This is a genomic window from Neorhizobium fuzhouense (genome assembly GCF_042611105.1).
Lineage (GTDB): Bacteria > Pseudomonadota > Alphaproteobacteria > Rhizobiales > Rhizobiaceae > Neorhizobium > Neorhizobium galegae_A.
In genome coordinates, this window is sequence record NZ_JBHFFP010000003.1 from 339,781 (window position 1) to 397,451 (window position 57,671).

General features: G+C 62.5%; 47 protein-coding genes (2 of these 47 only partly in view). 28 read left to right on the plus strand and 19 right to left on the minus strand.

Annotation, left to right across the window (positions count from 1 at the left end):
• A protein-coding gene (locus ACEXP3_RS08490) for a UxaA family hydrolase (protein WP_377296841.1) crosses the window boundary here: on the minus strand, positions 1-1,241 show its 5' portion. Its footprint begins 292 nt before the window's first position; the window shows 1,241 of its 1,533 coding nt (coding positions 1-1,241); it begins with the start codon at positions 1,239-1,241; the stop codon falls past the left edge of the window.
• A 44-nt stretch (positions 1,242-1,285) separates the two neighbouring features.
• On the minus strand, positions 1,286-1,981 hold the full coding sequence (locus ACEXP3_RS08495; RefSeq protein WP_210105354.1) for a FadR/GntR family transcriptional regulator: 696 nt from the start codon (positions 1,979-1,981) through the stop codon (positions 1,286-1,288).
• A 220-nt stretch (positions 1,982-2,201) separates the two neighbouring features.
• On the opposite strand from ACEXP3_RS08495, the gene ACEXP3_RS08500 reads away from it, so the two are divergent.
• The 16 genes from ACEXP3_RS08500 (at position 2,202) to ACEXP3_RS08575 (ending at position 21,952) form a co-directional block, all read left to right on the plus strand.
• Complete coding sequence (locus ACEXP3_RS08500; RefSeq protein WP_377296842.1) at positions 2,202-3,800, plus strand: sugar ABC transporter ATP-binding protein; 1,599 nt, start codon at positions 2,202-2,204, stop codon at positions 3,798-3,800.
• Positions 3,801-3,808: 8 nt separating this feature from the next.
• Positions 3,809-4,828, plus strand: a complete 1,020-nt coding sequence (locus ACEXP3_RS08505) for an ABC transporter permease (protein WP_210105647.1) — start codon at positions 3,809-3,811, stop codon at positions 4,826-4,828.
• Positions 4,829-4,919: 91 nt separating this feature from the next.
• Positions 4,920-5,861, plus strand: coding sequence for an ABC transporter substrate-binding protein (locus ACEXP3_RS08510; RefSeq protein ID WP_377296843.1), 942 nt, complete (start codon positions 4,920-4,922; stop codon positions 5,859-5,861).
• A gap of 63 nt (positions 5,862-5,924) precedes the next feature.
• Positions 5,925-6,938: an aldo/keto reductase gene (locus ACEXP3_RS08515; RefSeq protein ID WP_210105351.1), complete on the plus strand. Its 1,014-nt coding sequence runs from the start codon at positions 5,925-5,927 to the stop codon at positions 6,936-6,938.
• A 4-nt stretch (positions 6,939-6,942) separates the two neighbouring features.
• The gene (locus ACEXP3_RS08520) at positions 6,943-7,773 is read left to right on the plus strand and encodes an amidohydrolase family protein (protein WP_377296845.1); all 831 of its coding nucleotides are present in this window, start codon (positions 6,943-6,945) and stop codon (positions 7,771-7,773) included.
• Between the two features lie 12 nt (positions 7,774-7,785).
• Positions 7,786-8,796 (plus strand): zinc-binding alcohol dehydrogenase family protein, encoded by a 1,011-nt coding sequence (locus ACEXP3_RS08525; RefSeq protein WP_377296846.1) that lies wholly within the window; start codon positions 7,786-7,788, stop codon positions 8,794-8,796.
• Entirely contained in the window at positions 8,793-9,923 is a 1,131-nt protein-coding gene (locus ACEXP3_RS08530) for a mannitol dehydrogenase family protein (RefSeq protein WP_377296847.1), read from the plus strand. Before ACEXP3_RS08525 ends, ACEXP3_RS08530 begins: the two co-directional genes overlap by 4 nt.
• A gap of 53 nt (positions 9,924-9,976) precedes the next feature.
• Positions 9,977-10,708: an SDR family oxidoreductase gene (locus ACEXP3_RS08535; protein WP_377296848.1), complete on the plus strand. Its 732-nt coding sequence runs from the start codon at positions 9,977-9,979 to the stop codon at positions 10,706-10,708.
• Positions 10,709-10,734: 26 nt separating this feature from the next.
• On the plus strand, positions 10,735-11,580 hold the full coding sequence (locus tag ACEXP3_RS08540; RefSeq protein ID WP_377296849.1) for a fumarylacetoacetate hydrolase family protein: 846 nt from the start codon (positions 10,735-10,737) through the stop codon (positions 11,578-11,580).
• Between the two features lie 32 nt (positions 11,581-11,612).
• Positions 11,613-12,941 (plus strand): L-fuconate dehydratase, encoded by a 1,329-nt coding sequence (locus ACEXP3_RS08545; RefSeq protein WP_377296850.1) that lies wholly within the window; start codon positions 11,613-11,615, stop codon positions 12,939-12,941.
• Positions 12,942-13,053: 112 nt separating this feature from the next.
• Positions 13,054-14,256 carry an efflux RND transporter periplasmic adaptor subunit gene (locus tag ACEXP3_RS08550; RefSeq protein ID WP_377296851.1) on the plus strand — a complete coding sequence of 401 codons (1,203 nt, stop codon included), beginning with the start codon at positions 13,054-13,056 and terminating at the stop codon, positions 14,254-14,256.
• A gap of 4 nt (positions 14,257-14,260) precedes the next feature.
• Positions 14,261-16,216, plus strand: a complete 1,956-nt coding sequence (locus ACEXP3_RS08555) for a MacB family efflux pump subunit (RefSeq protein ID WP_377296852.1) — start codon at positions 14,261-14,263, stop codon at positions 16,214-16,216.
• 117 nt (positions 16,217-16,333) lie between these two features.
• A complete protein-coding gene (locus ACEXP3_RS08560; RefSeq protein WP_377296853.1) occupies positions 16,334-16,999 on the plus strand; it encodes a TetR/AcrR family transcriptional regulator in 666 nt (221 codons plus the stop codon).
• Between the two features lie 159 nt (positions 17,000-17,158).
• Positions 17,159-18,934 carry an N-acetylglutaminylglutamine amidotransferase gene (locus ACEXP3_RS08565; protein WP_377296854.1) on the plus strand — a complete coding sequence of 592 codons (1,776 nt, stop codon included), beginning with the start codon at positions 17,159-17,161 and terminating at the stop codon, positions 18,932-18,934.
• 2 nt (positions 18,935-18,936) lie between these two features.
• Positions 18,937-20,745 (plus strand): N-acetylglutaminylglutamine synthetase, encoded by a 1,809-nt coding sequence (gene ngg, locus ACEXP3_RS08570; RefSeq protein WP_377296855.1) that lies wholly within the window; start codon positions 18,937-18,939, stop codon positions 20,743-20,745.
• 4 nt (positions 20,746-20,749) lie between these two features.
• Entirely contained in the window at positions 20,750-21,952 is a 1,203-nt protein-coding gene (locus ACEXP3_RS08575) for an osmoprotectant NAGGN system M42 family peptidase (protein ID WP_377296856.1), read from the plus strand.
• A 16-nt stretch (positions 21,953-21,968) separates the two neighbouring features.
• On the opposite strand, the gene ACEXP3_RS08580 is transcribed toward ACEXP3_RS08575, so the two are convergent.
• Positions 21,969-22,352 carry a diacylglycerol kinase gene (locus tag ACEXP3_RS08580; protein ID WP_377296857.1) on the minus strand — a complete coding sequence of 128 codons (384 nt, stop codon included), beginning with the start codon at positions 22,350-22,352 and terminating at the stop codon, positions 21,969-21,971.
• Positions 22,353-22,625: 273 nt separating this feature from the next.
• Here ACEXP3_RS08580 and ACEXP3_RS08585 point away from each other — a divergent pair, with 273 nt between their 5' ends.
• The 5 genes from ACEXP3_RS08585 to ACEXP3_RS08605 all read left to right on the plus strand — a co-directional run bounded on the left by ACEXP3_RS08585 (position 22,626) and on the right by ACEXP3_RS08605 (position 27,378).
• Positions 22,626-23,795 carry an ABC transporter substrate-binding protein gene (locus ACEXP3_RS08585; RefSeq protein ID WP_210105337.1) on the plus strand — a complete coding sequence of 390 codons (1,170 nt, stop codon included), beginning with the start codon at positions 22,626-22,628 and terminating at the stop codon, positions 23,793-23,795.
• 256 nt (positions 23,796-24,051) lie between these two features.
• Positions 24,052-24,912 carry a branched-chain amino acid ABC transporter permease gene (locus ACEXP3_RS08590; protein ID WP_377296858.1) on the plus strand — a complete coding sequence of 287 codons (861 nt, stop codon included), beginning with the start codon at positions 24,052-24,054 and terminating at the stop codon, positions 24,910-24,912.
• On the plus strand, positions 24,909-25,940 hold the full coding sequence (locus tag ACEXP3_RS08595) for a branched-chain amino acid ABC transporter permease (protein ID WP_377296859.1): 1,032 nt from the start codon (positions 24,909-24,911) through the stop codon (positions 25,938-25,940). Before ACEXP3_RS08590 ends, ACEXP3_RS08595 begins: the two co-directional genes overlap by 4 nt.
• Positions 25,937-26,683: an ABC transporter ATP-binding protein gene (locus ACEXP3_RS08600; protein WP_210105334.1), complete on the plus strand. Its 747-nt coding sequence runs from the start codon at positions 25,937-25,939 to the stop codon at positions 26,681-26,683. Before ACEXP3_RS08595 ends, ACEXP3_RS08600 begins: the two co-directional genes overlap by 4 nt.
• Positions 26,680-27,378: an ABC transporter ATP-binding protein gene (locus tag ACEXP3_RS08605; RefSeq protein WP_210105333.1), complete on the plus strand. Its 699-nt coding sequence runs from the start codon at positions 26,680-26,682 to the stop codon at positions 27,376-27,378. Before ACEXP3_RS08600 ends, ACEXP3_RS08605 begins: the two co-directional genes overlap by 4 nt.
• 116 nt (positions 27,379-27,494) lie before the next feature.
• On the opposite strand, the gene ACEXP3_RS08610 is transcribed toward ACEXP3_RS08605, so the two are convergent.
• A complete protein-coding gene (locus tag ACEXP3_RS08610) occupies positions 27,495-32,915 on the minus strand; it encodes a beta strand repeat-containing protein (RefSeq protein WP_377296860.1) in 5,421 nt (1,806 codons plus the stop codon).
• A gap of 44 nt (positions 32,916-32,959) precedes the next feature.
• Positions 32,960-35,011: a glycosyltransferase family 2 protein gene (locus tag ACEXP3_RS08615; RefSeq protein WP_377296861.1), complete on the minus strand. Its 2,052-nt coding sequence runs from the start codon at positions 35,009-35,011 to the stop codon at positions 32,960-32,962.
• Positions 35,012-35,705: 694 nt separating this feature from the next.
• Between ACEXP3_RS08615 and ACEXP3_RS08620 the strand changes: the two genes are divergently transcribed.
• Both ACEXP3_RS08620 and ACEXP3_RS08625 read left to right on the plus strand, forming a co-directional pair.
• On the plus strand, positions 35,706-36,458 hold the full coding sequence (locus ACEXP3_RS08620; RefSeq protein ID WP_210105330.1) for a tetratricopeptide repeat protein: 753 nt from the start codon (positions 35,706-35,708) through the stop codon (positions 36,456-36,458).
• Between the two features lie 291 nt (positions 36,459-36,749).
• Entirely contained in the window at positions 36,750-38,075 is a 1,326-nt protein-coding gene (locus ACEXP3_RS08625) for an LLM class flavin-dependent oxidoreductase (RefSeq protein WP_377296862.1), read from the plus strand.
• 52 nt (positions 38,076-38,127) lie between these two features.
• Here the strand turns inward: ACEXP3_RS08625 and ACEXP3_RS08630 are convergent, their stop codons facing one another.
• The 14 genes from ACEXP3_RS08630 to ACEXP3_RS08695 form a co-directional block, all read right to left on the minus strand.
• Complete coding sequence (locus ACEXP3_RS08630; protein ID WP_377296863.1) at positions 38,128-39,213, minus strand: Gfo/Idh/MocA family protein; 1,086 nt, start codon at positions 39,211-39,213, stop codon at positions 38,128-38,130.
• 18 nt (positions 39,214-39,231) lie between these two features.
• Positions 39,232-40,146, minus strand: a complete 915-nt coding sequence (locus ACEXP3_RS08635; protein WP_377296864.1) for an ABC transporter permease — start codon at positions 40,144-40,146, stop codon at positions 39,232-39,234.
• 11 nt (positions 40,147-40,157) lie between these two features.
• A complete protein-coding gene (locus ACEXP3_RS08640) occupies positions 40,158-41,132 on the minus strand; it encodes an ABC transporter permease (protein ID WP_377296865.1) in 975 nt (324 codons plus the stop codon).
• 65 nt (positions 41,133-41,197) lie between these two features.
• Complete coding sequence (locus ACEXP3_RS08645; protein ID WP_377296866.1) at positions 41,198-42,748, minus strand: ABC transporter substrate-binding protein; 1,551 nt, start codon at positions 42,746-42,748, stop codon at positions 41,198-41,200.
• A 99-nt stretch (positions 42,749-42,847) separates the two neighbouring features.
• Positions 42,848-44,401 carry an ABC transporter substrate-binding protein gene (locus ACEXP3_RS08650; RefSeq protein ID WP_377296867.1) on the minus strand — a complete coding sequence of 518 codons (1,554 nt, stop codon included), beginning with the start codon at positions 44,399-44,401 and terminating at the stop codon, positions 42,848-42,850.
• 66 nt (positions 44,402-44,467) lie between these two features.
• Entirely contained in the window at positions 44,468-45,481 is a 1,014-nt protein-coding gene (locus tag ACEXP3_RS08655; protein WP_377296868.1) for a Gfo/Idh/MocA family protein, read from the minus strand.
• A complete protein-coding gene (locus ACEXP3_RS08660) occupies positions 45,478-46,371 on the minus strand; it encodes an NAD-dependent epimerase/dehydratase family protein (protein WP_377296869.1) in 894 nt (297 codons plus the stop codon). The genes ACEXP3_RS08655 and ACEXP3_RS08660 overlap by 4 nt, the downstream gene beginning before the upstream one ends.
• Positions 46,368-47,039, minus strand: a complete 672-nt coding sequence (locus tag ACEXP3_RS08665) for a GntR family transcriptional regulator (protein WP_377296870.1) — start codon at positions 47,037-47,039, stop codon at positions 46,368-46,370. Before ACEXP3_RS08665 ends, ACEXP3_RS08660 begins: the two co-directional genes overlap by 4 nt.
• Positions 47,032-47,541 (minus strand): ureidoglycolate lyase, encoded by a 510-nt coding sequence (locus ACEXP3_RS08670; protein ID WP_377296871.1) that lies wholly within the window; start codon positions 47,539-47,541, stop codon positions 47,032-47,034. Before ACEXP3_RS08670 ends, ACEXP3_RS08665 begins: the two co-directional genes overlap by 8 nt.
• Complete coding sequence (locus ACEXP3_RS08675; RefSeq protein ID WP_377296872.1) at positions 47,538-48,455, minus strand: polysaccharide deacetylase family protein; 918 nt, start codon at positions 48,453-48,455, stop codon at positions 47,538-47,540. The genes ACEXP3_RS08670 and ACEXP3_RS08675 overlap by 4 nt, the downstream gene beginning before the upstream one ends.
• A 24-nt stretch (positions 48,456-48,479) precedes the next feature.
• Positions 48,480-49,481: a succinylglutamate desuccinylase/aspartoacylase family protein gene (locus ACEXP3_RS08680; RefSeq protein WP_142881145.1), complete on the minus strand. Its 1,002-nt coding sequence runs from the start codon at positions 49,479-49,481 to the stop codon at positions 48,480-48,482.
• A gap of 2 nt (positions 49,482-49,483) precedes the next feature.
• Positions 49,484-49,969 carry a VOC family protein gene (locus ACEXP3_RS08685; RefSeq protein WP_377296873.1) on the minus strand — a complete coding sequence of 162 codons (486 nt, stop codon included), beginning with the start codon at positions 49,967-49,969 and terminating at the stop codon, positions 49,484-49,486.
• Between the two features lie 12 nt (positions 49,970-49,981).
• Positions 49,982-51,184: a pyridoxal phosphate-dependent aminotransferase gene (locus ACEXP3_RS08690; protein WP_377296874.1), complete on the minus strand. Its 1,203-nt coding sequence runs from the start codon at positions 51,182-51,184 to the stop codon at positions 49,982-49,984.
• Positions 51,185-51,196: 12 nt separating this feature from the next.
• Positions 51,197-52,717 carry a carboxypeptidase M32 gene (locus ACEXP3_RS08695; RefSeq protein WP_377296875.1) on the minus strand — a complete coding sequence of 507 codons (1,521 nt, stop codon included), beginning with the start codon at positions 52,715-52,717 and terminating at the stop codon, positions 51,197-51,199.
• A 216-nt stretch (positions 52,718-52,933) separates the two neighbouring features.
• Between ACEXP3_RS08695 and ACEXP3_RS08700 the strand changes: the two genes are divergently transcribed.
• The 5 genes from ACEXP3_RS08700 to ACEXP3_RS08720 form a co-directional block, all read left to right on the plus strand.
• Complete coding sequence (locus ACEXP3_RS08700) at positions 52,934-53,803, plus strand: DUF4438 domain-containing protein (protein WP_377296876.1); 870 nt, start codon at positions 52,934-52,936, stop codon at positions 53,801-53,803.
• On the plus strand, positions 53,800-54,678 hold the full coding sequence (locus tag ACEXP3_RS08705) for a DUF4438 domain-containing protein (RefSeq protein WP_377296877.1): 879 nt from the start codon (positions 53,800-53,802) through the stop codon (positions 54,676-54,678). Before ACEXP3_RS08700 ends, ACEXP3_RS08705 begins: the two co-directional genes overlap by 4 nt.
• A gap of 3 nt (positions 54,679-54,681) precedes the next feature.
• Complete coding sequence (locus ACEXP3_RS08710; protein ID WP_377296878.1) at positions 54,682-55,764, plus strand: Ldh family oxidoreductase; 1,083 nt, start codon at positions 54,682-54,684, stop codon at positions 55,762-55,764.
• 85 nt (positions 55,765-55,849) lie between these two features.
• Complete coding sequence (locus ACEXP3_RS08715; RefSeq protein ID WP_377296879.1) at positions 55,850-57,085, plus strand: amidohydrolase family protein; 1,236 nt, start codon at positions 55,850-55,852, stop codon at positions 57,083-57,085.
• Between the two features lie 4 nt (positions 57,086-57,089).
• Positions 57,090-57,671, plus strand: partial view of a pyridoxal phosphate-dependent aminotransferase gene (locus ACEXP3_RS08720; protein ID WP_377296880.1) — the 5' portion only. 600 nt of this gene lie beyond the right edge of the window; 582 of the gene's 1,182 nt are visible here — the first part of the coding sequence; it begins with the start codon at positions 57,090-57,092; the stop codon falls past the right edge of the window.

A 57,671-nucleotide genomic window follows, 5' to 3' on the forward strand; every position in this document is an offset into this window, starting at 1 on the left:
ACCTGGCCCGTCACGGCCACCGGATCGTAACCGGGCGTATCCATGAAGACAAAGCCGGGTTCGGTCACCGCTTCTGCAAACTCGTAGACGGCCTTCAAGGGCATGGAGCCGCCCTTGGCCACGGCGCCCAGCGATTTTTCCAGAATCGTCGTCAGGCCGCCAAGCTTGTTGCCGTGCGAGGGGTTGTTGTTGAGTTCATCGCCATTGCGGGCGGTATAATCGCGCCACCAGTCGATGCGCTGCAGAAGCTTTTCGGCAACCGCCGGCGTCACGGCACGCCGCGTCAGCAGATGCTCGGCACCATAGATTTCAGGCGTTTCCGCAAGGACCGTCGTGCCGCCATGGCGCACAAGAAGGTCTGAAGCGTAACCGAGGGCCGGATTGGCGGAAATGCCGGAATAGCCGTCGGAGCCGCCGCATTCCAGCGCAAGCTTCAGCTTCGACAGCGGCTGCGGCGTGCGGCGTGCCGCATTCACCACCGGCAGCATCTCCTTGATGATCTCGATCGCCGCATCGATGGTCTTGCGCGTGCCGCCATGCTGCTGGATCGTCATCGTGCGCAGCCGGTCGCCCTCTTCCATTTTGTAATGCTCGAGGATGGGGCCGATCTGGTTCGTCTCGCAGCCAAGCCCGATCATCAGGATGCCGCCGAAATTCGGATGGCGGGCATAGCCCTGGATGGTGCGGATAAGCAGGCGGTAGCCTTCCGACTTGTTATTGAGCGCACAGCCGGTGCCATGCGTCAGCGCCACGACGCCGTCGATATTGTCAAAGCCGTCGAGCCCGCCCATGCGGTTGAAGTAATCGGCGATGTAGCGCGAAACGGTGGCAGAACAGTTGACCGACGAGATGATGCCGATGAAATTGCGCGTGCCGGCACCGCCGATGCCGCGGTCAAACCCCATGAAGGTGCGCCGTTCGGCAAGCGGCAGCATGCCTTTTTCCTCGATATCGACACTGAACTGGTGCTCGTGCTCGGACGGGAGCATGGCAAGGTTGTGCAGATGGACATGATCTCCCGGCGCAATATCCTGCGTGGCAAGGCCGATGATCTGGCCGTATTTGCGCACCTCATGGCCCGTGGCGATGGCGCGGATCGCCATCTTGTGGCCGCGGCCGATCAACTGGCCGGCGACAATGCCATTGAAGCCGGAGTCGGTGCCCGGCTGAAGCGAGCGGCGGGTCACCACCACATCGTCTGCGGCATTGAGCAAAATCACGGGTGAAACGGTGTCTGTCATCATGTCTCCTCCTCCCTGGAGGTCGTCTTGGAAAATCATCGCGATCAACGCGGTTCGCTATCCAGCCAGCGGCGCTTCGATTCCTCCAGATGGGCATGCATCATCGCCTGTGCCAGCAATGAATCACGCCCCTCCAGCGCCGTGTAGATCTGTTCGTGTTCAAAAAGCGCCATGCTCCAGGTGTCCGGCGTCTCGAAATGCTCGCGCAATTGCGTCGACAGGGGGCTGTGGCGATCGTCGAAGAGTTCGCCCACGAGACGTGCCAGGACCCCGTTGCCCGACTGGCTGGCGATCGTCAGGTGGAACTGACGGTCGTGCTCCACGGGCTTGCGTCCTTCGGCAATTTCGGCGGCCATGCCGTCCAGGATCTGACGAAGGGTCTTCAGGCACTCGGTCGTCATGCGCGACGAGGCGAGCACGATGACCGCGCTTTCAACGGCAGCGCGCGCCTGCATCAGCTCAACCGGGCTCTCCCCCATCGAGGCGGATGTGGCGGCCCGTCGTTCCGTGTTTGCCACGAGATAGATGCCCGAGCCCATGCGGATCTCGACCGTGCCGTCGATTTCCAAAGCGATCAGGGCCTCGCGCAGGGATGGGCGGGACACACCGAGTTGCAGGGCGAGTTCGCGCTCTGAGGGCAGGCGCTGGCCAAGCCTGAACTGGCCCGCCTGGATGAGCCCACGGATCTGATCCGCCACCTGCTGATAGAGCCTGCGCTCCGTCGTTCTGAACCCGTTCATCACCACTCGCTTCTAATTGGCCTTACCATAGGCAATCACCCCAAAACTGGCAAGACCAATAATTTAAGTCGAAAATACAGTACGATAAGCTGATTAACAACAACCAAAACCGTCTCGGCGAGAAATTGGCTTGACCAGTTTGGCAAGGCCGCTTACCAATAGGCCCGCAGTCGACGGGTGGAGCTGGATCGACGGCGCAGGATGCGCGAGGAGGACTTCAATGCACAGCGGCGAGATCAATTCCGTCAATGCGACACCCCGCGCAGCTGCGGCCTCTGCACGCCATGCGGGTGATGCAGGCGGCGCGCCGCTTCTCAGCCTTCAAAACATTTCCAAGGAGTTTCCAAGCGTCCGGGCCCTGGCTGACGTAAGCTTTGACTTACACCGTGGCGAGGTGCATGCGGTTTGCGGCGAGAACGGCGCCGGCAAATCCACGCTGATGAAAATCATCAGCGGCGTCTACACGCCGACCTCCGGCCGCATCGTCTACAAGGGCGTCGAGCGCAGCTTTTCCTCGCCGCTGGAAGCGGAAAACATCGGCATCGCCATCATCCACCAGGAACTGAACCTGGTGCCGCACATGACGGTGGCGGAAAACATCTATCTCGCTCGCGAACCTCGCCGGGGTTTTCTCGTCGACCGCAAGAAGCTGAAGGCGGACGCGCAGGCCTGTCTTGACCGGCTGGGCGTTTTGATCTCGCCGGATCGTCTGGTGCGCGAACTGTCGGTTGCCCAGTGCCAGATGGTGGAGATCGCCAAGGCCCTGTCGCTGAATGCCGAAGTGTTGATCATGGACGAGCCGACCTCGTCGCTGACCGAGCAGGAAACGCGCCTTCTGTTCAAGGTGATCCACGACCTGAAGGCATCCGGCGTCGGCATCGTCTACATCTCGCACCGGCTGGACGAGATGGCTGAGATCGTTGACCGCGTCACCGTGCTGCGCGATGGCCAGTATGTGGCGACCGATCATTTTGCCGATACGACGGTGGACGATATCGTGGCCAAGATGGTCGGCCGGTCGCTCGAGGAAAAGTTTCCCGAACGCACCTCGACGCCGACCGAAGAAGTGATCTTTTCGGTCGACAACCTCACCCGTGCCGGCGTCTTCCGCAATGTCAGCTTCACGCTGCGGCGTGGCGAGATCCTCGGCTTTGCCGGTCTGATGGGTGCCGGCCGCACAGAAGTTGCCCGCGCCATTTTCGGCGCCGATCCGCTGGACAGCGGCACGGTGACCATGGATGGCAAGACGCTTTCGATCCGCTCGCCGCGCGACGCAATTGCCAGCGGCCTTGCCTATCTCTCGGAAGACCGCAAGGCGCAGGGGCTCGCCGTCAAGATGCCGGTCGATGCCAATATGACGCTTGCCAATATGGAAGAGCTGTCGAACCGCTTCGGCCTCATCGACTTTGGCCGTCATGCCGAGGTGGCCAACGAATATGTCGATCTCCTGAGCATCAAGACGCCCTCGATCCGTCAGCCGGTGCGGCTGCTGTCGGGCGGCAACCAGCAGAAGATCATCATCGGCAAGTGGCTGTTTCGCAAGTCGCGCATCCTCTTCTTCGACGAGCCGACGCGCGGCATCGATGTCGGGGCGAAATACGCCATCTACAAGATCATGGACGAGCTGGCGCGCGATGGCATCGGGGTCATCCTGATCAGTTCGGAACTGCCGGAAATTCTGGGCATGACCGACCGTGTCGCGGTTTTCCACAACGGCACCATCACCGGCATCCTGGAGACGGCCAAGACCAACCAGGAAGAAATCATGCGTTACGCCTCCGGCTACGGGCACAGCCCGAAGGCCAGAACGGCGAATTGAGGACAATGATGAGCACACCGAGCGAACCAAAGAGCCGCCGCCTCAGCGACCGGCAAAAGGATGTGATCCAGAAGTTTGCCGCCCTTGGCAGCCTCTTCGTGTTGATCGCGGTGTTTTCCAGCACCAGCAATGCCTTCTTCACCGTCAACAATGGCATGACGATCGCGCTTCAGGTCACGTCGATCGCGCTGCTCGGCATTGGCGCGACCTGCGTCATCATCACCGGCGGCATCGATCTGTCGGTCGGCTCGGTCCTGGCGCTTGCCGGCGTGGTGGCGGCGCTTGCCGTCAAGGAGCTCGGCATGCCGGTTCCGATCGGCATGCTGATCGGCATCCTCACCGGCTCGGCCTGCGGTCTGGTGAACGGCATTCTCGTGACCCGCATGAAGCTGCCGCCATTCATCGCAACGCTTGGCATGATGCTGATTGCCCGCGGCGTCGCGCTGCAGATCACCGGCGCGCGCGCCGTCTCCGGCCTTGGCGAAAGCTTTGGCGAACTCGGCAACGGCTCGCTGTTTCGCATCGTCACGATCGGTGACGATGGTTTTCCGAACGTGGTGTTTCCCGGCATTCCCTATCCGGTCGTCCTGATGGTGGTGATCGCGCTTGCCGTTTCCTTCATGCTGAACCGCTCGGTGCTCGGGCGCCATATCTACGCGGTCGGATCGAATGTCGATGCGGCGCGCCTGTCGGGCGTCAATGTCACCCGCGTCACCAATTTCACCTATGTACTCTCCGGCACGCTGGCGGGCCTCACTGGCTGCGTGCTGATGTCACGCCTCGTGACGGCCCAGCCGAATGAAGGCGTCATGTACGAACTGGATGCGATCGCAAGCGCCGTCATCGGCGGCACCTCGCTGATCGGCGGCGTCGGCACGATTTCCGGCACGGCCATCGGCGCCTTCGTCATCGGCATCCTGCGCAACGGGCTCAACATGAACGGCGTCTCCGCCTTCACACAGCAGATCATCATCGGTCTCGTCATTCTGGTCACCGTCTGGATCGACCAGTTGCGCAACCGCCGATGAGAGAGGGCGCGGACCCTTATCCGCAAAAGACAAGGGAGTGGGATCTCCCGGGAGGGGGCCATAAGGGCCGCTTCATTTTAGGAGGATGGAAATGAAAAAGCTTGCAACAGCATTGCTGACATCGGTGATCATGCTTTCGGCTGCATCCGTGCAGGCCGCAGAGATCGCGGTCATCGTGAAGACGGTCAACTCGACCTTCTGGCAGAACGTCCAGAAGGGCGCCGATGCCGCGATGAAGGAGGTCGGCGCCGGCAATACGATGACCTTCCAGGGGCCGGCCTCGGAATCGGCCATCGCCGACCAGGTCAACATGGTGGAAAATGCCGTCAACCGCGGCGTGGCCGGCATCGTGCTCGCCCCGTCCGATCCGGATGCGCTGGTGCCTGCCGTGAAGAAGGCCTGGGAAGCCCGCATTCCGGTCGTCATCGTCGACTCGATGCTCGCCAAGGGCGCCGAGCAGTATTACCAGTCGTTCCTGGCCACCGATAACCGCAAGGCCGGCGAACTTGCCGCCCAGGCGCTGATCGACAAGGTCGGCAAGGAAGGCAAGATCGCCGTCATGTCCTATGTGGCCGGTGCCGGTTCGGAAATCGGTCGCGTCGGCGGCTTTACCGATTACATCAAGGGCAATTCCAAGCTGCAGATCGTCGGCCCCTATTATTCGCAGTCGCAGATGGCAACGGCGCTCAACCAGACGACCGACGTGCTGGCCGCCAATGCCGACCTCAAGGGCATCTTCGGCGCCAACGAGCCGACCGCCATCGGCATGGGCCGCGCCATCAAGCAGGCGGGCAAGGCCGGCAAGGTCGTTGCCGTCGGCTTTGATGGCAACCAGGACCTGCAGGAATTCGTCAAGGATGGAACGCTGTCGGCCATTGCCGTGCAGGGCTCGTTCCAGATGGGCGAACTCGGCGTGAAGACCGTGTCCAAGCTCCTGAAAAAGGAAAAGGTCGAGAAGTTCGTCGATACCGGTGTGGTCGTCGTCACCAAGGACAATATCGACAAGCCGGAAGCCAAGAACGTTCTCTACTGAGCTTTAAAGCATACGGACGCGCGGTTGTCCGCGCGTCCCTTCTCACACGGAAGGCAGGATGTCATGAAGGTTACCCACCAGCACACGCATGCCCGCACGGGCGTTTCCCTGACCGGCATGGGCCTTGGCTGCGCCCAGATGGGCAATCTTTACCGCGTCACGCCCTACGAGGAGTCCGCCGGCGCCTTCAAGGCGGCCTGGGATTCCGGCATCCGCTATTTCGATACGGCGCCCTATTACGGCTTCACCCGGTCTGAGCGTCGGCTTGGCACCATGCTCACCGATTTTGCCCGCGAAGACTATGTGGTCAGCACCAAGGTCGGACGCGTGATGACGCCGGACCCGACGGTTGGCGCGGAAGAAGAGGGCTATGTCGAGCCCCTGCCCTTCCGCCCGGTCTATGACTACACCTATGACGGTGTGATGCGCTCCTTCGAGGCCAGCCAGCAGCGGCTCGGCATTCTGGCGCCCGACATTCTCTATATCCACGATATCGGCAGCGTCACGCATGGCGACAAGCACGCGCATTACTGGAGCCAGTTGACCGATGGCGGCGGTTTTCGCGCGCTTGCAAAGCTGCGCGAGGAAGGCGCGACCAAGGCCATCGGCCTTGGCGTCAATGAATGGGAAATCATCCGTGACGCGATGGAGGTCGCCGAAATCGATATCTGCATGCTGGCCGGCCGCTATACGCTTCTCGAACAGCAGAGCCTTGCCTTCATGGATCGCTGCGCCGAAAAAGGCGTCGGCATCGTGATTGCCGGGGCCTTCAATTCCGGCATCCTCGCCGGCAATCGCAAATTCAACTATGCCGATGCCCCACCGGAGATGCTCGCCCGCGTCGACGCACTCCACGAGGCCTGCGCTGCCGAGGGCGTGACGCTGCAGGCCGCAGCCCTGCAGTTTCCGCTGGCGCACCCGGCCGCCCTCACCATCGTTTCCGGCGCGCGCAACCGCGACCAGCTGACCGCCAACACGGCCTGGTTCGAAGAGGAAATCCCCGCCTCCTTCTGGTCGGCCCTCAAGCAGCGCGGCCTGATCGCCGAGGGTGCGCCCGTCCCCGGACAAGGGGCCTGATCGCATGCGCATCGACGCCCATCAGCATTTCTGGCGATTGGCGGAGCGGGTTGGCGAATGGCCGCCGGCAGAGCTTGAGGCCATCTATCGCGATTTTGCGCCGGACGACCTGAAGCCGCTGCTTGCCGCCTGCGGCATCGATGGCACGGTGCTGGTCCAGACCATGGAGCGCGACGCCGACACGGCCTTCATGCTGGATCTCGCCGACCGGCACGCCTTCATCCTCGGTGTCGTCGGCTGGACGGATCTCAAAGCACCCGATGCGCCGGATGCCATCGCCCGCCTTGCGACCCATGAAAAGCTGAAGGGACTGCGCCCAATGCTGCAGGGCCTTTCCGACGACCAGTGGATCACCGATCCGGCGCTCGACCCGGCGGTTGCGGCCATGGTTGCGGCAGACCTCGCCTTCGACGCGCTCGTCTTCCCCAAACACCTGCCGCATCTCGTTGTCTTTGCCGATCGCCATCCGGACCTGCGCATCGTCATCGACCATGGCGCAAAGCCCGAGATCGCCAGGGGGCGCTTTGTCGAATGGCGCGCGGCCATGGCCGATCTTGCGGCCCTCCCCAATGTGTCCTGCAAGCTTTCGGGGCTGCTTACCGAAGCTGGCGACCAGAAGCCCGAGGCGGTGCGTCCCTATGGTGAGACCATCCTGGATCTGTTTGGCGCCGAAGGCGTCATCTGGGGAAGCGACTGGCCGGTCGTGCGCCTGGCCGGCGACTATCAAGGCTGGTTCGACCAGTGCCGCGACATGGTTCCGGCAAGCCATCATGCTTTCGTTTTCGGGCAGAACGCCCAGTCCTTCTATCGCTTGAACGCGCCTTCCATCGGCTGAATAGGTAAGTCAATGCTAACAATTGTTTGCGATACTCCCGGCACGCTCGTCGCCACAGACCGTCAGAAGCCCGTTCCCGCTGCGGGCGAAGCGCTTGTCAAAATCCGCCGCGTCGGCGTCTGCGGCACCGACCTGCATATTTTTACCGGCAACCAGCCCTATCTCTCCTATCCGCGGGTGATGGGTCACGAGCTGGCGGCAACGGTTGAGGAAGCCCCGGACGGCAGCGGTCTTTCGGCCGGCGATACTGTGGCCATCATTCCCTACATGTCCTGCGGCCATTGTGATGCCTGCCTGAAGGGGCGCACCAATTGCTGCCGCAATATCGGCGTGCTCGGCGTTCACCGCGATGGCGGCATGACGGAATATCTCTGCCTTCCGGCCGAGTTCCTGCTGAAGGCGGACGGGCTGTCGCTCGACCAGGCGGCTATGGTGGAGTTTCTGGCGATCGGCGCCCATGCCGTGGCCCGGGCCAAGACCCGTGCCGGTGAGAAAGTGCTGATTGCGGGCGCCGGCCCGATCGGCCTTGCGGTTGCCGTTTTTGCCAGGATGGAGGGAGCTGATGTCACCCTGATCGACAGCCGGCGCGACCGGCTGGACTTTGCCGCACGCCATCTCGGCATCACCTCCACCGTCATGCTGGGCGAAGGCGACGTGGAACAGCTGTCGGCCATCACCGACGGCAATTTCTTCGAGACGGTGTTTGATGCGACGGGCAATCCGAAGGCCATCGAACGCGGCTTCGGCTTTGTCGCCCATGCCGGCACCTATGTGCTGGTGTCTATCGTCGCCTCCAACATCACCTTTTCCGATCCGGAATTCCACAAGCGGGAAACCACGCTGCTCGGAAGCCGCAATGCAACGGCTGCCGATTTCCATCATGTGATGGCGGCGATGCGCGCCGGCCACGTGCCGGATGCGCTGATTACCCACCGCATGTCGCTGTCTCAGGTGCCGGAGCAGTTTGCCGGGCTGACCGATCCGGCAGCCGGCGTCGTCAAGGCCATGGTGGAAGTCGCGTGATGCCGCAACCCGCCATCCTGCAGTTCGGAACCAGCCGGTTTTTGCTGGCCCACGCGGACCTCTTCGTGTCTGAAGCGCTCACGACCGGTGAAGCGCTGGGCACGATTGCCGTGGTGCAGACGACCTCCAGTGGCGAAAGCGCGGCCCGCATCGCAGCCCTTTCGCGCGAACCGCACTATCCGGTGCGGATCCGCGGCCTGACCGACGGCACCGTCATCGACGAGGAGAGATCCGGTGGCGCCATCAGCGAAGCGCTGACAGCTTCGACCGACTGGCGGCGGGTCCGTGCGCTTGCCCTCACTGTTCAGGTGATCATCTCCAACACCGGCGACCGTGGCTATGATCTGGATCCCTCCGACGATGCGGCTCTTCTGACCGATATCGAGCGCCTGCCGAAAAGCTTTCCAGCCAAGCTTGCCGTGCTGCTTGCGCATCGCTTCGTGACGAACAGGGACGTGGCCCTGTCGATCTTTCCCTGCGAACTGGTGCCGCAGAACGGATCGCGGCTGCGCACGCTGATCGAGCAGCTGGCGCTGGAATGGGAACTGCCGGACGAGTTCCGGCTCTGGCTGAACGAGACCTGCCATTTCGCCAACAGCCTCGTTGATCGCATCGTCGCCGAACCTATCGCGCCGGTCGGTGCCGTGGCTGAACCTTATGCCCTCTGGGCGATCGAGCAGCAGGAAGGGCTCGTTCTGCCCTGCCGACATCCGGCCATCACGCTGACGGACGATCTCGACCGGTTCGAGATGCTGAAGCTGCATCTTCTCAACCTTGGCCATTCGGTGCTTGCCGAATACTGGCTGAAGGGTGAGCGTCGCGCCGATGAAACCGTGCGCGAAGCGATGGAAGATCCGCAGATGCGAGAGGCACTGGAAACCGTCTGGGCTGAGGAAGTTCTGCCGGTCTTTGAGGCGGATGGCAGGGGCGAGGAAGCGCGCGCCTATCTGGACACCGTGCGGGACCGGTTCCTCAACCCGTTCCTGAAGCACCGCCTTTCGGATATCGCCGGCAATCACGCAGAAAAAAAGCGCCGGAGATTCTTGCCGATGGTGACGCGCGCGGTCGATCTTGGCCTTGCAATCGAGCAGCCGAAACTGAAGGCTGCGCTTGCCGACATCTCCTGACATGCGAAGGGCAGAGGGCGACAAACAGGACATGATGCAGAAGAGGAACGGAAATGGCTAACCTTCAAGGCAAGACGGTTTTGATCACCGCCGCCGGCCAGGGCATCGGGCGGGCAAGTGCCATCGCCTTTGCGCAGGCAGGAGCCGTGGTCTACGCAACAGACATCAACGAACAGGCACTGGCCGAGCTTCCGGCACTCGATAATCTCAAGGCACAACGGCTGGATGTTCTGGACGAGGCAGCCGTCAAGGCCTGCGTCGCCGGTATCGGTGCGGTCGACATTCTCTTCAACTGCGCCGGCGTCGTGCATGGCGGTTCGGTTCTCGAGATGAAGGACAGCGATCTGGATTTCGCCATCGACCTCAACGTCAAGGCGATGATCCGCACCATCCGCGCCGTACTGCCGGGCATGATGGAACGCCGTGACGGCGCCATCATCAACATGGCTTCCGTCGCCTCCTCGATCAAGGGCGTGCCGAACCGCTTTGCCTATGGCGTGACGAAAGCTGCCGTCATCGGCCTCACCAAGGCGGTCGCGGCCGATTATGTCGGCCACAATATCCGCTGCAACGCCATCTGCCCCGGAACGGTGGAAAGCCCGTCGCTGCAGCAGCGCCTGCGCGCTCAAGGCGACTACGACGCGGCCCGTGCCGCCTTTATCGCCCGCCAGCCGATCGGACGGCTGGGCGCGCCGGAAGAAATTGCAGATCTTGCCGTGTATCTGGCCGGCGCAACCTATACATCAGGCCAGGCCATCGCCATCGATGGCGGCTGGACCATCTGACATCAGACTTCAGGAAGGAATACCCCATGAAATTGCTTCGTTACGGCGCACCTGGCGCAGAACGCCCGGCACTCGTTGATGCTAACGGCACGATCCGCGATATTTCCGCTCATGTCAGCGACATTTCAGGCGCTGCACTCGACCCGCAAAACCTTGCCAAACTGGCAGCTCTCGACCTGGCTGCGCTGCCGGAAGTGTCGAGCACCGAGCGTCTTGGCCCCTGCGTCGGCCAGACCGGCAAATTCATCTGCATCGGCCTCAACTATTCCGACCACGCTGCCGAATCCGGCATGGCGGTTCCGCCGGAACCGGTCATCTTCATGAAGGCAAGCTCGGCCATCTGCGGCCCGAACGACGACGTTCTGATCCCCCGCGGCTCTGAAAAGACCGACTGGGAAGTGGAACTGGGTGTCGTCATCGGCAAGACGGCAAAATACGTCTCCGAAGCCGATGCGATGGAGTATGTCGCCGGCTACTGCGTTTCCCACGACGTGTCCGAGCGCGCCTTCCAGACCGAGCGTTCCGGCCAGTGGACCAAGGGCAAGTCCTGCGACACCTTCGGCCCCATCGGCCCCTGGCTGGTAACGAAGGACGAGATCGCCGATCCGCAGAACCTCACCATGTGGCTGAAGGTCAACGGCGAAACCATGCAGAACGGCTCGACCGCCACCATGGTCTACGGCGTTGCCTTCCTCGTGTCCTACTTGAGCCAGTTCATGTCTCTGCAACCGGGTGACGTAATCTCCACCGGCACGCCGCCTGGCGTCGGTATGGGCATGAAGCCGCAGCGCTACCTGAAGCCCGGCGACGTGGTCGAACTTGGCATCGAAGGCCTCGGCACGCAGAAACAGACCTTTCGCGCCGACGCCTGACCCTTCCTGACCTATCTGCCGGAGACACGAGAATGGCCATCATCACCGACATGCGGATCATCGATCTGCGGTTTCCCACGTCCCAGAGCCTTGATGGCTCTGATGCGATGAACCCGGACCCGGATTATTCGGCAGCCTATGTCATTCTAGAAACCGACGTGCCCGGCCTTGCCGGGCATGGCCTCACCTTCACCATCGGGCGTGGCAACGACATCTGCTGCATGGCGATCGATGCCATGCGCCATCTTGTCGTCGGCACCGACCTTGCGGTGGTGAAGGCGCATCCGGGCCAGTTCTGGCGCCATCTGACCAGCGACAGCCAATTGCGCTGGATCGGCCCGGAAAAGGGCGCCATGCATCTGGCAACCGGCGCCGTCGTCAATGCCTTCTGGGATCTTCTGGCAAAGGAAGCCAAAAAGCCGGTCTGGCGGCTGGTGGCCGATATGTCGGCGGAAGAGATCGCCGATATCGTCGATTATCGCTATTTGACCGACGTTCTGACCCGCGACGAGGCCGTTGCCATTCTGAAGAAGGCCGAGGCCGGCAAGACCGAGCGCATCGCGACCCTCGCGCGCGAAGGCTATGCCTGCTACACCACCTCGGCCGGCTGGCTCGGCTATGATGACGACAAGCTGCGCCGCCTCTGCCAGGAGGCGATCGATGCCGGCTTCAACCACGTCAAGATGAAGGTCGGCCGCGACCTCGAAGACGATATTCGCCGCCTCACCATCGCGCGCGAGGTGATCGGGCCGGATCGCTACCTGATGATCGATGCCAACCAGGTCTGGGAAGTGGATCAGGCGATCGACTGGGTAAAGAAGCTGTCCTTCTGCAATCCCTTCTTCATCGAGGAGCCGACAAGCCCCGACGACGTGGCCGGCCATCGCAAGATCCGCGAGGCGATTGCGCCGGTGAAGGTGGCGACCGGCGAGATGTGCCAGAACCGCATCATGTTCAAGCAGTTCATCGCCGAAGGCGCCATCGATGTCGTGCAGATCGACAGCTGCCGCATGGGCGGGCTGAACGAGGTGCTGTCGGTGCTGCTGATTGCGGCAAAATACAACCTGCCCGTCTGGCCGCATGCCGGCGGCGTCGGGCTCTGCGAATATGTGCAGCACCTGTCGATGATCGACTATGTCGCCGTGTCCGGCACCAAGGACGGCCGCGTGATCGAATATGTCGATCATCTGCACGAGCATTTTCTCGATCCGTGCGTCATCAAGGATGCCGCCTACATGCCGCCGGTCCTGCCCGGCTTCTCCATCGAGATGCGCGCCGAGACACTTGAGGCGTTTGCCTTCGCGCCGGTCAAGGCAAGCACCGGGGAGTCGCGGCCCCTTAAAGCCGCAAGCGCCGGCTGACAGGGAAAGGCGGATTACCAAGGTTTAATTCACAAGCCATTGACCGGGACATGCAGAAGGCATTATCGGAACCAGCAAGTTCCAATAATAGAGCAGATCGGCATTCCCTGTCATGGCCATCAAGCGTAGCCACATTCTTCTCGCCCTCGCTGTCGCGGCAGCGGGCGTTTACGGCTGGATGCGGTTTTCGGAGAAACCGGCAACCAACACCTTCCTGACCGCCCCCGTGACCCGCGGCAATGTCGAAGAGACGGTTCTGGCGACCGGCACGCTGAAGCCGGTCCGGCTGGTTGCGGTCGGCTCGCAGGCTTCGGGACGGATCACGTCGATCAAGTTCAAGCTCGGCGATACGGTGCGTCAGGGTGACCTGATCGCCGAAATCGATTCCACCACGCAGACCAATGAACTGCGCACCTCCGAAGCTTCGCTCGCCAACATGAAGGCGCAGAAAGAGGAAAAGCAGGCGAGCCTCGAGGGCTACCGCAAGACCCTCACCCGCCAGCAGGCGATCTATTCCAAGCAGGCCGGCTCGGAAGCGGATCTACAGACAGCGGAAACCAATGTGGCGGTCACCACAGCCCAGATCGCGGCACTTGACGCGCAGATCATCTCGGCGGAAATCGCCGTTGAAACCGCCAAGGCTGAACTCGGCTATACCCGCATCACCGCGCCGATGGACGGCACCGTGCTGGCGATCGTCAACCAGGAGGGTCGCACCGTCAACGCCTCCCAGTCGATCCCGACGATCGTCATCCTGGGTGACCTTTCCACCATGACGGTGCGGGCGGAGATCTCGGAAGCGGATATTACCCGGGTGACAGCGGGACAGGCCGTGCGCTTCAACCTGATCGGGGAGCGCGGCAAGAGCTATGACGCACGCCTTGCCTCCATCGAGCCGGCACCGGAATCCATCACCAGTGACAGCAGCGTCTCCAGCTCCACCTCCAGCAGTTCGTCCTCGTCGTCGTCTTCATCCTCGGCCGTCTATTACATCGGCGTCTTCGACGTGCCCAATACCGACGGTCGCTTCCGCACCTATATGTCGGCGGAGGTCAACATCGTGCTGGGCGCCGCCAAGGAGGTGCTGACCATTCCATCGGCTGCCCTTGGCAAGACGCTTTCTGACGGACGCTACAGCGTGCGCGTGCGGGCACAAGACGGCACGGTTGCCGAGCGCGCGGTGGAGATCGGCCTCAACAACAAGATCACCGCCGAAGTGAAGAGCGGCCTTGAGGAAGGCGCCGACGTGGTGATCAGCGAGGCAAGCGCAGCTTCGAAATCCGGCAGCCGCCGCGGCGGCCCGATGGGTTTCTGACGCGATGACCACCCAGGCACCTCTCATCCAGATCGAAAAGCTGCGTCGCGAATATCCCGCCGGCGAAGGTAAGATTACGGTTCTGAAGGACGTTGACCTCACCATCGAGCGCGGCGAAATGGTTGCCATCATCGGCGCCTCCGGCTCGGGCAAGTCGACGCTGATGAACCTTCTCGGCCTGCTCGACAGCCCCACATCCGGCACGTACCGCGTGTCCGGACAGGACACGTCTGCGCTAGGCAGCGATGCCTTGTCGAGTCTCAGACGCGAGCATTTCGGTTTCATCTTCCAGCGCTATCACCTGCTTGCCGAGCTGTCGGCGCTCGGCAATGTGGAAATTCCGGCCATCTATGCGGGGCGCACGCGCAGCGACCGGCGCGAGCGCAGCGCAGCCATTCTCGGCCGGCTTGGCATGGGCGACCGCACGCAGCACAGGCCGGGGCAGCTGTCCGGCGGCCAGCAGCAGCGCGTCTCCATTGCCCGTGCCCTGATGAACGATGCCGAGGTCATCCTTGCCGACGAGCCGACCGGTGCGCTCGACAGCAAGAGCGGCGAGGATGTGCTGCGCATCCTTGAGGAACTGAACCGCGACGGCAAGACGATCATCATCGTGACCCATGATCCGAATGTCGCGGCCCGCGCCAAACGGATCATTGAAATTTCCGACGGGCAGATTACCGCCGACCGGCGCACGCAGGCGGCCCCGGTGGCGGCAACCACGCGGCAAGGCGAGGCGCCGCGGGTGCGCCACAGCCTGTCGGCCGGCTTCGACCGCTTCCGCGAAGCCTTCGTAATGGCGCTGAAGGCGCTCGAATCGCATCGGCTGCGCAGTTTCCTCACCATGCTTGGGATCATCATCGGCATTGCCTCGGTCATGCTGGTCGTGGCGCTTGGCACCGGCAGCCAGCAGCAGATTCTCGCCAATATCAGCAGCCTTGGCACCAACACGCTGGAGGTGTTTCCCGGCAAGGGGTTCGGCGATACCAGGTCCGGCCGGGTGAAGACGCTCGTCGTGTCGGATGCGGAAAACCTTGCGCGCCTCACCTATGTCGGTGCCGTCACGCCCACCGTTTCCACCAGCACCACCGCGCGCTTTGGCGCAACGGTTGCCAATGCGCTGGTGAACGGCGTCGGCAGTCAGTATTTCACCGTCAAGGGGTCCAAGCTGATCGCCGGCCGCTTCTTCGGCACCGACAGCGTCGATGCGCTGGCGCAGGATGCCGTGATCGATGACAATACCGCCAAGGCGCTGTTTACCGGCAACGGCGTCGAGCCGATCGGACAGATCATTCTGGCCGGCACCGTGCCGGTTCGGGTGATCGGCGTGATCTCCTCGCAGCAGGGCGGGTTCGGCTCCAGCGACAACCTGTCGATCTACCTGCCCTATACGAGCGTGCAGACGCGGTTTCTCGGTGATCCGTCGCTGCGCAGCATCACGGTGCGCGTGGCCGACAATGCCGACATGGCGGCCGCCGAGCAGGCGGTGACCGACTTCCTCACCCGCCGCCACGGCACGCAGGATTTCTTCATCCTCAACACCGATGACATCCGCAAGACCATCACCAGCACGACACAGACCATGACGCTTCTCGTCTCGGCAATTGCCGTCATTTCGCTCGTCGTCGGCGGCATCGGTGTGATGAACATCATGCTCGTTTCCGTGTCGGAGCGTGTGGGCGAAATCGGGGTGCGCATGGCAGTCGGCGCGCGCCGTCAGGATATCCTGCAGCAGTTCCTCATCGAGGCCGTGCTTGTCTGCCTCATCGGCGGCGTCCTCGGCATCACGCTTGCGCTCTCGGTCGGTCTTGCCGCCAATCTGTCCGGCGCCGGCATAAGCCTTGTCTTTTCCGCAACGCCCATGCTTCTCGCCTTCGTCTGCTCCTGCATGATCGGGATCGTCTTCGGCTTCCTTCCGGCCCGCAATGCCTCCCGGCTTGATCCGGTGGCGGCGCTTTCCTGACATGCGGCCGGATCGAGGAGAGGCGACGATTTGTCCCGGTCAGGAGGACAGTGATGTTTTCGGATAGGAAGTGCGCTATGCATGGAAAAAGCCTTACTGCAACGTTTCAGGATGCGAATGGACGATAGTATCAGCGAAGACGGCAAGGCATTGGACGCCACCGCACCGGCCAAACGGGGACGCGGCCGGCCGAAGAGTCTCAGCGACGATGAACGCCGGCAGATGATCATCGATACGGCGCGGCGCACCTTTATCGAGCTTGGCCTCACCGGCACCACGACGGATATCGTGGCCAGCCGGTGTCGTATTTCCAAGCAGACGCTGTACCGCCTGTTTCCCAGCAAGGTCGACCTGTTCATCGCGGTCGTTGCCTCGCATCGACAGATGATGCTGAGGCTCCCCCTCCCCGATGACGAGGACCTGCCGATCGCCGAAGCAATCGGCCGCATCTTCATGATCGATATCGATGAAGACACCGAGCGGGAACGGGCAGCCTTCATCCACATCGTCATCCGCCAGTCGCACCAGGTGCCGGACCTTGCCGAAGTGATGCTGCGCGAAGGACTGGAAACCTCCCGCAGACAGCTGGCAGACTGGCTTGCGGCACAGGTGACAGCAGGAAAGCTGGTTCTCGATGAGCCGATGACCGGGGCCCGCATCCTGATGGACATGCTGTTTGGCGGGGTGGGTCCCGGCCCCAGGGGATGGCCGGATCTTGCCGCACGAAAGGTGCATATGCAGCGAGCCATCGACATCTTCGTGCGTGGAACACGGCCTGACTGAACCCCGCACGCGCTGCCCTTGCGCGCAAAAAATCGCAACCTTTCTCAACCTTCCTCGTTTGGCCAACGGCATCCGCGCGTCACGGCGGGCGGATTTTGCCGTGTTTGCCCCATTCCGGGGCCGGATCGCGGAAAGATCGGAAAGGATTGAAGCAGCACAGTGTGTGGGATTTGCGGAGAAATACGGTTCGACGGGGAACAGCCTTCCCCGATGGTTCAGGCCCGGATGATGGAGGCGATCGCGCCGCGCGGGCCCGATGGGTCCGGAATGGTAATCCACGGATCGACGGCCCTGTCGCACAGGCGGCTTTCGATCATCGATCTCTCCCAGAAGGCCCGCCAGCCCATGGTGGACGGTGAACTCGGCCTGACGATCGCCTTCAACGGCTGCATCTACAATTACCCGGAGCTGCGCCGCGAACTGGAGGCCAAGGGCTACCGCTTCTTCTCCCATGGCGACACCGAGGTCATCCTGAAAGCCTGGCACGCCTGGGGCACGGACTGTGTGACCCGCTTCCACGGCATGTTCGCCTTCGTCATCCATGAGCGCGATACGGACCGCGTGGTGATGGCGCGCGACCGCTTTGGCATCAAGCCGCTTTACCTTGCAAAGGTCGGCCGCGCCGTCAGATTTGCCTCGTCGCTTCCGGCACTGGTCAAGGGCGGTGATATCGACACCTCGATCGACCGCGATGCACTGCATCACTACATGAGTTTTCACGCGGTTGTGCCACCGCCACGCACTATTTTGAACGGCGTGAAGAAGCTGCCGCCCGCAACCATCCGCGTCATCGAGGCCGATGGCCGCGAGGTGGATACCCGCTACTGGAACCCGCCGCACACGCGCGATCCCGCTATGGCAGGCCTGACGCGCAACGACTGGCGCGACATGGTGTTGGATGCCTTGCGGCTCGCCGTGAAGCGGCGCACGGTTGCCGATGTGCCGGTCGGCGTGCTGCTGTCGGGCGGCGTCGATTCCAGCATCATCACCGGGCTTCTCGCCGAACAGGGCCAGAATGACCTCATGACCTTTTCCGTCGGCTTCGAGGAAGCCAACGGCGAAAAGGGCGACGAGTTCGTCTATTCAGACCTGATCGCCCAGCATTTCGGCACCGACCACCACAAGATCTTCGTCCCCTCGGCGCAGTTGATGGATGCGCTTCCCGGCGTGATCTCCGCCATGTCGGAACCGATGGTCTCCTATGACAATGTCGGCTTCTATCTGCTCGCCAAGGAGGTTTCCAAGCATATCCGCGTCGTGCAGTCCGGCCAGGGCGCCGACGAGGTGTTCGGCGGCTATCACTGGTATCCGCCGCTCGGCTCCTCGACGGATGTGGTCAACGACTATGCCCGCGTGTTTTTCGACCGCAGCCATGAGGTGATGAAGACGCAATTGAACCCGGACTGGATGGCTTCGAGCGATGTGAGCCGCGAACTTGTCGCGCACCATCTTCTTGAGGCCGATGCCGATACGCCCGTCGATGCCGCCCTGCGGCTCGACAGCCAGGTCATGCTGGTGGACGACCCGGTCAAGCGCGTCGACAACATGACGATGGCCTGGGGCTTGGAAGCGCGCGTGCCCTTCCTCGACCATGAGCTTGTCGAGCTTGCCGCCAAGATCCCGCCGGAATTCAAGCTGAACGACGGCGGCAAGGGCGTGCTGAAGGATGCTGCGCGCCTTGTGGTGCCGCATACGGTGATCGACCGCAAGAAGGGGTATTTCCCGGTACCGCAGCTCAAATATGTCGACGGCCCCTATCTCGACATGCTGCGCGATGCGCTGACGTCACAGGCCGCCCGCGAACGTGGCATCTTTCAGGAACGCTATCTGAACCAGCTGTTCGACGCACCGTCAGAACACATCACACCGCTGCAGGGCTCGGAACTCTGGCAGGCGGGGCTTCTGGAAATGTGGCTGCAGGTGCAAGGGGTCTGAGGATGACAAGCAACAAGACAAGCGAGCGCAGCCAGCGTGTGCGCAGCGACAAGGCGGTGGCACACCGGCTGAGACGCAAGCGCATCGAATCCCTGCAGCGGACGGGCCATGTCGGGCATCCGGACAAGGCGGTCGCAGACGCATCCGCGGTTCTCGATTGCGGCTGGGGCCGGCTGATCTTTGCCCAGACCTTCGATGATGCCGGGAAACTCGTCTCGGCGCTGCGCGAGGAAGCGCCGGAACATCGCGACATCGCCATCTATGTGCATGAGCCGCATGTGCTGCTGGCTCAAGCACCGCAGGAGATCTTTCTCGATCCCTCGCATACTTTCCGACTCGATCTCGCCACCTATCGTTCCGGCCGGCGCCAGCCGCGCGGATTTTCCGTCAGGCGCCTGTCATCCGAAGCAGATGCCCGCGCCGTCAACCGCATCTATTCTGCCCGCGGCATGGTAGAGGTGCGGCCGGATTTCTTCTGGTCGAACCGCGACAACCGGGCCATCACCTATCTGGTTGCGGAAGACGAGACGACCGGCGAGGTGATCGGCACCGTGACCGGCATTGACCACACGCGCGCCTTTGCCGATCCTGAACAGGGATCATCGCTCTGGTGCCTGGCGGTTGATCCGCAAGCGCGTCATGCCGGCATCGGCGAAACGCTGGTGCGCAGGCTCGCCGAGCATTTCAAGGCGCGCGGTGCGGGTTTCATGGATCTCTCAGTGCTGCACGATAACGAGCAGGCGATCGCGCTCTACGAAAAACTTGGCTTTCGGCGCATTCCGGCCTTTTCCGTCAAGCGCAAGAACTCCATCAATGAGCGCCTCTATGCCCGACCGCTCGAAGCCTATGATGCGCTGAACCCCTATGCCCGGCTGATCGTCGACGAAGCGCGCCGGCGCGGCGTGCATGTGGAAATTACCGATGCCGAAGGCGGCTTCTTCCGGCTGTCGAATGGCGGCCGCACCGTCCATTGCCGCGAGAGCCTCAGCGACCTGACATCGGGCGTGGCGATGTCGATCTGCGACGACAAGGCGGTGACCCGCCGCGTGGTGGAACGCGCCGGCCTTGTCGTGCCGAAACAGATGACGGCCGATGGTGACGAAGAGGCGCTCGTTGCGTTCCTGGAAAAGCATGGACGGGTGGTGGTCAAACCCGCCCGTGGCGAGCAGGGACGTGCTGTTGCGGTTGGACTTTCGACGCTCGACGAGGTGCAAAGGGCCATTGTCGCTGCCCGCGAGGTTTGCGACCGCGTGCTGATCGAAGCCTGTTTCGAGGGCGAGGATCTGCGCCTCGTGGTCATCGATTTCAAGCTGGTGGCCGCCGCCATCCGCCGCCCGCCGCATGTGGTGGGCGATGGGCGCCAGACCGTGCGCCAGCTCATCGAAACGCTGTCGCGGCGAAGGGCTGCCGCCACCGGCGGTGAAAGCACGATCCCGGTCGATGCCGAAACCGAACGCTGCCTGCAGATGTCGGATCTGACGCTGGACGATGTTCTGGAAGAAGGCCGCGACGTGGTGGTGCGCAAGGCCGCAAACCTTCACACCGGCGGCTCCATCCACGACGTGACGGCGATTGTCCATCCCCGCCTGGTGGAGGCAGCCATCAAGGCGGCCCGTGCCATCGACATCCCGGTCGTCGGCATCGATTTCATGGTGAAGGCCCCGACCGAGCCGGACTACGTGTTCATCGAAGCGAACGAGCGCCCGGGGCTTGCCAACCACGAGCCGCAGCCGATAGCGGCCCGCTTTCTCGATCTGCTCTTCCCGCTTTCGGGCCACCGTTCGGCCCGCAATGCGCTGGGGAAAATGTAACGGCATGACCATCGATATCGACGAGGACTATCTGCTTTCGCAGCTCAAGGCACTGCTGTCGATCGACAGCCCGACCGGCTATACGGACCAGGTGGTGCGCTATTGCTCGCAGGAACTGGAACGGCTGGGGCTGACACCGGAGCTGACGCGGCGCGGCGCGATTCGCGCCGTGCGCCAGGGTAGCCGGCGAAAGGGCGCGCGCGCCATTGTTTCCCATGTCGACACACTCGGCGCGCAGGTGAAGGCCATCAAGGAGAATGGCCGGCTGGAACTGGTGCCCATCGGTCATTGGTCCGCCCGCTTTGCCGAGGGCGCACGGGTCACCATCTACAGCTATCACGGCACCTTTCGCGGCACGATCCTGCCGCTGAAAGCCTCCGGCCACACTTTCAATGACGAAGTGGACACCGCACCTGTCGGCTGGGCGCATGTGGAGCTGCGCATCGATGCCATCACCGGCTCTGCGGCGCAGACACGCGGGCTCGGCATCGATGTGGGCGATACGGTCGCCATCGATACCGGCACCGAATTCCTCGAAAACGGCTTCATCAATTCCCGCCATCTGGACGATAAGGCGGGCGTTGCCATCTGTCTTGCCGCCATCGAGGCGCTGGAACGGACGGGCGCGCGCACGCCCGTCGATACGCATTGGCTGTTCACCATTGCCGAAGAGGTCGGTGTCGGCGCCTCCTCCATCCTGTCCTCCGAGATCGCCTCGATGCTGACCATCGACAACGGCACCACCGCGCCGGGACAGAATTCATCGGAATTCGGCGTTACCATCGCCATGGCCGACCAGACAGGTCCGTTCGATTATCACCTGACGCGCAAGCTGGTGGATCTGTGCATCGAAAACGACATCCCCTACCAGAAGGATGTCTTTCGCTATTACCGGTCGGATTCGGCCTCCGCACTTGAGGCAGGCCACGATATCCGCACGGCGCTTGCCGCCTTCGGGGTCGATGCCTCGCACGGCTATGAGCGCATCCACGTCCACGCGCTCACAAGCGTTGCAAGGCTGGTGTCCGCCTTTGCCGTGAGCCCGGTAAACATCGATCGCGATGCCGAGGAAATTTCCAGCCCGAAGGGCTTTACCACCCAGCCAACGGACGAGGCGGAACAACTGGTGCAGGTTCCGGCAGACGGCGGACGCGCGCCGGAACAGCAGCAGCCATTGGACAGATGGTCAAGGCCCAAGCCGACCTGACGGCAGCCCGCAAGGTTTAAGGAAAGGCGGCACTGTACAGCGTGTGCAGGAAAAGGATGCCGTTTGCCAGAAGCAGGCAGAACACGGCAAAGGAGCCGAGATCCTTGGCGTGGCGAGCGGCGAGCGAAAATTCGGGCGACACCCGATCGACGATTTCCTCCACCGCCGTATTCAGCGCCTCCACCGCAACCAGCACCAGGAACAGCACGAATGCCGCCAGATAGGTGGTGAACGCAGCCCCGACCAGGGCATAGACACAACTGATGATAAAGAACACGGCGCATTCATGGCGAAAGGCCGTTTCGCCGAACAGCCGGCGCGCACCGCCCAGCGAATACCGCGCAGCCGCCAGAACATGGCCAAGCCCGCGTTGTCTTTGATGCCGAAGAGGTTCGGACATTTTTGCGCTCCCCACACAATCTTCTGCACATAACAAGGCTGTGCGCATCGCGCAAAGGCAAAGCTGCAAAGGGGAGTGCGGAGAGCCCGCAGCGATTGCGTCATGCCCTCGCCAGCCGCAAGGAGTCGCTTGTTCTTCGCAGATTTGGTGTATACATTATCGAACGCGGCTCGAGGAGGAGACTTGGATGCCGCAGCGAAAACATGCGCATAGCATTCATCGGGTTCATGGGAGTGGACCTGTCGCGGGATTAAAACTCTGGGAGGAGTATACATGGCATCCGTATCGAGACGCCTTTTCATGACAGGTGCTGCCCTGTGCAGCCTGTTGTTTTCGCATGCCTATGCCGCTGAAACCGTCAAGATCGGCCTCGTGCTGCCGATGACTGGCCCCTTCGCCTCGACGGGGCGTCAGGTGGAAGCAGGCGTCAAGGCCTATATGGCGCTGAACGGTGATACCGTGGCCGGCAAGAAGGTTGAGGTGGTGCTGCGCGATGATGCCGGTACCGCTGACCAGACCCGGCGCATTGCCCAGGAACTGGTGGTGAAGGACGGCGCCTCGATGCTGATGGGCTTTGGCCTCACGCCGCTTGCGCTTTCGGTGGCACCGGTGCTCGCGCAGGCCAAAGTTCCCGCCATCATCACCTCGGCGACCACCTCGATCATCACCCAGAAATCGGATTATTTCGTGCGCACCAGCATGGCCGGCCCGCAATCGGCTGTGCCGGTTGCCACCTGGGCGGCCAAGAACGGGCTGAAGCGCGTCGTCACGCTCGTTTCCGATTACGGCCCCGGCATCGATATCGAAAAGGGTTTCACCGACCAGTTCAAGAAAGATGGCGGCGAAATCCTGGAGGCGGTGCGTGTGCCCCTGCAGAACCCGGATTTTGCGCCCTTCCTGCAGCGCGTGCGCGACACAAAGCCGGATGCTGTCTTCGTCTTCGTGCCCTCCGGCGTCGGCTCCATCTTCATGAAGCAGTTCGTCGAGCGCGGCCTTCGCGATGCCGGCATCAAGCTGATCGCGACCGGCGACGTGACCGACGACGATCTCCTGAACGGCATGGGCGATGCAGCGCTTGGCGTCATCACCGGCCATTTCTATTCCGCCAACCACGACAGCGCGGAAAACAAGGCGTTCGTGGCCGAGGTTCGCAAGGCCAACAACAATATGCGGCCGAACTTCATGTCCGTCGGCGGCTATGATGCCATGGCGCTCGCCTATGCGGCGCTGAAGAAGACCAATGGCGATACCGACGGCACCAAGCTGGTAGAGGCCATGAAGGGCATGGCCTGGACAAGCCCGCGCGGCCCGATCACCATCGATGCGAAAACCCGCGACATCGTGCAGGACATCTACATGCGCGAGGTCAAGAAGGTGGATGGCGAGCTTTATAACGTCGAGTTTGCCACCTTCCCGAAGGTGCGCGACCCGAATACGCCGTGATGGGAAGCGTGCGCCGGCTGCGCTCTGCCAGTGCGGCGCATGTCTCCGCTGCATCGAATCCGTGATGCGGAGGAAGTGGCTGATCCCTGTCGGTTGACCCTCCTTTCCAGCCAGTGGCTGGATGAGGCAAGCCATCAGCATCGGCAAAGATGATGCAGCCATCGACCGGTGTGCCGGAACGTGTGCGTTCCGGCACCCACCACACGCCTGCGCCTGACCCGCTTTCTGTCATTCCCCGCCATCCCCGGGAGGAACGATGCTGACAATCCTGTTCGACGGCATTGCCTATGGCATGCTGCTTTTCGTTCTCGCCTGCGGGCTTGCCGTGACACTCGGCCTGATGAACTTCGTCAATCTTGCCCACGGTGCCTTTGCCATGGCGGGCGGTTACGTGACCGTGGTGCTGATGAACCGCTATGGCATCTCCTTCTACTGGTGCCTTCCGGCGGCCTTCCTGTTTTCGGCCGCGCTGGGTGCAGCGCTGGAAGTGACGCTTTATCGACGGCTCTATGCCGCATCCCATCTCGACCAGGTGCTGTTTTCCATCGGCCTCGTCTTCATGGCCGTGGCGGGAGTGGATTTTTTCATGGGCGGACAGCAGCAGCTGATCTCGCTGCCGCCAGAGCTCTCCGGTCGCTTCAACCTGCTCGGCGCCGATATCGGCCGCTACCGGCTTTTCATCATCGTTTTGTGCGCGCTGTTGACCATTGCGCTGCAAACGACGCTCACCCGCACCCGCATCGGCAGCCAGTTGCGCGCGGCCGTGGATGATGGCCGGGTGGCGCGCGGGCTTGGCATCAATGTATCGGTGATCTTCGTGCTCACCTTCGCGCTCGGCTCAGGGCTCGCCGGATTGGGCGGTGCGCTCGGCGTGGAACTGCTCGGGCTCGATCCGAACTTCCCGTTGAAATACCTCATCTATTTCATGATCGTGGTGACGATCGGCGGCACCTCCTCCATCACCGGGCCGTTTCTGGCTGCCCTTTTGCTCGGCATCGCCGATGTGGCGGGCAAATATTATCTTCCTTCGCTCGGGGCCTTCATCATCTATGCGGTGATGATCGCCTTTCTCATCCTGCGCCCCAACGGGCTGTTTTTCCGGGAGGGAGGACGATGAGCCCGCTGCCCCGACAGGCGCTCGCCAGCGCCTTCCTTCGCCGCAAGGCCCGCTGGAAGCCGTTGGAATATGGCTTCTGGATCCTGGCGCTTGGCGCTGCCTTCGCGCTTCCATCGCAACAATTGCTGCTGAGCGAGATCGCCATTCTCGCCCTCTTTGCCATGTCCCTCGATCTGATCGTCGGCTATGCCGGCATCCTGTCGCTCGGCCACGCCGCCTTCTTTGGCGTCGGAGCCTATGCGGCGGGCCTCCTCAGCCTGCATCTCACCGCAGAACCGCTCACCGGCCTTATCCTGTCGGGTGCGATTGCCGGTCTGCTCGGCCTTGCCACCAGCTATCTGGTGCTGCGGGGCAGCGACCTCACCAAGCTGATGACGACCTTCGGCGTCAGCATGCTCATCTCGGAAGCGGCAAACCAGGCAGCCTGGCTGACCGGTGGCGCCGATGGGCTGAGCGGTATCCTGATCGATCCGATTGCCGGCCTGTTCGAATTCGACCTGTTCGGGCAGACTGGCTATCTCTATTGCCTCACCGTGCTGTTTGTCGCGCTGGTCATCGCGCGCCGCATCGTCCATGCGCCCTTCGGCCTGTCGCTGAAGGCCATCAAGCGCAACAGCCGCCGCGCCGCCATGCTCGGCATTTCGCCCAATCGCCGCATCGTCGTCATCTACACGCTCTCAGCCGTCTATGCCGGCTTTGCCGGTGCGCTCCTCACGCAGACCACCAGTTTCGTCTCGCCGGATGTGCTGGCCTTTCACCGCTCGGCCGACGTGCTGCTGGTTCTGGTCCTGGGCGGCGTCGGCTACCTCTATGGCGGCGTGATCGGCGCGGTGATCTTTACGGTGCTGCGTGCCTGGCTGTCGGTCGTCACACCGCAATACTGGATGTTCTGGATCGGGCTCGTTCTGGTTGCGCTTGTGCTTGTCGGACGCGATCGCATCAACCCCGCCCGCCTGACGGCATGGGTAAGGACGAAAACCGGTCGCGCGGCGCCCAGTGCAGCACCCCTTGCGAAGGAGGAGGCATGACACCCGCCCTTGAAACCCGCGCGCTGGTGAAGCGCTTCGGCGGCCTTGTCGTTACCAATGACGTGTCGCTCTCCATCCGGCCCGGCGCCCGCCATGCACTGATCGGCCCCAATGGCGCGGGCAAGACCACCATCATCAACCTTCTGACCGGGGCGCTCACCCCCAGCAGCGGCCGGATCCTGATCGGCGGCGAAGACATCACCGAGGCAAGCCCGTTTGCGCGGGTGAAAAAGGGCATGGCCCGCACCTTCCAGATCAACCAGCTGTTTGACGATCTGACGCCGCTCGAATCCATGGTGCTGGCGGTTGGCGAGCGGCTGGGGCATGGCACCCGCTTCTGGCGTTCGCTTGCATCCGACAGTCAGGCGGCCGCGGAGGCTGCCGATATTCTCGAACGCTTTCGCCTTGCCGACGTCATGTGCCTGCCGACGCGCGGCCTGCCCTATGGCAAGCAACGCCTGCTAGAAATCGCCCTTGCCATCGCGCTGAAGCCGAAGGTGCTGCTGCTCGACGAACCGGCAGCGGGCGTGCCGGAGGAAGACCGCCACGAGGTGCTTGCCATCGTGCGCGACCTGCCCTCCGACGTCACGGTGGTGCTGATCGAGCATGACATGGACCTCGTCTTCTCCTTTGCCGACCGGATTTCGGTTCTGGCGGCCGGCCGGCTGTTTGCCGAAGGCAGCGTTGCGGAGATTTCCCGCGATCCCGAGGTCAAGGCCATCTATCTGGGAGACGCCGCATGAGCGATCTGCTTCGCATTGAGCAGCTGATCTGCGGTTATGACGAGGCACAAGTTCTCGCCCGCATCGATCTGTCGCTGGCGCAGGGCCAGTCGCTGGCCCTGCTTGGCCGCAACGGCGCCGGCAAGACCACGTTGATCAACAGCATTGTCGGCGTCACCACCCATCATCACGGAACTATTCACCTGAAGGGCGAGGACATAACACGGCTTCGCCCCGAACAGCGCGCTGCCCGTGGCATCGGCTGGGTGCCGCAGGAGCGCAACATCTTCCGGTCGCTGACGGTCGAGGAAAACCTCACCGCCTCCGCTCGCCCCGGTCGCTGGGATGTTTCGGCCGTCTACACGATGTTTCCGCGCCTCCAGGAGCGCCGTCGCAACCTCGGAAACCAGCTTTCCGGCGGCGAACAGCAGATGCTGGCGGTGGGGCGCGCCCTGATGCTCAACCCGAAACTTCTTCTCCTCGATGAGCCGCTGGAGGGTCTTGCTCCGATCATCGTCGATGAACTTCTGGCCGCACTGCGACGCATCGTGACGGAAGAGGGGCTCGCCGCCATCATCGTGGAGCAGAAGGCTCGAAAAATCCTGCCGCTGACGGATGAGGCGATCGTGCTCAACCGCGGCAGCATCGCCCTTGCCGCCTCCGCCAAGGCGCTTTTGGAAAACCCGGCGCAACTGGATGCCCTGCTGGCGATCTGATGGAAACGGCCTGAAGCTGCAAACCTCCATCTAAACAGACACGGCGCCTCGAAAGGCGCCGTGTCGATTGTCATCTGTCCTGTCTTCCAGAACCGCAAGCGGTCGAACTGATCGGCTTAGAACTTCAGGCTGAACTTGCCGCCGAAGACCTGCGATGTGGTGGTCGAACCGAAGGCGCCGTCATAATAGAGACGCAGCGTCCCGGTTTCGCCGGCAAACACATCCACACCCGCCGAGGCGCGCCACAGCGTGCGGTCGGTGGTCGTGCTGACGTTGAACGGTGCTACGCCGCCGGTATCCGACGAGAAGATGCCGGCCATCGCGATGCTGTTATCCGAATAGAGGCTGACCCCACCGCTGACATAGGGACGCAGCAGCATGTCGTCGCCGAGCGCAACCTGGGTGCCCGCCTCCAGCGACGGCGTCACGCTGAACACTGTCTGATCGCTGGCATCCATGCTGAGTGCTGCAATGCCACCGGTTTCCGTGACGGCACGCTGGCGCGTGTAGATCATATCCAGATCGAGGATCGGGCGGAGGTAAGCACTATCGTTCTGGAACGTATAGGCCGCGCGCAGACGGGCATTGATGGTCGCAACCTCTGGGCTCCCGGTCAACGTATCGGTAATAGTGCCGAAATCGACCTGACGGGTGCTGTCATACCAACCGTAGCTTCCCGATACCGCGGCAGAAAACAGGGCCGCACCGGGGGCGTATTTCACAACGGCGCCGAGGTAGGCGGTGCTGCCATCGCTGCTGCCATAGGTGCTGTCGGTGTTCTCCGTCGAGCCGCCGGCGCCGAAGCCGAGGCGCCAGTCCGGGGCGAGCGCGAACTGAGCGCCGCCGGTGAAGCTCCAGCTATCGCTGTGCGATCCGATCGTCTCGGAATCACCGTCGCGCGTTACGCGACGATTTTCCACCTTCACCCAGCCGCATTCGCCTTCGGCGCCGAAGAAATTGACGCCGTCTGCAACGCGGCAGCTCATCAGGTTGTTGGTGAAGTTGATGTTGGCCACGCGGGCCGCATCCGTTTCCGCCAGAAGCACTTCCGGCGACAACTGCTGTAGAGCCGCATTGTACTCTTCATCGGTACTGAGGTTGGCAAGGCTGAGCAGGATGGGCTCAAGACTGTTCGAGGCCGCGATCGAGCGGTTGAAATAATCCCCGAGCGTCCGACTGTTGGGCGTTCCACTCACAGGCGAGAAGTTGACGCCATCGATCGTCACCGTGGCATTGGTGCCGTCGCTGGTAACGGAACCCAGGATCGCGGGGTTCGAAATGACCATGGCCTCCTCCGTGATGCCGGCGCCGGCGGACAGGAAGACATAGCTGTTGGAACTGCTCCCCAGCGACATCAGGTTCACCGACAATGCGCCGTTCAACTTGGCCTGGCCGGAAACCGTCAGCGTGTCGGTCGCCGCGTTTGCGCCGTCGATATCGATCAGCAGCGTCCCGGTCGAGGTATTCTCGAACGAGCCGGTGAGGCTGGTCGCCTTGATCACGCCCTCGCCGCCGGGGGAAACGATGCCGGCATTGGTGAGCCAGTTGCCGCTTCCGAGATCAACCGAGGACCCGGTTTCGAACACCGCGCCGAACCGGTTCTCAAAACTGTTGGACGCAAGATCGGTCAGATCGATATTGCCACGGATCGTCCCGTAGTTGTCGATGGACGTGTTCGTATCGACACCGGAGACGGCAAGACCGTCGATGCCGGAGGTGTTGGCAAGCGTGCCATAGTTGAGAAGGGAGCTGGAAGCGCCATTGACGAACGTCACTGCTGCTCCGCTTGCGCCGCCCTTCACCGTGCCGTCATCGACCTGCGCCGAGAGGCTGCCCCAGCCTTCCAGATGGATACCGCTCTGGTTGCCGGTGAGGTCACCGCCATAGCTCCTGACGAACACAGCTGCATTGGCCGAGGACGCATAAATCGCATCATTGCCGGCTGCGGTGATATTGCCCAAGCTTTCGACTTCAACATCGTTGTCGTCACTCAGGTTGGTGGCGTTGATGCCATATTGGCTGGCCGTGATGCCCCCCAAATGCCCAACATAGACCTCACCCCGCGCCGAAGACGCCACAAGCCCGTTCTGGGCAACAATATCGCCCATGACGGCCACATGCACGCCTTGGTCGTCGCTCAGGTTTGACGCATTGACACCGTCAAGGGCAGCGTTGATATCCCCGTATTGCTCAACATAGACGTCTGCCTGTGCGGAAGATGCAAGGATACCACTTCCATTCGAGGCCGTGATGGCACCTTGCCAGTAGACCTCAACATCGTTGGAGTTGCTGGTGTTGGAGGCGTTAATGCCAACACCGTCTGCGGTGATAATGCCGCTACCGGTTACGTAGATGTAGCCCGTGGCAGAGGACGCCAGGATGCCGTCACGATTATAGGCCGTCAGGTCGCCGGTCTGCGTGACGTTGACCCATCCATTGCCGGTATTGCTGGCATTGATCCCGTAGAGATCGGCAAGGACCGTGCCCGTGGAAGTCACAGACACGTTGCCGTTGCTGGATGAAGCCAGTATGCCATCACGATTATAGGCCGTCAGGTCGCCAGTCTGCGTGACAGTGACCGAGCCATAGCCGGTGTTGGTGGCATTGATGCCGTAGAGATCAGCAACAAGCTTGCCGGTTGAATTTACAGTCACATCGCCGTTGCTGGACGACGCCAGGATGCCATCACGCTTGTTGGCCGTCAGGTCACCGTTCTGTGTGACAGTGACCGAGCCATAGCCGGTGTTGGTGGCATTGATACCATAAAGCTCGGCAACAAGCTTGCCGGTTGAATTCACAGTCACATCGCCGTTGCTGGACGATGCCAGGATGCCGTCATTCTTGTTGGCCGTCAGATCACCGTTCTGCGTGACCTTGACCGAGCCATAGCCGGTGTTGGTGGCATTGATACCATAAAGCTCGGCAACAAGCTTGCCGGTGGAGGTCACGGTCACATTACCGGAGCTGGACGAGGCCACGATGCCGCTGCCGCTGTTGGAAGTGAGGCTTCCGTCGCGATGCGTGACGGTCACGTCCTGACCGCTCAAATTACTGGCATCGATGCCGTTCGTCTTGGAAATCAAATTGCCCTTCTGCGTGACCTCGACGGCTCCGTTCGGCGAATAAGCAATGATGCCCGCGCCGTCATAGGATTCGACGCCGCCGGTTGCATTGACCGTAACATTCGAATAGCCGGCATTGCGCACGGTGATAGCATCGGTCTTGGCCGTTACGGCCCCATCGACCGTAACCGAGGCGGCTCCAGTGGCTGAATAGGCCAGGATGCCCTCCCCGGCCCAGGTGTAAACGCTGCCGGTCTGATTGATCGAGACGTCCCCACCCGTGGAATAGGCGTAAAGGCCGTAGGTCTTGGCCGAAATGTCACCGGTCGACGTAATGCCGATGCTGCCGGCCGGAGCGTCTGCCGAAATGGCGGCGCCCGTGTCGGAGGTGACATTGCCGACCTGCGTGATCAGAATGTTGCCGCTGTTTGCGTCAACGTTAATGCCGTCGCTGTTGGCCTGTATCGCGCCAGTGTTGTCGATCGTCACATTGCTATCAGTGGAACTTGCCAGAATCCCGTTGGCGCTGGCCGACCGGATGCCGCCGGATGCCGTGATGTGGAGCGTGCCGCCGCCCGACTGGACGGCGTGGATCCCGTCCGCGTCGGAGGTGATCAAGCCGTCTGCCGTCACCGAAATTGTGCCATTTGCCGCATAGGCATCGATGCCGGCCCCGGCAGAGACGGTAACTGTTCCTGTTTGATCGACCGTCACATCGCCATATTGCGAATGCGCATAGACGCCGGAGGTCTCGCCGGAGAGATTGCCCGAAGACGTGACCGAAACAGCGCCGTTGGCTGACGTGGCCGAGATGGCGGCGTCGTTGTGCGAGGTGACGTTGCCGGTCTGGTTGATCGAAACCGTGGAATTGTTGGCCGCCCCCTTGATGCCGGGGCCGCTCGCCTCGATTGTGCCGGCGTTGGTAATCGTGACCGAGCCGTTCGTCGAACTCGCGTCGATGCCGATACCGTTGAGCGAGGAGATGGCGCCATCGCGGTTGACGGATGAGGAACCACTGCCACGGCTGGAAATGACGATTGCCGAGCCGGTGGCCGTCACCGCGCCGGAACCCGTCAATGTGGCATTGCCGACAAGCGAGCTCAGGGTAACGCCGATCGCGCCCGACTCGATATCGCCAGACTGCGCGACCGAAACCGCGCCGCTATTGGCGAGGACATCGACACCGTTGCCCGATGCGGTGATCGTGCCCGTTCCAAGGATCGAGACGGTTCCCGTCGTCGAATGGCCGACGATGCCGGCGCCCTGGCTGGAATTGATCGTCCCCGACTGATCGACGGTCACGTTGCCACCGGCCGCATAGGCATTGATGGCATCGCCGGTGGACGTGATGGAACCGATATTGGTGACGATGACGCCGCCATTCAGGCCAATGGCTTCGATCCCGTACCCATCGTGGGCCGTCAGCGAACCGGTGTGGACGACACTCACCACCGTCGTTGCCGTGTCTTCCGCCGACTGGGCATGGATGCCGGTGCCGCCGGCATCGATATCGCCGGTGACCGTCACAGACACGGCGCCACGCGCTTCGGCCCAGACGCCGTCGTCGCTCGTCGTGGTGATATTGCCCGTGTGCGTGGCCAGAACCGTGCCGCTGTCGCCATGGCTTTCCAGGTGAAGACCCTGCGTGCCGGCAACGATATTGCCTGTCGTTGCGGAAAGAACGGAACCGTTGCTGAAGCCATAGATGCCATAGCCGGCTGTGCCGGTGATGTCGGCATCGCTCTGAATGTTCAGGAGACCCGAGCCGTTCGACGAGAGATTTATGCCATCGACCGCAGCATTGATCGTTGCAGTATTGACCAGTTTGATCGCTCCCGGCTGGCCGGGATCAATGCCGGTATCGGCGACGATGCCGGAGCCAGACGTCGAGGTAAGGCTGCCTGCGACATTAAGGTCGATCGTGCCGGTCGACTGGCCATGCGCGGTGATGGCATCAAGACCGGCACTGGTGGTCCCCTTCATCGTCACGTCGATATCGCCTGCCGTATCCACATAGATGCCATGCGCCGCAGCCGATACCAGATTGCCGCTGGCATCAAGGCTGATCGCTTGTCCTCCAAGGCTGCGGGCCTCGATGACATCGGCATCCGCACCACTTGCAGACAGCGTCTGCGTGTTCGCGAGATTGATCGCAATCGGGCCGTTGGTCGACACGAAATTGATGACATCATTGCCAGGCGTTGCCGTCACATCCGCCGTCAGCCCGGTGATGGATAGCATTGTGGTGGGATCGGTAACGGGCTGGAAACTGCTGACTGCGCCGCTGCAGGTCAATATGCTGCCGACCTGCGTGCAGGCAGCCTCGGCCTGGCCGGCGGCTGCAACCCACAGCACGCTGATTGCTGTTCCCGCCATAAGGCCGGCCAGCGCGCGGCTTGGGGCACGGCGAGCGTCGGCGGCTTTCACCGGTCCGCGCTTTCCTGCGAGCAATTCCCCATGTCGTTTCGGGCTCATCATGTACCCTCCCTCAAATCGTTGTTCGGCCAAATTCCGGTCTGTTATCGGTCCGCCTGTTCGGCGCCATCGCGGATTTTCACCGCCTGCGCCGCACCGGCAGACTTTGATTCATCAATCGCCCGTTCAGGCTTTTGCCTTGATTTCCCGCCGTCAGCCGCCGGGATGAGTGGTGGCCGATCTTCCTCGACGGCCAGAAACGGACCCACCCGTCTGAAGCCCGCCACGGCGTCGCTATCGGGCGGCCAGGTGACGAATTTCGAGGGTCCCAGCAACACCGCAAGGAAAGCGAGGGCCGCAGCCATGTTGCGCAAGACGATCGCAGGACGGCGCACCTGTTGCTGCGCCGTCTTGTTCGCGCGCCGGCCTTGAAGGCGGCCCGGCCGGCGCCGCGCAAGGGCAGCGCCTGCGCCTTCGATGCGTTCCCGGAGAGACAGTGCGATATCGGAAAGGCCGTCGCGAACCCCGACAAACCGGTAAAGCCCATAGCTGTACAACGTCGTGTTGATCGCCGGGATGATCGTGCCGAGATACTCGTGCGACAACAGTCCCTGCACGACGTAAACTGCCATCAAAAACAGCATCAGACAGTTGAAGACAAAGCTGTAGGGCGGGATGAAGGTGCGGTCTGCGACTTTTGGCGTTCGGGTGAAGCTTGCCTTTCGGCCCGTTACCATCTGCCTGACCGATGACAGGATACCGGCAAAGCTGACTGGCAGCAGCATCAGGTTCAAGGCGCAGACGTGGAAGAGATCGGTGAAGCGATAGCCCAGGCGCTTCAGATCGCTGGCATAAAGGATGAAGTAGGGCGCAATCGCAAGCGGCGTCCACATCAGCGCCTTGCTGTCGGCCGGCGACCAAATCATCAGGACGAAGACGGCAATATTGCCGAGAAGCGGCGACAGGAGATAATTTGTTCGCAGCAGCAGTTCCGGCAACCGACGAAGACGTCCCGGCATGCGCAGATAATTGCGCAGCAAAGCCGGGAAAATGATGAGGCCACCATTGCTCCAGCGCTTTCGCTGAATGGCAAGCGCACCGAAATCGGCAGGCGTGGCACTATAGGCGAGCGGCGTCAGGTAGTTATGGACATGCCAGCCCGCATCGAGAAGATCGATGGTCGATCCGGTATCCTCGATGACAGTTTCATCCTGAATGAACACCGTGCAGGTCTTGTGCCCTTCCCTCTCATCACGGGCGATCATTTTGAGGGCTTTGAAGCGGATCAGGGCATTCGCACCGACCCAGTAGGCCGCGCAGAAATACGTGCTTCCCTGATGCGCCAGGTACTGGATGTCTGTCGTGGCCCCCGCAATGCGCTCCACAAGCGACGTGCTGCCGGGAAAGCTCAGATAAGGCGTCTGGGCAACGGCCGCCTCCGGCTCCTCGTTGAGGAGGTGCGTGAGGCGCAGCATATAGTCGCCCAGGATGAGACTGTCGGCATCGAGCGTCAGCACAAAGTCCGGCTGCTCCACGACCATATCGACCTTCGCACCCGATGCCGGCACAAGAACACGGCCGCCGCCTCGCGGCTTGATCTTCAGGCGCTTGCCCATCAGGCCGATATAGGAATTGAGGTTCATCGCCTTGTTGGGCGCATGCGACAAATTGGAAAAACTCTTGCGCTCGAAAACGTTGATGTCGCGGCAGAACAGCGTTTCCAGAACGCGGTAATGATGATCGATCCCGTCTTCATCAAGGACCGTCTGCGCAAGCGCGGCTTCGGTGCTGCGATAAAGCCGTGCCAGATCGCGCAAAACGCGCTCCACGAAAAACGTATCCACATGGCGGAACTCCGCCGAGATCTGCGCGACGAATTCCAGCGCGAGCTTTTCCAGCCAGCCGCTTGCGTCGGCGTAGAGCATGGCGATCTGCCGCGTTTCCCACGCGCGATTGGGGGAGGAGATCACCTTTCGCGCCCGCCAGGCATCAGCCGCCGTGCACATGGGCGCCATGACCGCCTCGATTTCCTTCACGACGTCTGCGGCAGCTGCACGCGAGCGCGCCAGCGACTGAACGTCGGAGGCTGGATCATCGATCAGGAGTACGATTCGGCGGTTGCGATAACGCGCGACAGCGGCCGAAAGCAGCGTCATGGCGATAACGCGCCGCTCTTCCCGATAGGAGGGAATGAGGATGGTGATCGACGGCGCTTTGTCGCCGAAGAGATAGTCGGATTCAGCACAATCCGGAGCAGCTTGGCGCCGGCTGCGCCGCGCCAGCCCGTAACGGCTTAATTCGTAGGAGAAGCAGCAAAATACAAGGCAAATAAGAATAACCGCATACGCAACCCGTTGGAATAACGGTATATCGGCAACAAAGATCACAAAATAAACAAACCAAAAGAACAAAGCGAGGGAAAACAGAGAAACAGCGGCGGAAAACGCCGTTTCTTTGCGACCATATCCTCCAAAATGGATCGGTCTGTATATTAGTTTTTCCAAAATCAATATTATGTCCCGACCGATTCACAAGATGTCGAGATTTAGTACATGAACCTCAGAAAAGGCAACTTCAATGTAGAAAGCCCCTTACATTTAAGATATTTTTCATGGAAACAAAAAAATCTGATCACCAGTAATAAATATAACTCGGAGCCACCGCACTGTGCAGACCTTGAATTTCCGCCAAAACAACGATCTCATTCCCGCTTTGAGCGGGCTCTTCCACCATCTGCACTCCCATCTGCGCTTACGCTTCTTGATCGTGATGACAGTCTCTCTTGCAGCCTGCGGATGCGTTACGGCCCAATCAACCTATCCGGACATGGTGAATGCCGGCGACGCCGCAATGGCGCACAAGCAATATGCCTCGGCCCTGCGCTCCTACATGAAAGCGGCAGAGCGCAATGATTCCTGGGGCGAACTGAACGTTGCGAAAATCTACGAGAATGGTCAGGGCGTGCCAAAGGACGATGCCGCCGCCGCCGATTGGTATGCAAAATCCGCGCAGCATGGAAATCCCTGGGCCATGAACAGCCTGGGATCGATGTATGAAGAGGGCCGTGGCGTCGCCAAGGACGCCGTCAAGGCAGCGGACCTTTATGCGCGCTCGGCCGAACAGGGAAACCCCTGGGGGCTCTACAATCACGCGCGCGCGCTTGAACTCGGCTTCGGTGGCCAGAAGGACATCGCAAAAAGCCTGCAGCTTTATCAAAAGGCCGCAGAGCTCGGAAACGCCTGGGCACAGTACACGTTGGGCGACAAATATGCCGCTGGCGATGGTGTCGCGCTCAACAACAAGACCGCCGTCGAATGGTACCGGAAATCCGCCGATCAGGGCAATGCCTGGAGCCAGTACAAGCTCGGCGTACTGCTGGAAGGCGCAACGGATGTGCCCGCTGATCTCCCCGCCGCCTTTGCCTCCTACAAGAAGGCTGCAGCCCAGGGCAATGCGCTGGCACAGGCCAATATGGGCCGGATGCTGGAAAACGGCCAGGGGACGGCCGCCAACCGGGAAGAAGCGCTGCGCCTTTACAAGCAATCGGCGGCCAATGGCGGCCCTGCCTGGGTGTCTGCGCGCATAAAAGCACTGCAAAAGTAGCCGTTCAGGCCACCAGCACCCTCATCGCGCGCCGGCGATACTGCAATCTTCACGTCCGCCTCGAGCGCCTGGCAGCCAATCGCCGCTGCCGGGCGCGCAAGACAGCGGCGTTCACCCGCCGCCCGCCAAGGGGCGGCGGCGCATCCGGCCGGACAGCGACAAAAGCCAGCAGACAAGCGATGGCGGATAAGGGCGGCCCCTTGCAAGGTTGCCTGCCCGTCTCAATATGAATTGTCTCTCCACCGTCATCACTCTGTCGGCGGCTCACTCTTCGTCCAGCGAGACATTCTAATGGCCAAGTCGCTTCACCTTACCGCCTTCATGCGTCCCGTCAGCCTTCATACCGGCGCCTGGCGCTATCCGGGTGCCTATGCGGATGCCAATTTCAACTTCGGCCATCTGAAATCCTTTATCCAGGCGCTGGAGCGGGCGAAGTTCGATGCCTTCTTCATGGCCGATCATCTTGCCGTTCTCAATATGCCGGTGGAAGCCTTGAAGCGCAGCCATACGGTGACATCCTTCGAGCCGTTCACGCTTCTCTCGGCGCTTGCGGCCGTCACCGACAAGATCGGCCTTGCCGCCACCGCCTCCACCACATTCGACGAGCCCTATCACGTGGCACGCCGGTTCGCCTCGCTCGACCATATCAGCGGCGGACGCGCCGCCTGGAACATCGTCACCACCTCCAACCCGGATAGCGCCCGCAATTTCGGCCTTTCCGAGCATGTAGAGCATGGCGAGCGCTACAAGCGCGCCCGCGAATTCTTCGACGTCGTCACGGGCCTCTGGGACAGCTTTGCCGACGATGCCATCATCCGCGATCAGGAAAGCGGCATCTTCTTCAATCCGGACAGGCTGCACGTGCTGGATCACAAGGGCGAGGAGTTCAGCGTGCGCGGGCCGCTGAACATCGCCCGCCCCGTCCAGGGCTGGCCGGTCATCGTGCAGGCCGGCCAGTCGGAACCGGGCAAGCAACTGGCCGCCGAGACGGCGGAAGTCGTCTTTGCCGCACCGCGCGATCTTGCCACCGCAAAGTCGCTCTATGCCGATATCAAGGGCCGCATGCCGGCCGTCGGCCGTGATCCGAAGCACCTGAAAATCCTGCCCGCGGCCATGATCGTCATCGGCGACAGCGTGGAGGAAGCCAAAGCCAAACGCGCAAGACTCGATAGCCTCGTCCACTACGACAGCGCCATTGCCTCCCTGTCCATCGCGCTCGGTCACGACGCATCAGGCTTTGATCCGGATGCCGCCCTGCCGGAGATTCCGGAAACCAATGCCAGCAAGAGCGGGCGGGCGCAGGTGCTGCGGCTGGCGGAGCAGGATAAATTAACCGTTCGCCAGCTTGCCCAGCGCTATGGCGGCTATGCTGGCCTCGCCTTCATCGGCACGCCCCAGACAATCGCCGACGAGATGGAAAACTGGCTGAACGAAGAGGCCGCCGATGGCTTCACCTGCGTCTTCCCGTTTCTGCCGCAAGGGCTGGAGGACGTGACCGAGAAGCTGGTGCCTGAACTGCAGCGGCGTGGCCTGTTTCGAACGGATTATGAGGGCACGACCCTGCGTGAGCACCTTGGCCTGCCCCGGCCTGCCAACCAGTTCTTTCCCGCAGAATAGTCAGCCTGCTCCCGGCATCAGGAGCAACGATGATGGCGTACCGCCGTGCATGTCAGGCGGGCGCCTTCTCCTCGGGTGGCAGATCGATCCAGTGGCGCGATGCCGTCGCGTCAAGGACCGCTTCCAGCACCCGCTGGTTCGCCAGTCCGTCGAAGAAGGTCGCCCCCTTTACCAGCCGCCGCCCGCCGGCGATGGCCGCCACAACCTCCCGCAGCGCCGCGACGACGGAAACGTTCCAGATGCCCTTATTCAGCCCCGGCAGCGCAGCGTTCGGATCCTCCACGGAAATGTCCTCGAACGACTGGCCGGCGCTTGCATAAAGCAACCGTTCCGTCTCGTTGTCGAGAAGGAGCGTGCCGCGGGAGCCGAAGACCTGTGTCACATTGCCCATGTTGTGGGCGGCAACGCCGCTCATGAAGATCTGCGCCAGCGCCCCGCTTTGCATCTGCAGCGTCAGGTGGGAAACATCGTCGGCGGTCGCCGTCCAGCTTTCACCGGTCCGCTTGTCGGTCCGGTCGGGAACCATGGTCAGCGCCTGTCCGATCACCGAGGCGACGGGCCCCAGCCACCAGCGCACGAGATCCACCTGATGGCTGCCATTGGCGCCAAGCCGGCCGCCGCCCTTTTCCGCCAGCGACCACCAGTCGCCCTTTGGCCGCGAGGCCGGATCGGCCCAGGACGAGCCGATATTGGAGATATTCACGTGACGGATCTCGCCGAGCGCGCCCTCGCCGATCAGTTCCGCCATCCGCTGGCGGTTCGGGTTGAAGCGCAACTCGTGGTCGATCATGTGAACGCGTCCGAGCGCCTCCGCCTTTTCCAGCATGGCGGCCGCTTGCGTGGCATTCATGGCTGTCGGCTTTTCGCAGACCACATGCGCGCCGGCATCCAGTGCGGCAAGCGTCATCGGGTGATGCGTGTCGGTCGGCGTCGAGATCAGCACGAGATCAAGGCGATGGGCGCCAAGCATCGCGCGCCAGTCGTCATAGGCATGGCGAACGGCAAAAGCCTCTGCGGCATCGCGGGCACTTTCGATCCGGCTTGCGGCAATCGCCACCACTTCGGCCCCTTCCACGTGGCGAAGTGCCGGCAGATAGGCGGCGCGGGCGAAACTCGCGCCGATGATTCCAACTTTCATGAAGGATGTCCTTTGGGGTCAGCCGAGCGTCTTCAGGCGCGGATCGAGGAAATCGCGCAGCCAGTCGCCCAGAATGTTGAAGGAAAGCACCGTCATGACGATGGCGATGCCGGGATAGAAGGCCAGCCACCACTTGTTGGCCAGAAGCTGGTCGCGGCTCTCCGCCAGCATCGATCCCCAGGTCGGAACAGACGGCGGCACACCGAGGCCAAGGAAGGAGAGCGAGGCTTCCGACAGGATGACACTCGCTACGTTGAAGGAAGCAATCACCGTCAGCGGCGCCATGATATTGGGCAGGATGGTGCGGAAGATGACGGACACCGTGCCGTCGCCCAGCGCACGGGCCGCCTCGACATATTCCTTTTCACGCAGCGATAAAGTCTGCGCTCTCACGATGCGGGCATAGGTCACCCATTGTCCGACGCCCAGCACCAGAATGATGTTGGCAAGCCCCGGCCCCAGGATGACGAGGAACATGATGGCAAAGAGGATGAAGGGAAAGGCGAGCTGGATATCGCCGAGCCGCATGATCACGTCATCGATCCAGCCGCCGAAATAGCCCGACACCAGCCCCGCCACGACGCCGATGGTGCCGCCAACCAGGATGGCGCTGATGCCGACCAGCAGCGAAACACGCGCACCGTAAAGAAGCCGCGAGAAGACATCGCGCCCGAGCCCGTCGGTGCCGAGCAGGAACAGCACCTTGCCCCTCCCCTCGGTCATGGGACCTGCCAGCCGCAGCATGATGTTCTGGCGGTTGGGATCGAGCGGCGCGATCTGCGGACCAAAGAGGGCGGCGAAGATGACGCAGACGAGGATGAGAAGGGCCAGAAGCGGCCATTTGGCCGCGACCATGCTGCGCCAGGCGCGCCGGAGTTCCCGACGCCGATAGTTCATGGCCGGTTGCGAAAGGCCTTGTGTTGCTGAAGCCATGGTTCTGACCCTTACAGTTTCACGCGCGGATCGATCCGCACATAGATCAGATCGACAAGGAGGTTGAGGCTGATGAAGATGACCGAGAGCATGATCACGCAGGCCTGCACGACCGGGATGTCACGCTGGTTGATCGCGTTGAACACAAGCCGGCCGATGCCCGGCCAGGAAAAGATCATCTCGACGACCACTACACCGCCGAGCAGGAAGCCGAATTCCAGCCCGACCATGGTGACGACCGGCAGCCAGGCATTGCGCAGCGCGTGATGAATGACCACGGCGGCTTCCGGAATGCCCTTGGAGCGGGCGGTTCTGACGAAATCCTGCCCCAGCACTTCCAGCATGGAAGAGCGCACCAGCCGTGCATTGCGCGACAGCGAGTAGAAGCCCACCGCAACGCCGGGCATGATGAGATAATAGAGCGCCATGGGCAGCTGGCTGAAGGCCTCCACCACATGGCCCTGCAACAGCGGCACCAGGAAGGGCACATGGCCGGAGATCGGCAGCCAGCGCAGATAAAGCCCGAAGAACATGATCATCATGATGCCGAGCCAGAAGCTGGGGATGGATTGCCCCAGCATGCCCATGGTCATGATCGAACCGTCGAGCGCCGAGCCACGATAGAGCGCCGCAAACACGCCGAGCGGAATGGCGAGCACGATCGCAAAGATCATGGCAAACAGCGTCAGCTCGATGGTGGCTGGCAGGGCCTCCAGGACCGCTTCGAGAGCCGGGCGTTTATAGGAGAGCGACGTTCCGAAATCGCCCTGGACCAGGTGACCGACGAACGTGAAATACTGCTCGTACAATGGACGGTCGAAGCCGAGCGCCACGCGCGTCTGCTGGATCTCTTCTGCCGTCGCACGCTCCGACACATAAAGATACGTCGGATCGCCGCCGATCTGCAACGCGACGAAGCTGATCGCAGTCACGCCCAAAATCACGATGATGCTCTGAAGCAACCGGCGAATGATGAAAGTCCACATGCCACGTCCTGTCTCGTCTGTGATGGCTTGTGCTGCGCAGGCTGATCCTGCGCAGCACGGGGCTGCTATTTCAGGGAGGCGTCGAAGAGATCGATCTCCTCGTCACGCCGCGGCTTCCAGGCGACGCGCTTCGACACGCCGTAGAAATCCGGCTGGAAATAGAGTTGCAGCCAGGGGCCTTCCTCGTAGAAGAGTTTCAGCATGCGATTGATGACCGGCCGGGCTTCGGCCACCGAGGGGGCGGCCAGCGCCAGCTTCCAGTCGTCGAACCAGCGCGGATCTGTCCAGCTCTGGTAGTTGGTGGTGGCGTCCGGCGTCGAAAACAGACTCATGTCGTAGAGCGGGTTCCAGGTGACGCCCCCCTGCCCCAGAAAGAACAGCGGCGCCATTTTCTTCGCCCGCAGCAGCGGCGAGTAGACGGAGGCCCATTCGAGAAGCTCTACATCCGTCTGGACGCCCACATCCGTCAGATATTGACCGATGGCCTGCACGACATTGGCGTCGTTGAGATAGCGGCCGCGCGGACCCTGCAGGCGGATGTGAAACCGCACGCCATCGGCGCCACGCCGATAGCCGGCCTCGTCCAGAAGCTTTTCGGCCATGGCCGGATCATAGGGCACCGGCTTCAGGTCCGGATTGCCGTTCGGCGGATTGACGAGGCTGGTGGCACGCTCGCAGGTGGTGCCGAGCAACTGGCTGCAGATGCCCGGCACATCCACCGCATATTGCAGGGCAAAGCGCACCTTGGGGTTCTGGATTTCGGCCGCACCCGGCATGCCGGCGGCATTGGGACTGAGGTTGTAGCCCACCTGCATGCGCCGCGTGCCGCTCACCTTTTCCACCGCTGCCGTGCCGGACGCATCGATGGCGCCGATCTGGTCGGGCGACACGTTGGTGATGATGTCGACATTGCCGGCAATCAGTTCGGCCGTGCGGGTCGATGCCTCGGGAATGATGCGCCAGACGATCCTCTTGAAACGGCCGGGATCCTTGACCTTTTCCAGAACGATCTGCGCGCCGCGTTGCCAGGACACCAGCCGGTAGGACCCGGAGCCGACCGGGTTCGTGGACGCCTGCTCCAGCGTCATCGCCTCATAGGCATCCTTACAGTGGATGTAGATCTGCGCCATCATGCCAAGCGCGAGCGTCGTCCTCGCCGACAGGTTGATGCGCACCGTCAGGTCGTCCACCACCTCGGCGGACTTGAAGCCGAGCGTCGGAAACACGAAGCCTGCCGAATTGCCGGTGAACTTCTTGGACTTGTCCGCCGGCCGGTTGAACGAATAGGCGACATCCTCTGCTGTCAGCGCTTCCCCATTGTCGCAGGTGAGGTTCGGCTTGATCTTGACGAGATAGGAGAGGCCGTCGGCGCTCACATCAGTTTTCTCCGCGAGATAGGGCTTGATCTCGCCCTCGAAGTTCACCGTGTAGAGCGTTGCGAAAATGTGCTTGGCGATATTGGCGTTATCCCGGCTTGAAATCTGGGCGGGATCGAATGTCGAGGCGTCGGCGCTGAGGCCGACGACCAGTGTGTCCGGCGGCGGTGCGGCCTGCGCGGCGGCAAGGCCGCCCATCAGGGCGCAGCCCGTGGCCAGGATGCGGATCAGGCTTGTCATCGTGGGTTCCCCTTCAAGACGTTTTTGTCTTTGATTATGCCCATGCAGTCCCGATCGCCGCCGCCCCTAACGAAAAGGGCGGCGGCGACTGTCATCCGATCACTTGTTCAGCTTGGCGTCGAAAAGGTAGACCTTCTCGTCGCGCCGCGGCGTAAAGGCGACGCGCTTCGACACGCCGTAGAAATCCGGCTGGAAGTAGAGCATCAGCCACGGCGGGTCGTTGTAGAAAACGTCCAGCATCTGGTCGATGATCTTGCGCTGGTCGGCAGCCGAGCCGGCGGCCGCAATCTTGGCCCAGCCGTCAAACCAGGCCGGATTGCTCCAGGAGGTGTAGTTCGTGCCGGCGGTCGGCGTTGACAGATCGGTCATGTCGTAGAGCGCCGACCAGGTCGCGCCGCCGCTGCCGAGGAGGAACAGCGGACCCGCATCATGCTTGGAAATCAGCGGCACATAGACCGACGACCACTCCAGCAGTTCGACATCCGTCTTGACGCCGACATCGCTCAGATACTGACCGATGGCGAGCGCCACATTGGCATCGTTCAGATAGCGGCCGCGCGGCGCCTGCATCTTGATCGTGAAACGGGTGCCATCGGCGCCCCGCGGATAGCCTGCGGCATCCAGCAGCTTCTCCGCCTGATCGGGATCATAGGGATAGGGTTTTAGCGCCGGATTGGCATTCGGCGGATTGACGAGGCCGGTGGCGCGGGTGCACTCGAAGTTCAAGAGTTGCTTGCAGATCGCCGGCACGTCGATCGCGTATTGAAGCGCCTTGCGGACATCCGTCTTCTGGATGGCCGCACCGGCCGGGGTCTTGGCAAAATCATCGCGCAGGTTGAAGCCCACATAGATGCGGCGCGTGCCGGCAACGCTCTTCACCTCAGCGACGCCGGACTTGTTGATCGTACCGACCTGGTCCGGTGCGACATTGGTGATGATGTCGACATTACCCGCCATCAGTTCGGCCGTGCGCGTCGATGCTTCTGGAATGACCCGCCAGACGATCGTCTTGAAGGTTGCGGGCTCCTGCCGCTTTTCCAGAACGATCTTCGAGCCGCGATCCCAGGAGACGAGACGATAGGGACCGGATGCCACCGGCTTGGAGGCGGCATCCTGAAGGCTCATCTTCTCATAGCTGCCCTTGCAGTGCATGAAGACTTCGGCAATGAGGCCGAAGGAAACTGGGTTCTTCTGGCCGAGCTTGACCTTGACCTCGAGGTCAGACACCGCTTCCGCGCCCTTGAAGGCGATGGAGGAATAGACGAAACCCGGCGTGTTGCCGGTGAACTTGTTGGCGGGATCTGCGGCGCGGTTGAAGGAATAGGCGGCGTCTTCGGCTGTGAACGCCTCGCCGTCCTCGCAGGTGAGACCGGGCTTCAGCTTGTAGGTGTAGGACAGGCCGTCCGGCGCTTCCTTGTAGGATTCGGCCATCTGCGGCACGATTTCGCCGGTCGCGCTCACCTCATAGAGCGTGCCGAAGATATGCTTGGCGATGTTGGAATTGTCGCGGCTGCTGATGGCGGCCGGATCGAAGGTGGTTGCGTCCGCGGAAATGCCGAGGACGAGCGTGTCATCCGGCGGTGCGGCGGAGGCGATGCTGGCGGAGGCCATAAGGGCCGCCAACCCGGCAATGAAAAGACCGTTCTTTCCCATTTCTGAAGTTCCTTGCCCTCTGTGGTTGTTCTTGGCTTTGTCTGCTTTGGCCGATCGATCGCCCCGTCACGTCATGAGATCGGCAATCTGGATGGCTTGCCCTGTCCGGGAGGACTGAATGCAGGCTTCCACCATCTGGAGCGAATGGAGATGGTCGCGGCCCGAACACTCGAGCGGGCCTTCGCCCCGAAGGGCTGCGACGAAACGGATGAGGAGTGCGGAGGCATCGTCGATCCACTGCCGGTAGGCCGGCAGCGGAACCTCGGTCAGGGCGCCCTCTGCACGCCGGGCAAAACCCAATGCTCCGAACTGATCCTTCTGGATGACCACGCCCTCGGCGCAATCATGACGCCATTCGAAGCCGGGTACGCTCCAGTTGCCCTGCCATGTGCCCTGGTATTCGGTGATGAGACCATTGGCGAAGGTGATGATGGCGCTGACATTGGCGTCATCGGCATACATGGACCACGGCGGATTGAAGGTGCGGGCATAGATCGACACGGGCTCCGCGCCATAGACGAAACGCATCAGGTCGAAATGGTGGATCGACTGCTCCCAGAGCATCGGATGGCGCATGGTGAGCGGGTACTTGTTCAGATGCGGCAGGTAACCGTCCCGCCAGCGCTCGTAGGTGAAGCGCGAGAAGGCGGGCTGCCCGACCTCGTCGGAAAACAGACGCAGCGTCTGGCGCGTGACCGGCAGATAGCGGAAGTTGAGCACCACCATCAGCGGCACGCCTGCCTTTTCCGCCATGGCAACATAATCTCGCGCGCGCGGCACGCTGTCGGCCAGCGGTTTTTCGGCAAGGATCGGCACGCCCGCCCGGCAGCAGGCCTCCATCTGCGCCTCGCGGCCAGAAGGCGGCGTGCAGAGCAGCACCGCATCGGCTTGAAGATGGTCGATCAGCGTCAGATCCGCACTGGTCACCACATCCGGGCACTGATCTGCGGCGCGGGTGCGGTTGGCCTCCAGCGGGTCGATGAGGCCGACGATGCGGCAATCGGCATTGGCCTGCAAAACCTTGATCCAATACTGGGCGCGGGCGCCGAGGCCGACGATGATGAAACGCAGCGGCGTCATGGGCGAACCTCCGACATCAGGTGCAGGCCGCGCGCCAGCGGCGTCCAGGCAAAGCCCTTAAGATCCGGGCGCCGCGACACCATCGGCACCCGCTTTGGTCCGGTTTCGTCTGCACGCTCCACGACCAGGCCGGGCGTGCGCGCGGCAATCGTTTCGGCAAGTGCGAGATCGGAGATGATCTCCCCGGAGGTCAGATGCATGAGGCCGCGCGCCTCTGCGCGGATCAGGCGGTCGATCGCTGCGGAAAGATCCGGCAGGAAGGTCCAGTCGCGCCGCGATTGCGGACTAGCGACGTCAAGCGGCATTCCCTTCTGCGCAGCGTCCAGCCATTGCCGGATCGGCGATAGGAAGCGGCGCGTCGGGCGGCTTTCCTCGTGCGGTCCGTAGAGCGGACCAAGCCGCAGCACGAGCGTTTCCGGCCGCGCCAGCGCGATCACTTCGCCCGCGCGCTTGCCCAGCGCATAGGCGGACGTTCCCTGCGGTGCGACCGCTTCATCCAGCAGATCGGCCTCATCGAAGGCGAAGACACCGGACGAGGAGAGAAAGATGAAGCAACCCATCCCCCGCGCCACGGCCTGATCGAGGCAATCGATCAGCAGGGTGACGTTGTCCCGCACATGGGCAATCTCGGAGATCCCGAGGCATTCCGGCGGCGTTGTCAGCGCCGCACCATGGATGACGATGCCGATGGTCTCGTCCATCGCGGCCCGCAATGTCTCGGCGGTCAACTCCGCCTCGATCAACCGGATGCCGGCAAGCCGGCTTCGCGTCGCGGCATCGAAGGCGCGATCAAGTGCCGTCACCGGATAGCCCAGCGCCCAAAACCCCTCGGCCAGATGCGAGCCGACGAAACCGCCGCCACCGGTGATGAGAATACCGGGCCGGGTCATGGCGCGACCTCCAGCCATTTCAGGTCGATCTCCGAAGCGGATCGGCTGTGCTGTGACACCAGGGAGAGCACACGGTCCAGGTCGCGGGCGGTAAGCGCGTCCACGATCGGCGGGTGATTGGCCGCCACCTGGCGCAGGTCCGCATTGGCGCGATTGCGCAGGGCCATGATCTGCCGGATGCGCAGTGCCAGGTGATCCCAGAGCGTCAGCAGCAGACCGTGATCGGCAAGCCGGATGAGGGTGCGATGAAAGGCGGCATCGGCGGCAATGAGGGCCACGAGATCGGCCGCATCGGCTGCGGCAAACATCGCCGACACATGCGCGTTGAGCGGACTGACATCCGCGCCGCTCTCGATGATACGCCGGACGGCGAAGGCCTCGAACTGCTCGCGGATGCTGTAGATTTCCTCGACGGATTTGGCCGTCAGCGGTTTCACCCGCTTGCCCTTGTAGGGAAGGTTGTCGATCAGCCCGTCGGCTTCGAGGATCTGGATCGCTTCGCGCACCGGCGCGCGCGACACGTTCAGCTGTTCCGCCAACGCTGCCTCGACGATCGGCGTGCCGGGCCGCAACCGGCCCTCCACGATGCCGGTGCGCAGCATGTCGGCCACCACCAGCCTCAGCGGCAGGCTTTCGATGCGGGCGATATCGGCCTGTGGCTCAACCATGCGCGCCTCCCACCATCGTCTTCTCCGGGGCCGGGCCGACGAGCAGCGGAGCGATCGGCAGATGCACGTCGTCGTTTGGCGCACCGCGCCACATCAGCACGGCAAAACTGCCCTCGCGGTCCAGAACACGCGCGCCCGCATGCCAGACGCCGGGCCGATAGACGACGCCGAGGGAGCCCGGCATCACGAAGGCCCTGAGCGCGCTGATCAGGGGCCGACCGTCCGCATCGGAGGGCGCCACCATCACCAGATAGCGCGATACATCGAGAGGCAGAAAAACCTGGGCCGCGTGCGGGTGATGTTCCAGGCTGTCGAGCGCGACCGGGCATTCGCTGGGAGCAATGCGGTTGGTGTGCAGCACCGGTGCGCAGTCCGGCCGGTCTGCGCCCAGCCAGTCCGAATAGAACCGCCGATCGCCGATCACGCCCGGCCTGTCGATGAAGCCGCCGAACGGCGCAAAATCCTGCGCGGATAGTCCCTGCTCCAGAGGCACGAAATTCATGTGCTCTCCTTTGCAGCCAGCGCGTCGAAGGGCATTTCGGCCTTCCAGTGGCGGGCGATATCCTGCCGCCGCGCCATCCAGACGCCCTCACAGCCCGCCACGTGATCGAGAAAACGTTCGAGACCGGAGGCGCGGCCTGGATGCCCGATCACCCGCGGATGCAGGCCGACCGACATCATGCGCGGCTGCGACCGGCTTTCCTTCAGCAGCATGTCGAAGGTCTCGATCAGGAATTCCGCATAGCTGCGGCCCGTCACCCAGCCGCCCTGTACGAACTTGGCGTCGTTGGTAACAAGAGAATAGGGAACGACGAGGTGCGGGCGTCCATCGACGCGGACCCAGTAGGGCACCTCGTCATTATAGGCATCGCTGTCATAGTCATAGCCGCCATGCTCGACCACCAGCCGCCGGGTCGCAGCGCTCCGGCTGTAGCGGGAATACCAGCCGGCAGGCGCGCGCCCGACCGTTGTGACAATGCTGTCGAACGCGCGGGCGATGTGCTCTCGCTCGGTCGCCTCGTCCAGCCGATAATGCTCGACCCACCGCCATCCGTGGCAGGCAATGTCCCAGTCCGTGCGGGCAATGGCCGATGCCACTTCGGCATTGCGCTCCAGCGCCTGGGCGCTGGCAAACACCGTCAGCGGCAGATTGCGCTCGGTAAACAGCCGGTGCAGGCGCCAGAAGCCGACACGGCTGCCATATTCATACATGCTTTCGGATGCGAGATCGCGATCGCCGGGGGGCACGCGCGGCTGGTTGATCTCCAGCAGCGCGGTTTCCGAACGGCCATCACCGTCCGCGACCGAATATTCCGATCCCTCCTCGTAGTTCAGGACGATATTGACCGCGAGGCCGCTGTCACCCGGCCAGCGGAACTGAGGAGGTCGATTGGCATATCCGATGAAATCTCGCATGGTGCCCCCTGACGCCCTGCCGGCTCACGCCGGCCAGACGCGCGCTCCTTCGACCTTGTTGAAGAAGCAGCACCAGTCGCCGGTGTTGACGTTCGGCAGGGCTCTCAGACCAAAGATCATGCCATCGGCGGGCGCCACGAGTTCGGCCAGCTCATCCCCGAAGATGTTGACGATCCGGGCAATCGACTGCCCCTTGGTCATGGGCTTGAGGAAATCCACGCCGGGCGTCGGAATAAAGATGCCGGAGGCAGGCGCCAGCAGCGCCTCCTGCTGGCCCTTCGTCGCATCCGTCGGATAGGTCGCGGTCCCCGGATACATCTTGTAGTGCCTGAGGATGTTGAGGATCGAGTTCGCCAGTTCGCGGGCGACATGGGCAAAGCGTTCCGGCGAGGTGGCGGAGCGTCCGCCAAGCTCTACGGTGATGCCCGTCTTGCCGATTTCCTTCATCTGCGCCATGGGCGAGCCCTTGGGCAGGAAGTTGGACATGATGCAGCCCCAGCCCTCGCCCATCGCCATGGCCAGTTCGACCGAAGCCGGGCTTTCGTCCACGAAGATGGCCTTGGCGAGGAAGGAATGCGCGCCACCGGAATGAATGGAGATCTCGAAATCGGCGACCTTGCTCATCCATTGCGAATGCGCCCAGGCCACCCGTTCGGAGAGATAACCGTTGGCACGACCGGGATAGATACGGTTCATGTCGAAGGAGAAGGTGTCGAGCGGATTGCCGCGATTGGCGTTCTCGAACGCCATCACGTTCATGACCGGCACCATCACGAGCGTGCCGGACAGTTGCTGCGGATCGACTTCCTTCAGCGCGATGGCGCAGGCAAGCGGTCCTTCCGGCTCGTCGCCATGGATCGCGCCATCCACCCAGAATACCGGGCCGGGCTTGACGCCGTTGACGATGACCAGCGGGATTTCAACCTTCGAGCCGCCGGCAAGCTCGGTGACGGGAATGACCCCGCGCACCACTTCGCCGGGCCTTGCGGTTGCAGTACCAACGGTAACGGTCTTGGCTTCCGACATGCTCAGATACCCTTGTACTGGTTATACTTTTCAAGCTCTTCGGGCGTGTAGACCTGCATGAACTCGATCTCGATGCCGCCGGCATCATTGTCGAGGAAGGCGACATAGCCTTCCGGATGCGGGTGCGAGCCATAGACGCCGCAAGCCTTGCAGATGCGCAGTTCCGCGCCCTGTTCCTTGGCGTGGTCGAGCGCCTGGTCGATGTTCTCCACCTCGTAGCAGATGTGGTGCAGGCCCTCGGCGCCGCGCTCCTTGATCCAGGTGTCGAAGCGACCGCCCTCCTCCAGCGACTGGCAGAGCTGGTATTCGATGCCGCCGAGATTGAAGAGCGCGACACGGTTCTTCGACTTCGGGTAGTCGATCAGCGCCGTCTCGGCGGGCACGTCGAGGAACTTGGCATAGTTTTCCAGCGCGGCCTTTGCGTCGCGCACGGCAAAGGCCATGTGCTTGATGGACTTGACGTTGGGATTGTCTGACTTGACGGACATGAGAACCTCTCTTCAGGCGGCCGGCGCGGAGCGCTCGGACCGGATGGCATGGACGACGGTCTGGATACGGGTCAGTGCCTCGCGGATGCGTTCCACGGGCTGGGTCAGCGACATGCGGACGAAATCGTCCGTGTAGTCGCCGTAAATGCGGCCGGGATAGATCATCACCCGGCCTTCGGCGAGCAGGCGCTCGCAGAAGAGGCTGGCCGGGATGCCCACCACCGAGACATTGGCATAGACATAGAAGGCGCCCTGCGGCTCGGCATAGGGAATGCCGATGCGATCAAGGCCCTCGCAGAGCGCCTTGCGGCGCTCGTCATAGATCAGGCGCATCTCCTCGACGCAGTCCTGCGGGCCAGTGAGGGCTGCGAGTGCCGCGTGCTGGCTGACGGACGCCGTCGAAATGGCAAAGGCATGGTTGATCTCGGCCATCGCCGTGATCAGCGCCTTCGGCCCGGCAAAATAACCGATGCGCCAGCCGGTCATGGCATAGGCCTTGGAAAAGCCGGAGAGCGTGATCGTCCGATCGCGCATGCCTGGCAGCGCCGCCACCGGCTGGATGCGCTGGTTGCCATAGACGAGCCGGGCATAGATCTCGTCGGAAATGACGATCAGGTCATGCTTGATGGCGAGTTTGGCGATCCGCTCCACCTCGTCCGGCGGCGTCACCGTGCCGGTCGGGTTGTTCGGATTGATCAGCACCAGCACCTTGCTGCGCGGCGTGATATGCGCCTCGATCATCGCCGCCGTCAGCGTGAAATTGGTGTCCATGCTCATGCGCACCGGCACCACCTCGGCCGAAGAGAGTTCGGCGGCCTGGCTATAGGGATTGTAGCCCGGGCACGGCACGATGATCTCGTCGCCCGGATTGAGAAGGGCAAGCGCAATGACGAACATCGCGTGCTGGCCGCCGGGGGTGACGACGATCTCGTCCGGCGCGTATTCGGCGCCGCCATGCGCCCTGATGTTTTCTGCGATCGCCTGGCGCAGCGCTGGTAGCCCGAGCGGGTGGCCGTAATGGGTCTCGCCGCGCCCCAGAGCCTCCTGCCCGGCCTTGACGATATGGGCGGGTGTGTCGAGATCGGGATCGCCGCGGCCAAGGCGGATTACATCCGTCAGCTTTTCCGCGATATCGGCCATGCGGGTAATGACATGCTCTTCCCGAAGCTTCACGCGGTCGGCAAGGCGTCCGGACAGTGGCTGGTTCTCGGACATGGCTGCCCTCCCTTACAGTTCGTAAAGCTCGGAATATTTGCGCGTGAGGTGGGCGATGTAGGGTTCCGGATCGAGCGGCCGGCCGGTTGCCTTGACGAGCAGCGTGTCGCGCGAATAGCGGCGGCCGTGCTGGTGCACATGCTCCACCATGAAGGCGCGCAGCGGATCGTAATTGCCGCTGGAGAGCCCTTCGGCGATGACGGGATCGCGGCTTGCCGTCTCGAACAGCTGGCCGGCCATCACATTGCCGATCGTATAGTTGCAGAAGGTGCCGATCTGCCCGGACGACCAGTGCACGTCCTGCAGCACGCCCAGCGTATCATTCGGCACGTCAAGACCGAGATATTCCTTGATCTTGGCGTTCCAGGCCTCAGGCAGGTCCTTCACCTTCAGCGAACCGTCGATCAGCGCCGCCTCGATGTCGGTGCGCAGCATCACGTGGAAATCATAGGTCAGTTCATCCGCCTCGACCCGGATAAAGCCGGGCTTGCAGCGGTTGATGGCCCGGTAGAATTCCTCGGCCGTGACATCGCCAAGCTGCTCGGGGTAGAATTCCTGCGCTGTTGCAAAGTGGATGTTCCAGAAGGCGCGGGCACGGCCGACATGGTTTTCCCAGAGGCGCGACTGGCTTTCATGCGCCCCGAAGGAAACGCCGCCCACCGCATAGAGGCCGACGAGATCGGTGGCGAACGGAGTGCGCGTATAGGCCTCGTCGACGCCCTGCTCGTAAAGCCCGTGGCCTGCCTCATGCAGCGCGCCGAACAGGCTTGCCGGCATGTAGGTCGGATTGAACCGCGTGGTGATGCGCACGTCGTTGCGGGTGAAGGAAACCTCGAACGGGTGGACGGTGGTGTCCAGACGACCACGGTTCAGATCATACCCCACCGTCTCCGCCATCTTCAGCGCAAACTGGTGCTGTCGGTCGATGGGGTAATGGCGCCTCAGGAAATCGAAGCGCGGCTCCGGCTTCTCGCCGATGGCCCGCACCAGCGGCAGAAGCGCCTCGCGCAGGCGGCCGAACAGCACCTTCAGCGTCGCCACCGTCTCGCCCGGCTCAAAGCGAAACATCAGTGCATCATAGGGATGCTCCGAATAGCCGATGACCTCAGCCATTTCGCGGTTGAGCGCCACCGTCTGCTCGAGGATCGGCGCGAAGGCGGCAAAATCGTTCTCCGCCCGCGCCTTGGCCCAGACCACCTGGCCGATGGAGCCAAGCTCGGTGCGCCGCTGCAGAAGGCTTGCGGGAATAGCGAGGTGGTAGTCGATCGCCGCGCGCGCCTGGGCAATCATCACCTGCTCGACGGCATCCTCCGGCTTGGCCGCCATTTCCCGTGCGGCCGCGTCGAGTTTGCGTCGGGTATCGTCTGACACCAGCAGATCGCGGACGATGACCGCGAGTGTCGAGACCTGCTTGCCGCGTGTCACGGCGCCGCCGGGCGGCATCATGGTCCGGGCATCCCACTTCAGGATCGATTCCGCGTTCAGCAGGTCGTTGACCTTGCCCATCGCGTCCATAAAATCCGCATAACTCATTGTCTTTACGAGACGATCGCCTCGCACCCCTCTGTTATTTGCATTTCTTTATCGTGGCCAACTGGACGCTTGACGTCTAAATTTCAATATGCATTCTGTGTGCTTGTATACAGTCGACAATCGATGTGCAGATACTGATCCGGAAAATCACCAGCTGTCAAGCGAGCGCTCCGGAACTTTTTCGAACGGCGGACAACAGCCGAAGGGGAACGGAAATTGAGTGACCTGAAGAGCAACGAGGACACCCTCGTGGAGATGGCCGTGTGCGGCTATGTCAGCCAGCCGGCCCTTCGTCCGGGCGGCTATCTGCATCACCCTGACGGGCGCGGCGTGATGCTGCCCGGCATGTATGGGGTGACCTATAATGCCCATGTCGGCGACCGCGCCTTCGGCTGGGCGGGCGACCATGTCGAGCCCGGCGTCTCCATTGCCAATCCGGATGAGAAATCCGATTTCGCCCTGCACTACCTCACCTGCATCGGTAACGAAGCCATGGTGACCTCGGGCCTTGCCAAGGGTGCCCGCGGCGTGGTGACGGGCGAGCATGCGCGGCTTCTCGTCGATTTCCCCGACGAGGTGAACGAGAAACTCAACATCGGCGATCAGATCCAGATCATGGCCAAGGGGCGCGGCATCGCGCTTGCCGATTTTCCCCATGTCGAATTCAAGAAGACCAGTCCGCGCCTGCTGCAGGCGCTGCGCCTGACGCGCGGCGAGGACGGCACCCTGCACGTGCCGGTTGCCATGGAACTGCCGATCGATATCATGGGATCGGGCGCCGAGCTGAATTCCGAATATGTCGACCAGGATCTAATGAGCGGCGACCGCCAGCTGATGGCCGATCTCGGCATCGACCGGATGCGGCTCGGCGATCTCATCGCCATCCGCCATGCCGATCACCATTTCGGCCGATCCTACCGTGAAGGGGCGGTGTCGATCGCGCTCTGCATCCACGGCGATTCCGTGATGACCGGCCATGGCCCCGGCATCCTCACCCTGATGACGGCGGCCACCGGCGGCATCAGCTTCCACATCGATCCCACCGCCAACATTGCCGACTATTTCTCGATCGGAGCCCGCGCATGAGCATTGAATTGAACGAGGCCGATCTGGTTTCCGTTTCGGTTGGCGGCGCCATTGCGCATCCGGGCTTTCCCGGGCTTCCGGCCGAACCCTATCGGCTGGCAGCCGACGGCACGCCCTTCCTGCTGCCGACCTTCGGCGGCATCGTCTACAATGTCTCCGTCGGGGATCGCGCCTTCGGCTGGGCGGCAGACTGCATCCATCCCGGCGTCTCGATCAAGGGCGCGGACGACCTGAAGAACCGCGGCCTCAACGTCTTTTCCTGTCTTGGCAACACGGCCGTGGTGATGACCGGCCAGGCGCAGGGTGCCAAGGGCGTGGTGACCGGCAAGTCCGGCCGCTTCTCCGAACAGGTGATCGTGCATTTTCCGGTCGAGGTTCGCCGCAAGATGGCGGTCGGTGACCAGATCGTGGTGCGCGCGCTCGGCACCGGCATGGAGATCCGTGGTCATGCGGCGGTTGCCTGCAAGGGCCTCTCTCCGGCGCTCCTGAAGGCGCTGCCGAAGAAGGTGGAAGACGGCGTGTTGAAGATCGGCGTCGTCGCGACCGTTCCGGCCCATCTCGTTGGCGCTGGCGCCGGTCTCACCAGTGAAGGCGGCAGCCTGCACATCCAGACGACGGATCGCGCCGAGGTGGAAAAGGCGGGGCTTTCTTCGCTGCGGCTCGGCGACGTGGTGGCGATCGAGAACACCGACAGCCGCTACAATCACGGCTATCTGCGCGGCGCGCTCGGTATCGGCGTGGTCGGCCAGACGGACGGGCCGCGCGCCGGCTATGGCCCGGGCCTCACCGTCATCATGACGGCACCGAAGGGCGAACTCGGATCGTTTGCGGCCCCCGGCACCAATATCGCAACGCTTCTTGCGCTGGAGCCCTGAGCCATGCCGATTTCCATGACCAGCGTCGACAGACAAAGCCTGTCCGCCTTCATGACCGAGGGTTTTGAGGGTCTCGGGCTGAGCGCTGAGGATGCACGGATCTTTGCCGATGCGCTGATCTTTTCCGAACTGCGCTTTCACCCCGGCCATGGCCAGGGCGTGCGGCGGTTGCGCCGCTATCAGGAACGCATCAGCCAGAAGCTGGTCGATCCGCGTGCGCCCTTCGAAGTCGTCAAGGAAAGTCCGGCGCTTGCTTTGGTGGATGCGCATAACGGCATCGGCACCGTGGCCGCCGCGCGCGCCATGAAACTTGCCATCGAGAAATCGAAGACCTGCGGCATCGGCCAGGTGATCGTGCGCAATTCCACGCATTACGGTTCGTCCGCCGTGCATGCCTGTCAGGCAGAAGAAGCCGGCTGCATCGGGATCGCCTATACGAACGCGGGACCGGAAATGGCCCCCTGGGGTGCCCGCGAGGGCGCCGTCGGCACCAATCCCTGGGGGATTGCCGCGCCGACCGGCCTTGGCTTTCCTGTCGTGATGGACTTTGCCCTGACGACCGCCGGCAAGGGCATGATGCTGTGGCGCTCACGCGAGGGCCGGAAAATGCCGCTCGACTGGGCACTGACCCCGGACGGCGAGGTGACCGACGATCCCGATGCAGCCATGAAGGGCGCGCTGCTCGCCATCGGCGAATACAAGGGCTACGGCCTTGCCTTCATGACCGACGTTTTGACCGGCGTGATCGGTGGCGGCGGCTTCGGGCTCACTCCCTATGCCGATCCGGCGCGGCTCGACGTTTCCCATGCGCTCACTGCCATCGACATCGAATGGTTCATGCCGATCGAGACCTTCAAGGCGCGCATGAACGACTTTGCCGGCATGGTGAAGAGCCGCAAGACGCGTCCCGGTTTTTCCGAAATCCTGCTGCCCGGCGAACAGGAGGCGCGCCGCGTTGCCCGCAAATCCGCGGACGGCGTGCCTCTGGATGACGAGGTGCTGGCCGATCTCCTGGCACTCGGCCGTGAACTCGGCGTCTCTTCCCGCATCGACGTCATCGGCCCCTACCACGAGGACGTGCTGTGAGCGCGCCCGCACAGGCCGCGCCCGCCAAGGCGCCCCGACACAACGCGCGCAATCGCGCATTCCCACCCTTCCGGAGGTTTTGACCATGCCCGAACCCGCAGCCTGGCACTATACCAAGATCATCAAGCCGATGTTCGACATCCCTGCCCCGCACCGCCTGCTCTTGGGGCGCATCATCACCGCCGTCGATGACGAGATCATCGAGAACGGTTTCGTCGAGGTGCAGGGCGGCCGCATCACGGCGGTCGGACAGCGCGCGGATCTCGCCGCAATGCCGGAGGGTGCTGAGGTGATCGACACCGGGGCCAAGACGATCATGCCCGGCATGATCAATTCCCATGCGCATCTCTCCTGGGACGGCATTCACGAACTCTCCTTCCAGTCCATGTATGACAGCCCGGAAATCCGCGCCTACAAGGCGGCCGGCAACATGCTGCGCAGCCTGCAATCCGGCATCACGCTGGTGCGCGATCTCGGCGTCCACAACGCCAATCTCTTCACCAAGCAGGCGGTCGCACAGGGCATCTTTCCCGGCCCGCGCCTCAAGGTGAGCGGCGAAGCCATCATCCAGACCGGCGGGCATACCTACTGGGTCTGCCGGGAGGCGAGCGGCGCCGATGAGATGCGCCGCGCCGTGCGCGACCAGCTGAAGGGCGGCGCCGACCTCATCAAGATCATGGCCTGCCACGACACGCTGGAATTCACCGATGCCGAGCTGGAAGCGCTGATCGACGAAGCGCACAGGCACCGCCTGCCGGTCACGGCGCACGCGACCTATGACGCCTGCATCCGCCATGTCGCAGAATTCGGCGTGGACTGCGTCGAGCATGGCGGCTCGATGAGCGACGAGACGATCCAGATCCTCCTCGACAGACAAATCCCGATCGTCACCACCTTTTCGGCGCTGGTCATGCAGTCGAAGCCGGAGATCGCCCGGAAATTCGGCATCCCGGAATGGAAGATCCTCGAGCGGCAGAAGGCAGTGGCCGACAAGTCGCGCTTCGGCGGGCTGGTACGCGCGGCAAAGGCCGGCGTACCAATCGTCTTCGGCACCGATGCCGGAAGCCCCGCCGTGGAACACAGCTCGATCGCCCCGGAACTCGACTTCATGGTCGAGGTCGGCGTCTGCCCCGACCGTCTGGATGCCCTCAGGGCCATCACCATTCGCGGCGCAAAACTGTCGAAGATGGACCACCTGATCGGCACCGTGGAGACGGGCAAGGAGGCGGACCTGATCGTCGTCGACGGCAGACCCGACGAGGACCTGTTCGCGCTCGAAAAGATCGCCATGACCTTCATCGCCGGAAAACGGATGCATTGATCCCATGAGTTTCGTCACAGACTGCCTCACCGACCGCATAACCGAGGAAGACGGTGCCTTTCGCAGCAAGATGCTCGCCATCGCCGCCGGCCTGCCGGACGTGATTGCCATGGGTCGCGGTGACCCGGATTTTCACACCCCCGCCCATATTGCCGAGGCCGCGATCCGCGCAATCCACGACAACCAGCACCATTACACCGGCCCGACCGGCATTCCGGCGCTGCGCGAGGCAATCGCTGCCGATCTCAACCGGCAATACGGGCTTGCCTACGGCGCCGACGACATCGTCGTTACCGCCGGCGTGCAGGAATCGATCACGCTGATCATGCTGACGCTGATCGGCGCCGGCGACGAGGTTCTCATCACCTCGCCGCGCTTCACCACCTATGACACGGCGGTGCGGCTGGCGGGGGGCGTTCCGGTTCCGGTTCCGACCTATGAGGCCAATGATTTCGCGCTCGACGTTGCCGAGATCGAAAAGCGCATCACGCCGCGCACGAAAATGTTCGTGCTGGTCTCCCCCAACAATCCGACAGGTGCGGTGACGCCGCCCGCCGTGATCCGGGAGATCGCCGATCTCGCTGTC

What these genes read in the sequence shown, in the direction of transcription:
- ACEXP3_RS08605 (WP_210105333.1), top strand. Translation starts at nt 26,680, where the DNA reads ATGAGCGATCTGCTTCGCATTGAGCAGCTGATCTGCGGTTATGACGAG.
- ACEXP3_RS08630 (WP_377296863.1), bottom strand. Translation starts at nt 39,213, where the DNA reads ATGAAAGTTGGAATCATCGGCGCGAGTTTCGCCCGCGCCGCCTATCTG.
- ACEXP3_RS08715 (WP_377296879.1), top strand. Translation starts at nt 55,850, where the DNA reads ATGCCCGAACCCGCAGCCTGGCACTATACCAAGATCATCAAGCCGATG.
- ACEXP3_RS08500 (WP_377296842.1), top strand. Translation starts at nt 2,202, where the DNA reads ATGCACAGCGGCGAGATCAATTCCGTCAATGCGACACCCCGCGCAGCT.
- ACEXP3_RS08660 (WP_377296869.1), bottom strand. Translation starts at nt 46,371, where the DNA reads ATGACCCGGCCCGGTATTCTCATCACCGGTGGCGGCGGTTTCGTCGGC.
- ACEXP3_RS08575 (WP_377296856.1), top strand. Translation starts at nt 20,750, where the DNA reads ATGACCATCGATATCGACGAGGACTATCTGCTTTCGCAGCTCAAGGCA.
- ACEXP3_RS08595 (WP_377296859.1), top strand. Translation starts at nt 24,909, where the DNA reads ATGAGCCCGCTGCCCCGACAGGCGCTCGCCAGCGCCTTCCTTCGCCGC.
- ACEXP3_RS08670 (WP_377296871.1), bottom strand. Translation starts at nt 47,541, where the DNA reads ATGAATTTCGTGCCTCTGGAGCAGGGACTATCCGCGCAGGATTTTGCG.
- ACEXP3_RS08640 (WP_377296865.1), bottom strand. Translation starts at nt 41,132, where the DNA reads ATGTGGACTTTCATCATTCGCCGGTTGCTTCAGAGCATCATCGTGATT.
- ACEXP3_RS08545 (WP_377296850.1), top strand. Translation starts at nt 11,613, where the DNA reads ATGGCCATCATCACCGACATGCGGATCATCGATCTGCGGTTTCCCACG.
- ACEXP3_RS08540 (WP_377296849.1), top strand. Translation starts at nt 10,735, where the DNA reads ATGAAATTGCTTCGTTACGGCGCACCTGGCGCAGAACGCCCGGCACTC.
- ACEXP3_RS08515 (WP_210105351.1), top strand. Translation starts at nt 5,925, where the DNA reads ATGAAGGTTACCCACCAGCACACGCATGCCCGCACGGGCGTTTCCCTG.
- ACEXP3_RS08620 (WP_210105330.1), top strand. Translation starts at nt 35,706, where the DNA reads ATGGCGCACAAGCAATATGCCTCGGCCCTGCGCTCCTACATGAAAGCG.
- ACEXP3_RS08615 (WP_377296861.1), bottom strand. Translation starts at nt 35,011, where the DNA reads ATGACGCTGCTTTCGGCCGCTGTCGCGCGTTATCGCAACCGCCGAATC.
- ACEXP3_RS08560 (WP_377296853.1), top strand. Translation starts at nt 16,334, where the DNA reads ATGGACGATAGTATCAGCGAAGACGGCAAGGCATTGGACGCCACCGCA.
- ACEXP3_RS08590 (WP_377296858.1), top strand. Translation starts at nt 24,052, where the DNA reads ATGCTGACAATCCTGTTCGACGGCATTGCCTATGGCATGCTGCTTTTC.
- ACEXP3_RS08645 (WP_377296866.1), bottom strand. Translation starts at nt 42,748, where the DNA reads ATGACAAGCCTGATCCGCATCCTGGCCACGGGCTGCGCCCTGATGGGC.
- ACEXP3_RS08655 (WP_377296868.1), bottom strand. Translation starts at nt 45,481, where the DNA reads ATGACGCCGCTGCGTTTCATCATCGTCGGCCTCGGCGCCCGCGCCCAG.
- ACEXP3_RS08710 (WP_377296878.1), top strand. Translation starts at nt 54,682, where the DNA reads ATGCCGATTTCCATGACCAGCGTCGACAGACAAAGCCTGTCCGCCTTC.
- ACEXP3_RS08520 (WP_377296845.1), top strand. Translation starts at nt 6,943, where the DNA reads ATGCGCATCGACGCCCATCAGCATTTCTGGCGATTGGCGGAGCGGGTT.
- ACEXP3_RS08505 (WP_210105647.1), top strand. Translation starts at nt 3,809, where the DNA reads ATGAGCACACCGAGCGAACCAAAGAGCCGCCGCCTCAGCGACCGGCAA.
- ACEXP3_RS08665 (WP_377296870.1), bottom strand. Translation starts at nt 47,039, where the DNA reads ATGGTTGAGCCACAGGCCGATATCGCCCGCATCGAAAGCCTGCCGCTG.
- ACEXP3_RS08705 (WP_377296877.1), top strand. Translation starts at nt 53,800, where the DNA reads ATGAGCATTGAATTGAACGAGGCCGATCTGGTTTCCGTTTCGGTTGGC.
- ACEXP3_RS08650 (WP_377296867.1), bottom strand. Translation starts at nt 44,401, where the DNA reads ATGGGAAAGAACGGTCTTTTCATTGCCGGGTTGGCGGCCCTTATGGCC.
- ACEXP3_RS08690 (WP_377296874.1), bottom strand. Translation starts at nt 51,184, where the DNA reads ATGTCCGAGAACCAGCCACTGTCCGGACGCCTTGCCGACCGCGTGAAG.
- ACEXP3_RS08610 (WP_377296860.1), bottom strand. Translation starts at nt 32,915, where the DNA reads ATGAGCCCGAAACGACATGGGGAATTGCTCGCAGGAAAGCGCGGACCG.
- ACEXP3_RS08695 (WP_377296875.1), bottom strand. Translation starts at nt 52,717, where the DNA reads ATGAGTTATGCGGATTTTATGGACGCGATGGGCAAGGTCAACGACCTG.
- ACEXP3_RS08550 (WP_377296851.1), top strand. Translation starts at nt 13,054, where the DNA reads ATGGCCATCAAGCGTAGCCACATTCTTCTCGCCCTCGCTGTCGCGGCA.
- ACEXP3_RS08555 (WP_377296852.1), top strand. Translation starts at nt 14,261, where the DNA reads ATGACCACCCAGGCACCTCTCATCCAGATCGAAAAGCTGCGTCGCGAA.
- ACEXP3_RS08635 (WP_377296864.1), bottom strand. Translation starts at nt 40,146, where the DNA reads ATGGCTTCAGCAACACAAGGCCTTTCGCAACCGGCCATGAACTATCGG.
- ACEXP3_RS08675 (WP_377296872.1), bottom strand. Translation starts at nt 48,455, where the DNA reads ATGCGAGATTTCATCGGATATGCCAATCGACCTCCTCAGTTCCGCTGG.
- ACEXP3_RS08535 (WP_377296848.1), top strand. Translation starts at nt 9,977, where the DNA reads ATGGCTAACCTTCAAGGCAAGACGGTTTTGATCACCGCCGCCGGCCAG.
- ngg (WP_377296855.1), top strand. Translation starts at nt 18,937, where the DNA reads ATGACAAGCAACAAGACAAGCGAGCGCAGCCAGCGTGTGCGCAGCGAC.
- ACEXP3_RS08625 (WP_377296862.1), top strand. Translation starts at nt 36,750, where the DNA reads ATGGCCAAGTCGCTTCACCTTACCGCCTTCATGCGTCCCGTCAGCCTT.
- ACEXP3_RS08685 (WP_377296873.1), bottom strand. Translation starts at nt 49,969, where the DNA reads ATGTCCGTCAAGTCAGACAATCCCAACGTCAAGTCCATCAAGCACATG.
- ACEXP3_RS08600 (WP_210105334.1), top strand. Translation starts at nt 25,937, where the DNA reads ATGACACCCGCCCTTGAAACCCGCGCGCTGGTGAAGCGCTTCGGCGGC.
- ACEXP3_RS08580 (WP_377296857.1), bottom strand. Translation starts at nt 22,352, where the DNA reads ATGTCCGAACCTCTTCGGCATCAAAGACAACGCGGGCTTGGCCATGTT.
- ACEXP3_RS08585 (WP_210105337.1), top strand. Translation starts at nt 22,626, where the DNA reads ATGGCATCCGTATCGAGACGCCTTTTCATGACAGGTGCTGCCCTGTGC.
- ACEXP3_RS08510 (WP_377296843.1), top strand. Translation starts at nt 4,920, where the DNA reads ATGAAAAAGCTTGCAACAGCATTGCTGACATCGGTGATCATGCTTTCG.
- ACEXP3_RS08525 (WP_377296846.1), top strand. Translation starts at nt 7,786, where the DNA reads ATGCTAACAATTGTTTGCGATACTCCCGGCACGCTCGTCGCCACAGAC.
- ACEXP3_RS08680 (WP_142881145.1), bottom strand. Translation starts at nt 49,481, where the DNA reads ATGTCGGAAGCCAAGACCGTTACCGTTGGTACTGCAACCGCAAGGCCC.
- ACEXP3_RS08495 (WP_210105354.1), bottom strand. Translation starts at nt 1,981, where the DNA reads ATGAACGGGTTCAGAACGACGGAGCGCAGGCTCTATCAGCAGGTGGCG.